Here is a 57,671-nt window from a genome sequence, read left to right as displayed (position 1 = left end):
GATCTGTGCCGATTAGTTTGGCTTTATAGGTTTTTTTCTGATGGATGACTTCCAAGGTCTCGGCATCTTCTACGACGTGGTTATTGGTGATGATGTACCCGTCTTCACTGAAAATGACCCCTGATCCCGTGCTTACCCGCTGGGGACTTCCGCCCTGTGGACCAAAGAAATAGTCAAATATGCTGTATCTTCGGTAGTCAGTGCCCGAGAAGTTTTTGATGAACACCACCGATTCGGTACTGCGTTCCGAGGCTTCCACAAAAGACACCGGCAAACCATTGGCCTTGCCACTGGTAGTGGGGGCATTTGATTCGGTGAAATTATTGATTTGATGAGATGTGAATTGCGTGTCGGCCGATGGATGCCCTGCAAGCGAAAGATCAGTCAAAAAAAACTGCTGATATGTCCAGGCGCCAAGCAGTCCGGCTACAAAGGCCAACATGAAAGTAGTGAAGCTTTTTTGCATGAGACGTATGGTTATAAGGTTAAGTTATCGTTGCGTTTTTTGGTCAATTTACGCTTAAATCTGTTTTTCGGTCATCGCTTTAACAATTTTTAATAAATCCAGTGCGATGGATCGTTTTGGCTTTATTTTGGAAGTTAGGGTATAAGAAAAATCAGGCCAAAGCAATGCCAAAGTACCTCAGGCTGAAAAAGTGGCAAAAAAACCGAGGAAAAGTCTTTGAAGCTTGTAAATTTGTCAGCTTATTGAGATAGGTTTGAGTACCTTGGTGCGGGTCTTCGGCCCTTGCCAAGGAGAAAAGAGACATCAATGTCAAATAAAAAACGCGTGGCCCTATTGGGTTCTACAGGAAGTATTGGCACACAGGCACTAGAAGTGATCAAAAGCCATGCGGAGCATTTTGAGGTAGAAGTATTGACGGCCCAAAACAATGTGGACTTATTGATCCAGCAAGCCTTGGAGTTCCAGCCAAATGCTGTAGTCATCGCCAATGAATCACACTATGCAACGCTTAAAGAAGCATTAGAACCTCATTTTATCAAGGTTTATGCCGGAGAACAGGCGTTGGCACAGGTGGTGGAGATGGATACTATTGACGTGGTGCTAACGGCTTTGGTAGGCTATTCGGGGCTGTTGCCGACCATCAGTGCCATCAATGCAGGAAAGCAAATTGCCTTGGCCAACAAGGAAACCTTGGTGGTGGCAGGTGAACTGATCACTGACCTGGCCAAGAAAAAAGGGGTGAACATTTATCCCGTCGATTCAGAGCATTCGGCCATCTTCCAATGCTTGGTCGGGGAATTTCATAATCCCATTGAGAAATTAATCCTGACGGCGTCGGGAGGTCCTTTTCGTGGGAAAGACCGCTCTTTCTTGGAAACGGTCACCAAAGAACAGGCGTTAAAACATCCCAACTGGGACATGGGGGCCAAGATTACGATCGATTCAGCTTCCTTGATGAACAAAGGCCTGGAGGTGATCGAGGCGAAGTGGCTTTTTGGTGTTCGTCCGGCACAAATTGAGGTGGTCGTACATCCGCAATCCATTATCCATTCGTTAGTACAATTTGAGGATGGAAGCATAAAGGCACAACTTGGGCTGCCGGATATGCGTATTCCCATTCAATTCGCCTTGACATATCCGGACAGGTTAGTGTCCGAATTTCCGCGATTTGACTTCATGCAGTATCCTTCATTGGATTTTGAGAAACCCGATTTGGAAACTTTTAAGAACCTCCAATTGGCTTTTGATGCATTGGAGAGGGGAGGGAACGCTCCGTGCGTCCTCAATGCGGCAAACGAAGTAGTTGTGGTTGCATTTTTGAGGGATCAGGTAGGATTTCTGGAAATGTCGGATATCATTGCCGAAACCATGGCCGCTGTCGATTATGTGCAGTCTCCAAAATTGGAGGATTTTGTCGCTACCGACAAGATGGCAAGAGTGAAAACAGAAGAATTAATAAAGATTAACAAGTAATATATGGATACTTTGATTATGGTAGGCCAGCTTTTGCTGGGGCTATCTATTTTGGTGGGCTTGCACGAGGGAGGCCACATGCTGGCTGCCAAAATGTTTGGGATGCGTGTGGAGAAGTTTTCAATTGGATTTCCTCCCAAAATCATCGGGTTTAAGTACGGAGAAACAGAATATTCCCTGGGAGCGATTCCTTTGGGCGGTTTTGTGAAAATCTCGGGAATGGTCGATGAGTCCATGGATACCGAGCAGCTTTCTTCCGAACCCCAACCATGGGAATTCAGGGCAAAGCCCGCTTGGCAGCGATTGATCGTGATGCTGGGCGGAATTATCGTGAATGTCATTACCGGGGTGTTGATCTTTATCGCGTTGACCTATGATCGTGGAGAGACGTATTTCTCCCGGGATCAGGTGATCGAGCACGGTATAGTGGCTTATGATATCGGTAAGCAAATAGGCTTCCAGGATGGAGATAAGGTGTTGGATGTCAACGGTCATACCTACCAAAGTCTTTCCGACCTGTCCAGTGGTGACGTGTTGTTGAGCGAGAACGGTTATTATACCGTGGAGCGGGACGGCAAAATCATCCAAATAGATATTCCGAGAGGGTTTATCAATTCCTTTTCCAATCAGGAGGCCATGTCCAATTTCATTGATATTGGGTTGCCCTTTGTAGTGGAGGAGTCCTTTAAAGGGACGCCAGCTGCTCAGCTAGGCTTGGAGAAAGGCGATAAGATTGTGGCCGTGAATGGAGAACCGGTCAGGTATTTTAATGATTTTCACCAGAAATTGGAAGACCATGCAGGGGAGCAGATCTCCCTGGCCTATGAGCGGAGCGGAAGCATGCTGGAAGGACAAGTGGTCATTCCGGAAGACGGTATGATAGGTATTCAGGTAAATTACCTGATAGAGCCGGTAAGGAAACAATATAGCCTCAACGAATCCATCGTTAAAGGGACCGAAAAGGCCTTTAGCGTAGTCATCGTCAATGCGAAAGCCTTGGGCAAGATGTTTACAGGGGAGGTTTCTACGAGAAACGTCAGTGGTCCGATCGGCATGGCAAAGATTTATGGCAGCCGTTGGGATTGGGTGAAGTTTTGGAGCATCACGGGACTGATTTCCATGATCCTGGCCTTTATGAACCTGCTGCCTATTCCGGCGCTGGACGGTGGCCATGTGGTGTTTTTACTCTATGAAATGATCTCGGGACGGAGCCCTTCCGAAAAGTTCCTTGAAAATGCCCAAAAAGTCGGTATGGTATTATTACTGGCGTTAATGGTCTTTGCGATAGGAAATGATATTTTGAAATTGTTTACAGGAGGGTAAATGCCTTTCCTGAACATCATAAAATTCAAAAGGGCAAAATTGATTTTGCCCTTTTTTGTGTGGTGGAAATGTAGCAGATGTACAGCAGATAAAATAAAAAACCTGCCAATTTGTACCTTTTTTTTTATTGGCATGTCCATTGAGTTGAATAGATAGGCCTAAAAAAGAAGAAAGGTCAGGTTTATATTGTAAATTTAACTATGACAAAATAACAGTCATTCTGTATATATGAAGAAAAACGATAGTTCCTTATATCAGTCTTTGATCGTGGGAGATTTTGCGGGAGAAGGAGATTTGATACAATTGATCACGGATGATGAGGAAGATGAGCAGGCGAGACTCGAAAATTATGCTGAAGATATTCCCATCCTATCGGTACGGAACACCGTGCTGTTTCCAGGGGTGGTGATTCCCATTACCGTGGGAAGACAGCGATCCATCAAGTTGGTCAAAAAGGCCCATAAGGGCGATAAAATGATTGGGGTCTGTGCACAGATCAATCCAAACAATGACGATCCGGGCTGGGATGATATCTATCATGTCGGTACCATTGCGAAGATCATTAAAATGATCGTTTTGCCGGATGGCAATACTACCATTATCATTCAAGGAAAGAAACGCTTCAAGATCCGTGAGACGATCACGGAAGAGCCTTATTTTCAGGCCAAGGTGGACTATTTGGATGAAACGTTCCCTGAGGGCAATAAGCAGATCACTGCCCTCGAAGAGTCCCTTAAGGAGGCTGCCGCTAAAATATTGCAGTTAAATCCTGAAATTCCTCGAGAGGCGCAGGTGGCCTTGGACAATATTGACAATACCGCATTTCTGACCCATTTTCTTTCCTCCAATATCAATGCGCCAGTAGAGGCCAAGCAAAAGCTGCTTGAAATCAACGACGGCCTGGACCGGGCCACGCTGCTGCTGGAGTATATGATGAAGGACATCCAGATGCTGGAATTGAAGAGTGAAATCCACAAAAAGGTCCATACCGATATTGACCAGCAACAGCGGGATTATTTTCTGCGCCAGCAGATGAAAGTGCTTCAGACGGAATTGGGCGAAGAGGGCCCTGAAAAGGAAGTCGAGGAGCTCCGCCTGAAGGGAAGAAAGAAAAAGTGGCCGGAAGAGGTAGGCAAGCATTTTGAAAAAGAGCTGGATAAGATCCTTCGCGTCAATCCATCGGCGGCAGAGTATCCCATCGCGCTGAATTATGCAGAGTTGATGGTGGATTTGCCCTGGAATGAATTTACGAAAGACAACTTTGACCTGAAGCGGGCCAAGGAGATTTTGGACAAGGATCACCACGGCCTTGAAAAGGTGAAGGACAGGATCATTGAATATTTAGCGGTCCTCAAGCTTAAGAATGACCTGAAGGGGCCGATTTTGTGCCTCTATGGCCCTCCAGGAGTCGGGAAGACCTCGTTGGGGAAATCCATCGCCAAGGCCTTGGGAAGAAAATACATCCGGATGTCCCTTGGCGGGATGCACGATGAGGCCGAAATCCGTGGCCACCGGAAGACTTACGTGGGAGCCATGCCCGGTAAGATCATCCAAAACATGAAGAAAGTACAGACATCCAATCCCGTTTATGTGTTGGATGAGATCGATAAATTGAGTGCTGATTTTAGGGGAGATCCATCTTCAGCATTTTTGGAGGTGTTGGATCCCGAGCAAAACAGCTCCTTTGTGGACAATTACCTTGAAGTGGAATATGATCTTTCCAAGGTGCTGTTCATCGCTACGGCCAACTCCCTGGAGAGCATCCAGCCGGCACTCAGAGACCGGATGGAAATCATCGAGGTGACCGGGTATACGATGGAGGAAAAGGTGGAAATAGCCAAAAAGCACTTGATTCCGAAACAACGGAAAGAACATGGGCTGAAGGCCAAGGACATCAGCTTTGACAAAGCAGCGATCGTAAAGATCATAGAAGGCTATACCAGGGAATCCGGTGTGCGTAGCCTGGAGCGTCAGGTCGGTACGGTCATCAGGAATGTGGCCAAATCCATTGCGATGGAGGAGGATTATCAGAAGAAAATCACCCCTGAGATGGTCCGAAAGATCCTTGGCGGCGAAATGTTCGATAAGGAAATCTATCAGGACAACAGTGTGGCCGGTGTCGTGACCGGTCTGGCCTGGACTTCTGTTGGGGGCGAAATTCTTTTTGTGGAATCTTCGCTCAGCAAAGGAAAAGGTAAACTTACCCTTTCAGGGCAGCTGGGGGATGTGATGAAAGAATCGGCCATGACAGCCATGTCCTATTTAAGGTCTAAAGCCGATCAACTGAACATTGACAGCAGGGTGTTTGACCAGTATGACCTGCACGTTCACGTGCCGGCCGGGGCGGTGCCAAAAGACGGCCCTTCTGCTGGGATCACCATGTTGACTGCTTTGGCTTCCCTGTACACGCAGCGGAAAGTAAAAGCGAAACTGGCCATGACCGGTGAGATTACCCTTCGCGGAAAGGTAATGCCCGTGGGTGGCATAAAAGAAAAAATCCTGGCAGCCAAAAGGGCCGGTATCAAGGATATCATCCTCTGTAAGCGCAACCAAAAGGATATCGAAGAAATTCATGAGCGCTATGTAAAAGGAGTGAACTTCCATTTTGTGGACAATGTCAATGAAGTCCTGGAACTGGCGCTGCTAAACCAAAAGGTGGATCATCCTATGAAATTTACCTTTGAGGATAACCAAAAATCAGTACAAGCCTGATAAAAATATCGGCGGGACAGGCAGCTCTGTTCCGCCGATATATTTTTAGTGGCATATCGTTTGACAATCAACAGCGGGAAGTTAAGCTGAACTTTCACTTGGCATAAATGTTTTTACAGAAGGTACAGCAAACGAAATGAATGTTAACCACGAAATCAAATTGGATTTCTTGATCAGAGCAGTTTATGAAAGCAATTAATCATTTGACACCAAAGCAAATCGTCCACGAACTGGACAAATATATTATAGGCCAGCGCGACGCCAAGAGAAATGTGGCCATCGCCCTGCGAAACCGTATCAGAAGAATGATGGTCAAGAGCGATCTCCAAAAGGATATTGTTCCCAATAATATCCTGATGATCGGTGCCACAGGGGTGGGGAAGACCGAGATCGCCCGAAGATTGGCCAAGGTGGCCAACGCGCCTTTTACCAAAGTGGAAGCCTCAAAGTTTACCGAGGTAGGATACGTGGGCAGGGATGTGGAGAGCATGGTCCGTGACCTGGTGGAGCAATCCATCAATTTGGTCAAGGAAGCCAAGAATGAAGAGGTGAAGGAAAAGGCCGCCGAAAATGTCGAGGATGTCCTGTTGGATATTCTTATCCCCCCGGTCAAAGCCCCAGGTTTCAGTACCGGCAGAAGTACCTCGACCTCCAGTAATGGTGATTTTGATCCGGAAAAAGCTTCCGAGCAAGAGCTCAATGAAAAAACCAGGGAACGGTTCAGGGAGAAACTCAGAAATGGCGAACTGGAGGAACGCAAAGTGGAGATAAACGTCAAGCAGTCCAACCCTGTGGGCGTAGGCATGATCGGTAATGGCATGATGGACGACGCCAGCATGGCCGGGCTTCAGGATATGCTGAACGGAATGATGCCCAAAAAGACCAAGAAACGGAAAGTGACCATCGCCGAAGCGAGAAAGATCTTGATGGAAGAAGAAGCGTCCAAGTTGATTGATTTTGATGAGGTCAAAGAGGAAGCCATTCACTTGGCAGAGAACAATGGCATCATCTTTATCGATGAGATCGACAAGGTGGCCAAGAGCAGCAAAAGCGGAAATGGCCCTGATGTAAGCAGGGAAGGTGTACAGCGGGATTTACTCCCCATCGTGGAGGGAAGTGCCGTCAACACCAAATACGGCTTGGTGCATACCGACCATGTGCTGTTTATTGCAGCAGGTGCCTTCCATGTCAGCAAGCCGTCAGACTTGATTCCTGAATTGCAAGGACGTTTCCCGATCCGGGTGGAGCTGGACAACCTGACCCAAGAGGACTTTAGCCGAATCCTTAGAGAGCCTAAAAATGCCTTGACCAAACAATATCAGGCACTTTTTGGAGCGGAAGATGTGTCCCTGGAATATACCGATGATGCCATAGAGGAAATCGCACGCATTGCCTTTAAAATCAACGAAGATGTGGAAAATATCGGTGCCAGAAGACTGCACACGGTGATGAGCCATCTGTTAAATGACTTTTTGTTTGATGTGCCGGATACCATTGAGGCCAATTCAAAGATAATGGTGACCAAAGACATGGTAGGCGAACGGTTAAGTTCACTGGTCCAAAACAGGGACCTGTCACAATATATCCTGTAGATTTAGCAGGAGGGAGTCAAGAGGGTATCCCACATCGAAGCGATCCCATGGTGCCAATTCTGTGCATGTGATGGGATCGCTTCTTTGTTAGTGTCTATGGCTGGCAAATACCGTGAATCGTTAAGATCAACCATAAAATATCAGCAAGCATGAAAAATCTCTTCATTTTAACCGGATGTAGCAAAGGATTGGGCAAAGGCCTGTTGGATGTCCTTGTGGCAGATACCAATAATATGGTGGTGGGAATTTCGCGTTCATCCATGGATTCTTCTGTTAATTTTAAGCATATTACGCTTGACCTGGCCGATGTGGAGGCATTGCCCCAGAAGCTTGGCGGGATTTTTCCGCAGGGACGTTTTGAGCGGGTCGCTTTGATCAATAATGCTGGGTGGATAGGGGAAATAGCGCCTGTTGGCAGCTTGGAACCCCAAAGTATAGCGAGTATATACGCCATCAATGTCGTAGCACCGGCCATATTGATGAATGCATTTGTCCAAAAATATGCCGATCAGGACATTCAAAAGACCGTGGTGAACATCTCATCCGGGGCGGCAGCCAAAAACATGGATGGCTGGTCAGGATATTGCAGTACCAAGGCGGCCCTAAACCGAATGACGGGTGTGGCGCAGGAGGAAAGTGATCTGAAAGGATACGGGATCCGGTATTTTGCGCTTTCACCAGGGATTGTGGATACGCCCATGCAGGAAACCATCCGTTCGGCAAAGCCATCAGACTTCAGCAATGTGGACAAGTTCAAGTCCTTTAAAGCCAACCAAGAACTGACCACTCCCGCTGCGGTGGCCGAGAAGGTGCTGTACCTACTGCATCATGAAGGGGAGTTTGAGGGAGTGCTGCAGGATGTAAGGAAGTTCTAGAAACGATTCTCAAACAACCTTCTTGGCATCTACTGTTTTTTGGGATAATCCAGAAACCATTCCGTGGCGTTTTTGGTGTCGATTTCCTTCCAAGCATCCACATCAAATCTAAAAGCAAACTGACCACAGGTGGGGAGGTTGTCGATCTGCCCGCCCAAGTGGACGATTAGGTCATTAAAACCAGGATTATGACCAAAAACCAAAACCGTTTTATTGCCTTCAGGAGTGCCTTGAATGGCCTTTAGGATGGTGCTGGCCGAGGCATGATACAGCTGGGAAGTCAGGACGACCCTTTCCTTGGGGAAGTGGAGGTTTTCGGCTGTGATGAAGGCGGTGGCTTTGGCCCGCTCCGCATCAGAGGAGACGAAATAATCCGGTGAAATACCTCTTATTTTAAGCCTTTGAGCCATTCTAGGGGCATCTCGTAAACCTCTTGGAGCAAGTGGTCTTTGGTGATCATCCATATAAGGATCATCCCATGAAGACTTGGCATGTCTACAAATAATCAAATTTTTCATTGTTAAAAGATACGAAAATCAGTTTGATTTTTAGGTGGAATTTTATAGTTTGTTGGTTCATTTAACCACTAACAATTAATTATTATGCTTACCGGAAAAGTGAAATTTTATAATGAAGCCAAAGGATTCGGTTTCATTATTGATGACGAATCTCAGAATGACGTCTTTGTGCATGCCACAGGTTTGGAGGAAAAAGTCGTCCAAAACGACAAGGTGTCATATGATGTGAAAGAAGGAAAAAAAGGATTGAACGCTATAAATGTGAGAAAATCGTAGTATTTCAGTCATTTTTTAAATGAAAAGGGAGTCTTGTTCGGAGGCTCCCTTTTCTGTTTTTCAGGGAGTTATTGAAGCATAAAAAACACCAAAGCTGCTCCCAGGACGATGATCATGCTTTTTGCCTTGTTCTTGGGCTCTTCAGGGATTTTTCTCATGCGAAGGACATACACGGCAATGCTCAGAGCAAATAGCTGTGCGAGCAGTCCAAAGCCATTGAGGAAGACCAGTTTTTGAGGGTCAAAGACAGCCAAGGCCATATTGGCCAGCGGAACGATGCATAGGATAATGCCTATCATACCGATGAGGAAGCACTGCTGTAGCAGCTTACTAGGGTCGCTGTTCATCCAACTCATAAATGCGATTATTTTTTGATGTTTTCTTTTCTTTTGTCAAAGTATTCCCCGATTGCTTGAACGCCCATGGCATTCAGGGTCATGGCTTTGGTAAGTCCTCCCTTGCGGCCTGTCAGGACACCGTATTTCATGTGAAAATAACCTTTTTTCTCATGAGCGTCCGGGTTGATGGAAAGCATGACTTCTTTATCCATGGCATAGTGCACCCATCTCCAGTCCAAGTCCAAGCGCCACGGATTTGCATTGATTTCGATGACCACCTTGTTTTCTGCACAAGCGTCAATGATTGCCTTATGGTCCACTGGATAGCCTTCTCTTCTGAGCAGCAACCGGCCGGTAGGATGACCGAGGATGGTGGTGTAGGGGTTTTCGATGGCTTTGATCAGTCTGGCAGTGGCTTTTTTACGGGTCATGCTCAGGCCGCTATGGATCGATGATACGATAAAATCAAAGGAGGCCAATACCTCGTCAGGATAGTCCAGGCTGCCATCCACCAGGATGTCGCTTTCGATCCCGCTGAAGATCCGAAAGGGGGCCATCTCTTCATTGAGGCGTTTGATTTCCGCTTGCTGCTCGACCACCTTGTCAATGTCCAGTCCGCCCGCATACATGGCCGTCCTGCTGTGGTCGGAGATGCCCAAGTACTCATAGCCCAGTTCTTGGCAGTAATCGGCCATTTCCTTTAGGGTATGTTTGCCGTCACTGTAGGTGGAATGGTTGTGTAGAATTCCCTTGAGGTCTTTTTCCTCCAGTAAGACCGGTAGTTTGTTTTCTTTGGCTAGGGCGATCTCAAATTGGCCCTCGCGCAATTCGGGGACCACATAGGCCAGCCCTGCTGCTTTGTAGGCGGCCTCTTGGCTTTCAAATTGTCCTGCTTTAAAATAGCTGCCCAAGGGGGTGCCATCTTCCAGTGGGGCCAACAAATGTGCACGACTGGCGCTGCGCAGCAATTGTTCATTTACAAAAGTGCTCGGAGAAGTGACAAAGATGACGGCACTAAGGTCCCTCTCTCCCAGCTTTCCCCGCCACGTGAAGGGGCTGGATGTTTTCTTGTCTTGCTGAAGGGGTTTCAGTGATGAAAGCTTCTTGAAAACTGCTTTAGGATCCTCGCTCTTGATCAACCATTCCACTTGTTCGATGATTTCGTTTTTACGCGAGTAGGCTCCCGTAAGTGAAACGGCATCATCGCCAAACAGCTGAACCAGGTCATCATGAAGGGTTTCCACGGCCTCTTCCACATCGGCATAATGCCATTTGCCTTGGTTAGAGGCCATAAATTCAAGGGACTGGATAATGCTTTCCTGTGTCTTTTTACCGAAGCCTTTTATTTTGGCCACTTCCCCTGATTGACAGGCTTCAAGCAGTTCATGCACGGAGGTGATGTGGAGCGTTTTCCAGAGTGTTTTTATCTTTTTGGGACCAAGTCCTTTGATTTCCAATACTTCCAAGAGTCCTTTTGGGGTTTCTTTCAGCAATTCCTCCAAATATTCATGGGTGCCGGTTTCCTGCAGCTGCACGATGACTTCTGCAATGCTTTTGCCGATGCCGTTGATTTTTTGAAGGGCTTCTTTGTCGAGCTTTTCCAGGCTGATATTACCTTGGTCGATGGAGTATATGGCGGAAGTATAACTTCTGATCTTGAAGGTATTCACCTCATGTAGCTCCATTAGCTGAGCGGTGAGTTTGAGGATTTTGGTGATGTTTTTATTGTCCAAAGCTTCTGTCGGTTTGGGTTTGTTACAGGGACAAATGTCCGTAAATAATGTTTTAAAATAAAATACTTAGCCTTATCTTAAGGTACAATCAAGTTAGAAATATGAGGATAGAAATGAATAAATTCATAGGGTTATTTTTTCTGATGGTCGTATTGCCCGTTGTTGTGGTGGCCCAGGTACAGTTCACGAACCGGGCAGAGGTTCCTTCTGAATGGGACGATCGTGATTACCTGGTTTTGCCGACCAGGGACGGTACCATAGCCTTTCGCACCAAAGCGGCCAAAGGATTCAGTCTCGAACAGCGGCTCCAGTATTTTTTCACCGATCGGGACCTACGTGGTTCCAAGGTGTACGAAGTACCCGTGAAAGATTATTTTGACCTGATCGGGTTTGACCTGGATGAGGAATACCTGTATACCCTTTTCCAGAAAGGTGAAAGCTATGCCAATGAGAAGATTGTCTATGAAATCAACCTGACCAACCACCGGGTGAGGGAAGTGAAATTGGAGAATATCCTCGAAATGGAACTCCAGGAGTTTTTGATCATGGACAAAAAGGCCATTTTAATGGGGATGATGGATTATCGGCCGGCCATTCAGCTGCTGGATACAGAAACGGGCAGTGTCCTTACCGTCCAAGGAATATATGCCAACGAGGTGAGTATTCTACAGCTAAGAAAGGATCCGGTGCTGAAAGTATTTGATGTGCTGGTGAGCAAGCGGGACCGTTATAAGAAAAGGAGCCTTTCTATCATGACCTTTGACTTGGAAGGAAACAAACTGCGCGAAGTAAAAGTGGAACCGGAAAACCGGCCCGACTTGGAGATTGTCGAGGGGATCTTGACGTCCATGGATGATTACAGTCAAGTGTTGATAGGCCCTTACGGGCAAAGAAAACGCGATCCCAATATGGGGGTGTATTTTACCAGGATCAATGAATTTGGCGAGTATGAAAACCGGTTTTTGACCTTGGCGGATTTTCAGCATTTTTATAATTACCTTCCGGAGAAGCAAAAGGCCCGTCGGGAGCGGAAGCTGGCCCGGGATATTGAAAAGGAACGGGACCTTGTCCTTCCCAATACCTTGGTCACCAGGGAAATTGTGGCGGGTAACAACTACTTTTTGGTATACAATGATTATTACCTGACAAGTTCGGGGAGGTTTTCTCCCCGGGATATGATGTACAGTAGTGATTTTTACCGCTATGCTCCCCTGAGCATGCGTAACAGGGTGGTTCCTGGTGGTTATCCCTGGGACTATCCCGGTACCGATGTGATGTCCAACAACGAGTACAAATTTATGGCAGCCCAGTTTTTACTGTTGGATGAAGAAGGGCAAATCCTGTGGGACAATTCCCTTTCCCTGAAGGACGTCACCACTACCAGTCCCGGTAAATTTGGAGAAGTCAGTTTTGATGGAAGCAACTTGTTTTACCTCTATTTGGAGGACGAAAAATTGCAGCTCAGTTATCTCCATAATGGTGAGATCGAGCTGGAAAATGAGCCGGTGGAGCTTGCCTTGATCGATGAGGAGGAGCGGATCAAGGACACCCAAGGGGAAAGCCTTTCCCTTAGCTGGTGGTATGGCGATTATTTTTTGCTCTCAGGAAAGCAGCGAATCAGGTATTTGGGGGATTCGGGCAAAGAAGAGATCAGGGAAGTGTTCTTTTTGACCAAAATCCAGGCCAATGCAAGCTTGATTCCTGAAGAGGAAGCCGAAGAAGAATAGGGTTACGAAAGGGTGAAGGGCCATGGTATTCCGGCGATGGATTGCCTTGATTTATCTGTTCGAAGCGGCTGAGGCTGACAATTTATTTCTATATTTGTGCTCAAATCACAGTTATGCAAAAAAGACTCGTCTTAGACCAAAAGCAAATTTCAATTATCCTGGACCGTTTCTGCTACCAGTTGATTGAAAATCACGATGATTTTGACAATACCGTACTGCTGGGACTTCAGCCAAGAGGGGTGATGGTGCTGGACCGACTGGAGAAGCGACTGGAGGAAATCAGCGGGGTGAAGGTGCCTTCTGGGTATTTGGATGCCACCTTCCATCGGGATGATTTCCGCAGGAGGAATATTCCGCTGAAAGCGAACGAGACTAAGATCAATTTTTTGATTGAAAACAAAAACGTGGTGTTGGTAGACGATGTACTTTTTAAAGGCAGGTCGGCCCGAGCGGCCATGGATGCCATGATTGCTTTTGGAAGGCCCAGGAAGGTAGAGCTGATGGTTCTGATAGATCGGAAATTTACACGTGATTATCCCATAAAGCCCGATTACTGTGGCCGGGAGGTCAATACGCTTGATAGCCAGTATGTCAGTGTGGAGTGGGCATTGAAAGGATTCGAGGAAGATGCGATTTGGATAACCGAAAAAGAAGAAGTTAAAAGCTAAGGATGCAACAGCTAAGTACCAAACATTTATTGGGTATCAAAGGATTGAATGAAGCAGATATCCAACTGATTTTCGAAACAGCGGACAATTTTAAAGAGGTTATCAACCGGCCGATCAAAAAGGTGCCATCGCTGCGGGACATTACCATTGCCAATGTGTTCTTTGAAAACTCCACTAGGACCCGGTTGTCCTTTGAACTGGCTGAAAAGCGGCTTTCTGCCGATGTGATCAATTTCTCATCCAGCAACAGCTCGGTCAAAAAAGGGGAAACACTGGTCGATACGGTAAACAATATCCTTTCGATGAAGGTGGACATGGTGGTCATGCGGCATAGCAGCCCGGGTGCTCCCCATTTTCTTTCACAAAATATCGATGCCAATATTGTCAATGCCGGAGACGGCACCCACGAGCATCCTACCCAAGCCTTGTTGGATGCTTTTTCCATCCGTGAAAAACTGGGAGATGTGGCCGGGAAGAAGGTGGCGATTATTGGTGATATCCTCCATTCAAGGGTAGCGCTTTCCAATATATTCTGCCTGCAAAAGTTGGGCGCAGAAGTAATGGTATGCGGTCCGATCACTTTGTTGCCAAAGTACATTTCGAGTCTGGGAGTAAAGGTGGAGTTAGATGTGAAAAAAGCACTGGAATGGTGTGACGTGGCCAATGTCCTGCGCATTCAACTCGAAAGGCAGCAGATTAAATATTTCCCATCCTTAAGGGAATATTCCCTTTACTATGGCGTCGATAAGAAGCTTTTGGATCAGTTGGATAAGGAAATAGTCATCATGCATCCAGGCCCCATCAATAGGGGGGTCGAGTTGAATTCAGATGTTGCCGACAGTGAGCACTCCATTATCCTCAATCAGGTAGAAAATGGGGTGGCCGTGCGAATGGCCGTGCTCTATTTGCTGGCAGGGGTAAAGTGATTTGACAGGAACCTAGAGAAAGTAAGTGCGGCCCATTGTAAATCGGCCGCTTTTTTTATACCAATTTTTGCGGGATTGGAACAAGATGTGCATAATGGTTATCGCACAGAAGAAAGTCGCACATCCACGTCCCAAAAGAAAAATATTTGTAAATTGTCCTAAAGAAATAACCCTTATAAAAATGATATACAACTCGATCATCGACACCATTGGAGACACTCCTTTGGTAAAGCTAAACCGTCTCAACAAAGGGATAAAGGGAACGATTTATGTGAAGGTAGAATATTTCAATCCTGGAAATTCGGTAAAGGACAGAATGGCGATCAAAATGATCGACGATGCCGAAAAAGCAGGAATACTAAAGCCAGGCGGAACCATTATAGAAGGAACCAGTGGCAATACCGGGATGGGCTTGGCCTTGGTAGGGATTGCGAGAGGGTACAAGTGTATTTTTACAATGGCCGATAAGCAGTCCAAAGAAAAAATAGATGTCCTCAAAGCCATGGGAGCAGAGGTGGTCGTTTGTCCTACCAACGTGTCCCCAGATGATCCGCGCTCCTACTATTCCGTAGCAAAAAAGCTCAATAAGGATATTCCCAATTCATTTTATCCCAATCAGTACGATAATCTTTCCAACTGGAAGGCCCACTATGAAACCACAGGTCCTGAGATTTGGAAGGATACAGAAGGGAAAATCACCCATTTTGCAGCAGGTGTGGGTACCGGCGGCACGATGAGCGGCACGGCCAAATACCTGAAAGAGCAAAACCCATCCATTGTGTCGGTGGGCATCGACACCTATGGTTCCGTTTTCAAAAAGTACAAGGAAACGGGGGAGTTTGATGAAAACGAAATTTATCCCTATCTCACCGAAGGAATTGGCGAGGATATTTTACCGGCCAATGTTGATTTTTCGATGATTGATCACTTTGTGAAGGTGACCGATAAGGATTCGGCCGTGATGACGAGGAGACTTTCCAGGGAAGAAGGACTGTTCGTGGGCTGGTCCTGCGGTTCTGCCGTCCATGGGGCCTTGGAGTATGCCCGGCAGCACCTAACGGAGCAGGATACCATGGTGATTATTTTGCCCGATCATGGTACCCGTTACTTGGGAAAGGTGTACAATGATGACTGGATGAAAAACCACGGCTTTTTGGAGGATACCACGTTTGGAACTGCCCGGGATATCATCTCCAGTCGTAATGGGAGCTATGAACTGGTGGTGGCCAAGAAAGGGGAGAAGGTCAAAGCGGCGATTCACCTGATGAACGAAAGGTCGGTTTCTCAGATCCCGGTCGTGGAAGACGGGAATGTGATCGGAAGCCTGACGGACACCAAATTGTTGACGAAGATCATTCAGAAGCCCGAGCTGAAGGATGCTCCGGTGGAGGAAGTCATGGAGGATTCGATGAAGTTTGTGGCATTGGACAGTACCTTGGACGTGTTGTCATCCATGGTGGACAAGGACAAGGCGGTCTTGGTCAGGGATGATCTACATCAGATTCACATCATCACCAAACATGACATTCTGGGAGCCATCACCAAAGGCTAGACGGTCCCTTTGCCCTAGAAAAGACATAAAGGTAGTGGCGTTAATGTGGTGATTATTTGGCGTAAAATAGTGATATTTAAATTTCATTAGAGATTTGCGCTTTCATTCTAGATCTATTTTCTATCACCTATGACAAAATTACACCTGAATAAACTCATTGAAAGAGGTTATGATTTTGATATTCAGACAGTTTTAGTAGAGGGGTGGTCGCTGTTTAAGCAGCAGCCCCTGTTTGCAGTGGGCTATACGGGCTTTGTGATTTCGTTAGAACTGTTGTTTCTGCTTTATCTTAAGGAGTACGCCCTGTTGTTCAGTGTGTTTTTGGCTGGGCCCTTGTTTTCTGGGTTTTACCTGGTGGCCAATAAGCTTAAAGCAGGAGAGCATATTGCCTATACTGATTTCTTTCAGGGTTTTACATACTATATCCCCATCATTTTGATCTGGCTGATTGGCCAAATATTGGTTTCTTTGGGACTGGTATTGTTTGTCGTGCCGGGAGTTTACCTGATGGTCGGGTATTCCCTGTCCATTTTGCTGCATATTTTTGCAGGGTTGGATTTTTGGGAATCCTTGGAATACAGTAGAAAAATCGTGACCAAAAACTGGTGGAAATTCTTTCTGTTGGTCCTTTCCTTGATACTCATCAATATCATCGGTGCATTGGTTTTCGTTGGGGTATTTGTCACCATTCCGGTATCATTTTTCACGGCATATTGCGCTTTCGAGGCAGTGACCGGCGACGTATTGGTCGAGGAAGTGGAGGAAGTTTAGCTGGTATTGTTTTTGTGTGAAACTTTGCTGAAATTCAGGATATTGTGAAATCGACAGAAACGACCCATAAGGCAAGGAAAAAGGTGATCATAGGATTTATGCTCGCCATTATGCTGGTACTGAGTGTAGGAGCGGTGACCTATTTCAGCCTTAACAGGCTTTTGGGTACCGTAGAGACACTTTCAGAACCAAGTGACCGCATGCAAGAGCTAAACGCCCTCCTTGCAGATGTGTACCAGTTGGATAAGGTAAAGGGAAATTTTGAACCTGAGAACGATACATCTGTTGCGGTCAACTACCTGGACAAGATCGAGAAAAAGCTGAATTACCTCGAGCAGTTTGCCAACGATACCGTTGAGCTCAACCACCTGAAGCAGATTAATTATAACATCAATGAGCTTGTGGTGGTGTACAATGGCCTTCGGGAGGTGAAGCATAATTTGATCAACAGGAATTTTAGCCGTGAGGCACTCAAGAACCTGGAGACCAAAATCAAGCGTCAGGAAGAGATCAACCGGTTACAGAACCTGGGTAAAATCCGCTTTGACCATAAGATACGGAGGGCCAAAGGAAGATTGGATTCTCCTGCCCAAAAGAAGGTCAGTGCAGAGGAGAAATTTAAGGATGGAAACCTGATGACCGAGGCGGAGGTAGAAAACTTGCGGGATATGTTCCAGCAGTTTAGGCCAAAAGTCGATGAGCAGGATACCATAAATGATGCCAGCACCAGCTATTCTGATTCGGTTTTATATGCCGTGAAGCAGTTTTTGGTCAATATCAATTATGAGGAACAGCACCTTCGCTCCAATTTGGCCCAATTGGAAAAGGAGCTAAACGAAAAGAACCGTGCACTTATCGAGGATACCCAGACGGTCATTTCTAACCTTCAGTACGATGCATTGGCGGAAGTGGAGCAGAAAAATGCTTCCCTTTATGACTTGGCATTTGATGTGGCCATATTGTTAGGGGTGATTATCTTTGTAGGTATCGTCGGGTCTTCGGCGTTTATCTATAGTATCCTTACCGAGATCAATAAAGACGAGAGCAAGCGTTTTGAACTGGAACGCGCCAAAGTCCGCTCGGATAAATTGGCCAAGGCCAAGCAGAACTTTTTGGCCAATATGAGCCATGAAATCAGGAATCCGCTGCATGCGATCCAGGGGTATAATGATGCCATTCGCAAGACCCCAATGACCAAAGATCAGGAAGATTATGTGAATATGGTGGGCTTTGCTGCTGACACCCTTTCAGGAATCGTGAACGATATATTGGATCTTTCCAAGCTAGAGGCCGGTAAGATCACCATAGAAAATGAACCTTTTAATCCACAAAAGCTATTCCGCGCGATCCAGAGTTCTTTCGAATTGAAAGCCAAGGAAAAGCAAATAGATTTTGTTTGGACCATCGACATACCGGAAGAGAAATGGTTTTCAGGCGATGAGCTTAGGATCCGGCAGATCCTCAATAACCTTATCAGCAATGCCCTCAAGTTTACCGAAGAGGGAATGGTAGCGGTGAAGGTTGCTTATGAGAAAAATTTTTTATGGGTCAATGTAAAGGATACCGGCATTGGCATGTCGGAGGAGTTTAAGGAAAATGTGTTCAAGGAGTTTAATCAAGGGGACGGCTCCATCAACCGTAAGTACGGCGGTACGGGTCTTGGACTGGCCATCGTGAAGCGGATGCTTGATTTGTTGAAAGGCAAAATTGAATTGGAAAGTAGTGTAGGGGAAGGTACCGAGTTTAAAGTGAAAATTCCTGTAAAACCTACTGAAGCAGCCGTGAAAGTGGAAGAAATCAGTAGTTGGTATGACCTTAGGGGAGTCAATATACTGTTGGTGGATGACGATTCAGTGGGGTTAAAATTTGCCAAACTCTTGCTTGAAAGCAATGGAGCAAAGGTTTATGATTACTTGGGCGGGGTAAAAGTCCGGGATGAATTTGAGCAGGTTCCTTTGGACTTGGCTTTGCTGGACGTGCAGATGCCTGAAGTGACCGGCTATGATACCCTGCGATTGATGAGGGGGAAATATGGATACACGGATTTGCCAGCAATAGCGATTACCGCTAATGTTTTTGCCAAGGAAAAAGATCAATTGTCAGATGCAGGCTTCGATGCCATCGTCCTTAAGCCCTTCAAAGAGGGAGATCTGGTCAAAAGGATTGGAAAAGTGCTTGAGCTGGAAACCATTTCCCATGAAGTCAATGGCTACTCCCATGCAGAATTGTTAGCCCAAGAGTCCCAATCATATTCCATTGCCGATATCTCAAAGTTCTGCATGAATGACGAGGAGATGGTCAAGGAAGTATTGATTGATTTTTGTTCCAGCACCAGTGCAGACCTAGTTGAATTGGATCAGGCATGTGTCCGTGGAGATTGGGAGGAATTAATGGAGATTGCCCACAAGCTGGGAAGTCGTTTGGGGCAATTAAAGATTAAAGCAAGTACCTTGGCAAGGGGACTGGAGTACGATTTGAAGGAAAATAATTTCAACAACGCAGCCACAATGGTGGAAAAGATAAAAAAAGAAACCCTTGTGGTGCTGGATCAAATCGTAGTAGATTTCCAGCTTTTTTCAAGGGTTCCCGATTGATAATTGATGGCCTAAATTAATCGATGCCGTATTTTTCTATTTTATTATAAAGTGTTTTGCGGTCAATGTTGAGGATTTTCGCGGCCTTGGACTTGTTGTGCTTGACCTCATTGAGCGTTTTGATGATCATGGCCTTTTCCTGCACTTCAAAGGATGATTTGAGATCGTTGGTATTGCTGTTTTGAGTACTTGAATTTTCGGGTAACAGCAGGTCTACCGGAAGGGATTCCTTTTGGATGTAATCATCGGTGGTCAAAAGCACAGCCCTTTTGATGATGTTCTTGAGTTCCCTTAAGTTTCCGGGCCAACTATAGGTTTTGAATATTTCCTTTACCTCTTCATTGAAACCAAGGATGTCTTTCCCGAGTGCTTGATTGGCGTCTTGAAGGAAAATGGCCGCATAATGGAATAAGTCTTCGCCCCTGTCACGCAAAGGAGTGGACTTAAGGCTGAATTCGTTTAGTCTATGGTACAAGTCTTCCCGGAATTCACCTTTCTTTGCGGCATTGGACAGGTCTTCGTTGGTGGCTACGATGATCCTGACATCTACTGGGATATCTTTGGTTCCTCCTATTTTTCTGATTTTCCGTTCTTGAATGGCACGAAGCAATTTGATCTGCACTTCATAGCTCAGGTTTCCGATTTCATCAAGGAAAATGGTCCCACCATTGGCCATTTCAAAGTTGCCGGTCTTATTGTCCAGTGCACCGGTGAAGGCACCTTTGACGTGTCCAAACAATTCACTTCCAGCAAGTTCTTTGGATAGGGCACCACAGTCGATGGCGACGAAAGGTCCGCCAGACCGTTTTGATTTTTCATGGATGCGTTTGGAAATAAATTCCTTTCCTGTTCCGCTTTCCCCAAGGACTACGACACTCATTTCCGTGGGGGCTACCAGTGAAATATACTGTTCCAGCTGGAGGGATTCGGGGCTTTTTCCGACCACATAGGCATCCCCAGCGGTGGTTTTGGAAGTTTTTTTGGGGCTTTTGGAAACCGCAGAAGCTTGATCTTCCGGGACACCTCTGGTAGGAGGGGATTTGAGCGCTTCGTTTACGGTGGTAAGCAGTTCGTCGGGATTGATAGGTTTGGTGATGTACTCTATCGCTCCGAGCTTCATGGAACGTACCGCCGTCCTAATGTCCGAATAGTTTGTGATGAGGATGACCCTTGTGTTCTTTTTGTTATGGACAATGTTTTCTAGTACTTCCATTCCCGTTCCATCCGGTAACCGATAATCAGTGATGATCAGGTCATAGGGTTTCTTGTCCAACATCACAAACGCCTCGTTGATCTTAGAGGTTTGGTCCACCTCGTAATCGTGTTTCTCAAGAAAATTTTTGATGATTTTGGAATAGGTCAAATCATCTTCAATCAGAAGTATCTTTGCATTTGCCATAAGTCAACTATTCTATAAAAGGTAAACACAGCTGAAACTGTGCCATAAATTAAACCTTGCCTTATTTCGTACTTGTTGGTGAGTTAGCGTCAATTAATCTCCAAGGCAATGAATTGTGCGATTTTTATTATGGAAGATTATATCTGCTAAAGTAATTAATATTTTTATAAGCTTTTAATAAAAAAATATGGCTTTTTTTACGAAAAGGTGGTCAGTTATCTACTTATGAAAATTATTGCTCTTTACAGCATGAAATTTGTTATTTTTACGTTTTACTGTTGAGAATATTTTTTTATTAAAATTGAAATAGTTTTAATGCTGCTCCTAAACGTAGGACTGATCATAATAAAATAAACGATCGAAATTACTTTTTTGGCTGTTTATTAAGGGGTTGAGCTACCTCGATAGGCTGACTGTCATAGGGAATAAGACGGCCGGATTCGTTAAATTTTGCCCTGATGATGAATTTTTCTTCGTCTTCAAATGCCAAGCTGTAAACAGCCCCATGTCCACTGGAAACTTTGGTGGCTTTGATCAATTTCATTTCAGCGAAAACACTGTTTTGATCGAGGGAATTGATAACGGGGGATGGCAAGTTTCTGTACTCGATGACTTTGGAGGATACCTGCGTTTGGGGTGGACAGTTTTCAGCTGGGATCGAGGCGGAAGAATGATGGGCAGTGGATGGAGATTCACCGCATCCCACCATAAGGAATAAACAAAGGAGATATGTGAGAAATGACCATTTCATAGTAATAGTAATTTAGGTACTTTGATCGAACCGGATGGCTTTGGTGATTCAGTAAGTAAGCACTATTATAATTGAGCCAAAATCAGACCATTCCTGGTTAAATGTGTTGAAAGCCACGTTTTTAGCTTGTTTTCACCAATTGTTGGGAATATAATGAGGTGATAATCCCCAAAATGTAGATTTACCAAATGCCGAGGGGGCAGTTGCAGTTGTGCTCCAATTATTTTAACTTGGCTTTCATCTTAATTAAAACAATAACTCTTTGCTTGCAATTTTCCCTCAGGCACGTGCGCTTGAGGGATCTTTTTTTATAGTTTTGTGGACAATTAGCATTGTTTTCATTTAGTGGTTATCCGTATCCATTTCAGAAGGCCTATCATCCGAAATCGTTCAAGTGGTGCTTAGGGGACTTGCTTGATAAGTTTGGTATGGCTTCAATAGGTATTGGGGTAATCAAATCGATTAATCTAAGGTTTGACGTTTATGCAGGAAAGTTCTCCCATAGGGATTTTTGATAGCGGTATTGGCGGTTTGACCGTCGCCAGGGCGGTAAAGAAAGTGCTGCCCGAAGAGCAATTGGTATATTTTGGTGATACGGCCCATTTGCCTTATGGAGATAAAAGTACTGCGGCCATTCAAGCCTATGCCGTAAAAATTGCCGATGTATTGTTAAAGGCCAATTGCAAATTGATCCTGATCGCCTGTAATTCGGCTTCCACGGCAGCCTACGAGTTGGTAAAGGCATATGTGGCTTCCCGGGCAACGGTTTTTGATGTCATCGAGCCAGTGGTGCAATACGTAGGGCAGCACCTTGCCGGAAAGCGTGTAGGGCTGATAGGGACCAAGCAAACGGTCAACTCAGGAGTCTATCGTCATAAAATCGAGGGGTTGGACAAGGGTGTGTCCTTTTCGGCGCTGGCCACCCCGTTATTGGCCCCGATGATCGAGGAGGGCTTTCACAGCAACCGAATAAGCAAAGAGATCATCAAAAGCTATTTGGACGATGAGGAACTCAAGGGGATCGATGCCCTGATTTTAGGCTGTACCCATTACCCTTTGATAAAGCCACAAATAGATGAACTTTATGGGGAAAAGGTGGCCGTGATCGACAGTTCTGAGATGATTGCTGAGGCGACGAGGGCATACCTGAAAGGGAAGGGATTGCTGAACCAAGGTGCGAAAGGGAAGGATCGTTTTTTGGTGTCAGACTATACCGCTTCATTCGAAAGTACCACTAAATTGTTTTTTGGCAGGGAAGTAAACTTAGAGAAGTATCCGCTGTGGGAGTGATGACACTGGTTTAAAGTACTATTTTAAAAAATCAGGTTACGGAATAATTATTTTTAGGTTAGCCTTTTGTTTGTAGGTTGATTTTTAAGTTGATAGGATTATTGTGAAATATTATTTTTTTTAGCAAAGTGTTTTTAAAGACAAATTTTGTAAAAAGGAATTTTTCTTTTTTAAAATGGGTTGTTAAAGCCCCGAGACATTTGGGAGAAAGTGATAAAAAAGGTTTAACTTTGTTGCTTAAAATACTACTTGCAAATACCCGATGAGTGATCAAATCAAACACGAATGCGGCATAGCCATGGTCAGGCTCCGCAAGCCCCTTCAATACTATATTGATAAATATGGTACACCCATGTATGCTGCAAACAGGCTGTATGTGCTAATGCAGAAACAAATCAACAGGGGCCAAGATGGTGCTGGGATTGCCAACATTAAGATAAACAGCAAGCCCGGTACCCGGTACATCAGCCGGTACAGGTCTGTGGATCCGCAAGCAGTCAACTACATCTTCGGAAAAGTGGCCAAGAAATTTCGGAAAGCCAAAAAGCTCGGTGGAGAAGAAGGACTGAAGAATGCCGACTGGATCAAGGACAATGTGGCCTTTTCAGGTGAAGTGTGGTTGGGGCATTTGAGGTATGGCACGCACGGGGAAAACAGCATAGAAACCTGCCATCCGTTCTTGAGACAGAATAACTGGAGAAGCCGGAACCTGGTGATGGCGGGGAACTTTAACATGACCAATGTGGAGGAGCTGTTTGGAAAGCTGGTAGAGCTGGGACAGCACCCAAAAGAAAAGACCGATACGGTGACCGTGATGGAAAAGATCGGACACTTCGTAGATGAGGAAAATCAACGGATTTTCAACAAGTATAAAGATGAGTACAGTAATAATGAGATCACGGAAGTGATCGAGCGGGAATTGGATGTGGCGAGGATACTGAGGAGATCCTGCAGGGATTTTGACGGTGGTTATGCCATGGCCGGAATCATTGGAAACGGAGCCAGTTTCGTCGTACGAGATCCTTCTGGCATCCGGCCGGCCTATTATTATGCCGATGATGAAATTGTGGTGATTGCTTCCGAGAAGCCGGCCATCAAGTCTGCTTTTAACATTGACTATAATTCCATTCAGGAAATCAAGCCCGGACATGCCCTGATCGTCAATAAAGACGGTTCATTCGGAGAGCATGAAATCCTTTCCGCACTGGAGAAAAAGTCTTGTTCGTTCGAACGCATTTATTTTTCAAGGGGAACCGACCCGGATATTTACAGGGAGAGAAAACAACTCGGAAAAGCCCTGATACCCCAGATTCTCAAAGCCATCGATTTTGACCTGAAAAACACCGTTTTTTCATACATTCCCAATACAGCAGAAACAGCTTTCCTTGGCCTTATCGAAGGGCTTGAAGATTACCTCAGCGCCAAAAGAAGGGAGATTCTCTTGGAAGGAAAGCCGCATTTGGAAAACATAGAGGACCTGCTCAGCTTCAGGCCGCGGGTGGAGAAGTTGGTCAACAAAGATGTCAAGCTAAGGACCTTCATTACCAACGATAATGACCGTGATGTGATGGTGGCCAATGTTTACGACACGACTTATGAAGTGATCCGCTCGGGTGTGGATACCATTGTGGTGCTGGATGACAGCATTGTACGGGGGACGACGCTGGAGAAGAGCATTCTGACCACCTTGGACAAATTAAAGCCAAAGCGCATCATTGTCGTGTCTTCGGCACCGCAGATCCGCTATCCGGACTGTTATGGTATTGACATGTCCAAGATGCGGGAATTTATCGCTTTCAGGGCTGCGCTTAAACTGTTGGAAGAAACCGGCCAGCAGTACATACTGGATGAAGTATATGATAAATGTGTGGCTAATCCCGATGCGGAGGAGAATTTTGTAAAAGATATTTACAGCCAATTTACGCCACAGCAGGTCTCTGACAAAATAGCCGACATCATTACCATGGACCAAATCAATGCGGAGGTCAAGGTGATCTATCAAACGGTAGAGAACCTGAACAAGTCCTGTCCAGAGCATTTGGGAGATTGGTATTTCACGGGGAATTTCCCGACAGAGGGCGGCATGAAAGTGGTCAATAAATCCTTTGTCAACTTCATGGAAGGAAAGGTCGTCAGGGCCTACTAGACAAACGTTCAAAATATAATCAAAAAGGCCGTCATTCTGATGGCCTTTTTGTATTTTCAGCCTGCCGATTTTAAAAGAAGAAACCATTAAAAGATAAACCTATGAATATCAATACAGGACTGTTGAAGCAAATTTGTGAAGTGGCCGGTGCACCTGGTTTTGAAAAGCGAATCAGGGAATTGGTCATCAAGGAAGTGACGCCTCTGGTAGATGAGGTGAAAGTAGACAATATAGGCAATGTGATCGCGATCAAAAAAGGGAGCAAAAATCCTGATGGCAAGCGCGTGATGGTGGCGGCCCATATGGATGAAATAGGCTTTATCGTTACGCACATCGACGACAATGGCTTTTTGCGGTTTCATACCTTGGGAGGATTCGATCCCAAGACCCTCACTGCCCAACGGGTCATTGTGCATGGCAAAAAGGATTTGGTAGGGGTGATGGGCAGCAAACCCATCCATGTCATGACACCAGAGGAAAGAAACAAGCTTCCTAAGACCACCGATTATTTTATAGATCTGGGGATGAGCAAGGAAGAGGTGGAAAAATACGTGCAAGTGGGAGATTCTGTGACCAGGGATCGCGAGCTGATCGAAATGGGCGATTGTGTAAACTGTAAGTCCATTGATAACAGGGTGGCAGTTTTTATTTTGATCGAGGCCTTAAAGGCTATCGAAAATCCACCTTATGATGTCTACGCCACTTTTACCGTTCAAGAGGAAGTAGGCCTCCGCGGAGCCAATGTCGCGGCCCATGGTGTCAATCCTGATTTTGGCATTGCCTTGGATACGACCATTGCGTTTGATGTGCCCGGAGCTTCTCCGCATGAAAAGGTCACCGAGCTTGGAAAAGGAACTGCCATAAAGGTAATGGATGCCATGACCATTTGTGATTACAGAATGGTAGACTTTATGAAAAAGACAGCTGACGGCCATCAGATCAAGTGGCAGCCTGAGATCCTTACCGCAGGCGGCACGGATACGGCAGGAGTGCAGCGTATGGGGAAACAGGGCGCGATTGCCGGAGCAATATCCATTCCCACCAGGCATATGCACCAAGTCATTGAAATGGCACATAAGCATGATATTGCCGCAAGCATCAAGCTGCTAAATGCCTGTTTGGAAAACCTTGATCAGTACGATTGGAAGCATTGAAATGAGATGTCAGTATCAAGAAGTGGGTCGGGACAGCGAAATGGGATATCCTGCCATTAATGTCCCGATCATTTCTTCGATATTCAATCTTCTATTTCGCCATTGCTTCGTCTTCGTACTTTATACCTTGTACTTGATACTATCTCAGCCCTTTACCTTTTTCTTGGGGACTTTTTTGATCAGGTATTTGTAGAGTTCGATGTAATTGACATGCTCATGGTTGCTGAGGCTGATAGATCTTTTGTCATCAAATACGATGGTCAATTGCCTGAATTCTTTTTTATTGGTGTGGACGATTTCTTCCTGCCAAGCTAGCACGTCCGCTATGGCATAGTCTTTTTTCATTCCCCTGAGGGGCAGTCTTACCATGATCTTTCCTTTTCCTGCTGATACGAACCGGTATCCGGCCATCATCTTCACCAACAGCATGAGCAGGACCACGGTTAGGATACTGGCGCTGATCAGGTAAAAGGCCAAGCCATAGGTTCTTACCGTGCTAAAATCGTGAAGGATATAGCTCAGGCCTGCAAAGAGGATAGCGACGACAATCCCCAAAGAAATATATGTGGACCGTTTTGGTTTACAATGAATCATAGTCTTTGCTTAGTTCCTCCAGTTTTTGCTTGGAGAAGGTGATCAAATCTGGGAAGAAGCGGTCAAAATATCCCTTTAGCGTTTTTTCATGTTGCTGGAGGAACAAATGGGCAGATCCCATGTTGGATTCAAAAGTAGTAAGTTTGGAAATACCTGTCAAGGTTGATTTCATGCCATCCAAGGTGCCATAGGCGACCAGCCAATCGCCTTTTTTCATGTGGCGGAATAGTTGTAGAAAACTTTTGGGGAGTTTTTGCTTGTTTTGGTCCACCAGTGCATAGACCTGCTGTGAAAATTCCTGTATACTTCTGTCGTCATACGCTTTCCAGTGTTTGCTCAAGAAGTAATCAAAATAGACATCGGTAATGACCAGGGAATAGCGTTTGTAGAGGGGCTTGAGCATTTCCTGGGCTTCCTTTACCACGGGATGAGTGTCTGTGAAATGGTCAATTTCCCTGTGCAGGTGGATGCCTATGGCGATTTCAGGCTCAAACTGCTCGTCCACATTGCCGCGTACAAAGTCCCCGATAAAGTTTCCGAGCAAAACCTTAGGCTGGTCAAATGATAGATATGCGTGTGCCAAAAAGTTCAATGTTGAAAAACGTTTAGATGCCTGAAAACTCGGTTTAATTACATTAGTTTTGAATATTAAAAATAACCATTGATGTCGAGAATACAGGAAGAATTAAAAATAACTTTACAACTTTTAAAGAAAGAGTGGAAAGAAGACCTGGAGCAATACCGGGCCAAAACCCTCAGTGCTTCGGTCGCCGATAAGCAGAAGGAAGGGATCTGCTGGTATCCCGTGCAGCTGGTGAAGACGAAGGTAGGGCTGGGAGACCGGTTGATTGTGGAGGTGGAAAGAGCAGACACCCGGCTTTCGCATGGCTTCCAATCAGGAAAAACCGTTTCCTTGTTCTCTAATTTTTCTGATGGTGCTCCCTTGCGCACCAATGGTGTGGTGAATATGGTGAAGAAAAACACCATGGTGGTTACCTTGATGGGCCATGAATGGCCGGATTGGCTCCATGACGGCAAACTTGGTGTTGACCTGCATTTTGATGAAGCCAGTTACCGAGAGATGGAGTATGCCGTACAGCAGGTGATCAAGGCGGGCGAAGGCCGATTGGGGCAGTTGAGAAATGTCCTTTTAGGGCAGGAAAAGGCTTCTTTTGTTAGAGGATTGCCCAAGTCAGTGGAGGCGCCTCATCTAAACCACAGCCAAGTGGAGGCGGTGGAAATGGTGTTGGCAGCCCAAGAGGTGGCCTTGGTGCACGGCCCTCCCGGGACAGGCAAGACCACGACCATGGTGCAGGCCATCGAGGAAACCTTACGGTCACATCGACAAGTGTTGGTGTGTGCCCCCAGCAATGCTGCAGTGGACCTGCTGGTCGAAAAACTCCTTGCCATAGGCCTTTCCACATTGCGCATTGGGCATCCGGCAAGGGTGGACGACGAATTGTTGGAGCAGACGCTGGATGCCAAAATAGCCCAGCACAGTAGTTTTAGGGATTTGAAGAAATTGCGCAAGGCAGCAGAGGAATACCGTAAACTGGGAAGGAAATATAAGCGGAATTTTGGTGCTGCAGAGCGGCAGCAGCGGAAGCAGTTGTTTGCAGAGGCTTCCAAGGTAAAAGAGGCTGCCAGGCATTTGGAGGACTATATTCTTTACGATGTATTCCAACAAAACCAAGTCATCGCCACCACGCTCGTCGGGGCCAATCACCCCGTGCTGAAAGGGATGGCGTTTCCGGTGGTATTTATCGATGAGGCTGCACAAGGACTTGAGCCTGCCACATGGATTCCGGTATTAAAAGCCCAAAAAATAGTGATGGCTGGGGATCACTGCCAGCTTCCCCCGACCATCAAGTCCTATGAGGCGGCGAAGGACGGTCTCAGTGAAACCCTTTTTGAAAAAGTGATTCAGCGGCAACCAGAAGCCAGTCGTATGCTCAGGGTCCAGTACCGGATGCCGGAACTTATCATGCGGTTTTCAAGTGAGTATTTTTACCACGGACAATTGGAAGCGGCCGCTTTGACCGATGAACATTTTCTGGGCCATGACGAAAGGGTGATGGCGTATATCGATACGGCAGGTAGCGGCTTTGGTGAACACCTGGAAAAGGATTCGTTGAGTAAGCTGAATACAGATGAGGCACGCTTTGGGCTGGGGATGTTGGAGAAGCTGGTGGAAAAAATTGGGGTGTCAACTTTTAAGGAAAAGGCTTTTACCATTGGGGTTATTTCGCCCTATAAGGCCCAAGTCAAGAAATTGGCAGAGCTGATGGAAGAAGGAAGCGAGTATGAAAACTTGAGGCAGTTGTCGGATCATGTCACCATTGGCACGATCGACGGTTTCCAAGGGCAAGAGAGGGATGTGGTCCTGATCAGCATGGTGCGGTCAAATGACGAAGGGGAAATCGGGTTTTTGGCCGATACCAGACGCATGAACGTAGCCCTCACGCGAGCCAAGCGGAAATTAATGGTCGTCGGGGACAGTGGCACCTTGAGCACCCATCCATTTTACCAAAAATTTTTGGATTTTGTCAATGATAACGGGCTTTACAGCAGTATCTACGAGTATATGGAGTTTTAGCGCAGGTGAAATGCGCTAGATTTATCCTTGTGGCACTTGTCTATTACGGTCCATATAAACAAGGTTGAGGTAGCTCAATACCTTTCCAAATGCTTGCGCAGCTTTTTCTTGTTCCGAGGTGAGTTTTTTACCGGTCAGGCGGCACAATAAGAGCCCGTATACACCATTGATGCAAATTTGGATCTCGTGTCCAATGTCCTGGCCTTCTGCTGCCATGATGGAGGCAATTACGTGAGGCTTCGCTTCATTGTATATGGAAAAATAGTCTTTGTCAGTCTTTAACAATTCCCAGTGGATTTCTGCCAGTTTTTGGACTTCCTGTTGGGTGGCTTTCAGGTGTCCTGTTTCCTGAATGCCCTCTTCCTGCATATCCTTTGATAACGTTTCAAACCATCCGGTGATTTCTTTTTTTTCATCCGGTGTCACTGGATAGTGGGAAACCACATACTGACTTACTTCGTCCATGTTGAATTGGTAGGAACGGAGCAGGTCTTCCATTTGGTACATGTACACAATGTATTCGCCTATGTTTTGCTGCTTTTTCTTTGCGGCCAATTTTTTCATGAGAAGGTCTTTGTGGTAAGGGTGCAAAGATAACAATGCTGTGATGATTTTCCATGGACATGGCGATGATTGGACGAGAGAGGCAAGAGGATGGTTTTGTCCCCCAGTGCTTGGGAGGACTTTTAACAATATAATGGGACTTATAGAAATCGGTTGTAATTATGCTCTGTGGAACATGCTTTAAAGGTGTTATAAGAGGTTTGTTTTGAGTTTAAATGGTTTTGTGAGTGGGTTATAAAAATTTCATAAGGATGTTACATGTTGTTTTTGTAAATTTTATTCCAAAAAATAGTAATAAATATAGTATGGTATCGATTTCATAAATCCAATTATGATATGAATTATAATATTAATGTTTTTATAATTTGATATTTGTCTGATTACGTGTAATTTAGGGTATAATAGTATTAAAATGATTCTTGTTTAGAAAAAGAATCAACCCCTAATTAACCACACCGTATGACCCTATCTATCAACCCAAGAAAACCGGTGCGCTACCAAAAGGGAATTTGGAAGCTGGCCACCTTAATTATTTTTATTGGCTGTTTTTCCGGAAACGTTTCCGCCCAAGACCTGATCATTACAGGAACAGTAAGAGCCCCAACTGGAGAGCCTTTGCCAGGTGCAAATGTCTCTGTAAGAGGTACCACCCAAGGATCCATTACCAATCTTGACGGCGAGTTTAGTATTGAAGTGCCTTCTCGGGAATCCCTTCTCGTTTTTTCTTTTATTGGTTATGCTAGCCATGAGATGAAAGTAGGTAATCAGACCACTATTAATGTGGTTCTTGAGGAGAATCTTTCTGCATTAAATGAAGTCGTTGTAGTGGGATATGGTTCGCAGGAGCGGGCAAAAGTTACCGGAGCGATATCCTCGGTGAGCGCCGAAGAGATCAGGGAATTGCCGGTTCCAAATTTGGCTTCGGCCATGCAGGGAAGGGCAGCTAACGTGTCCGTAACCAATGCCGGTGCCCCGGGAGCTGATCCGGTGGTGCGAATTCGGGGAATAGGCACCGTTGGTAATAATGACCCGTTATATGTTATCGATGGGATGCCGGCAAGTGGGTTGAATCAGATCAATCCTGCTGATATCGAGTCGATTGAAGTGTTAAAGGACGCCTCTACGGCTGCCATTTACGGATCCCGTGCCGCCAATGGTGTAGTCTTGGTAACCACTAAGAAAGGTAACAAGGGCAAACCGAAAGTCTCCTTGGACGCTTATTATGGCGTCCAAAATGCCTGGAAGACCTTGGATTTGCTAAATGTAGACCAATACCTTGATTTCGGACGTGAACTTTTGACCAATTCAGGGGATGATATCCCACAACGTTTTAATGATTTGGGTGAATTTGCCAATGTCCGTACCGATTGGCAGGATGAGATGTTCCAATCTGCCCCGATCCAGGATTATAACGTCAGTGTTTCCGGTGGAGGGGAGAGCAGTCTATACAATATTTCCATGGGGTATTTTGCCCAAGATGGGATTATGAAAGGGGTAGACTTCGAGCGGGTTTCCTTCCGGGCGAATACTCAGTTTGATCTTGGCGATAGGGTGTCTGTAGGGCAAACCCTTACCGTGTCTTATACCAATCGAAATGACGAGCCATTCAGCGGAGGACGAAGCCAGATGGAGCATATGGTCAAGATGGTTCCTTATATTCCTGTCAGGGATCCCAGCAGACAGGGAGGTTTTAGGGCTACGGATACCGAGGATGGTTCGGATCCGGAAAACCCAGTGCTGAACGCAGCGCTCAAACAGGACCGGTACCAGGATTTTAAGATCTTGGGCTCTGCCTATATTGATGTGAAAATACTGGAGGGCTTTCATTATAAATTTATGACGGGCCTTGACATTACCACAGGGCAGCGAAATGAATATACGCCCATGTTCAATGCGGGCGATTTTATGTTTCAGGTATTTGCCGCCATCAGCCAAACCCGAAATTCTTACGTATCCCCACTTTTTAGCAATCAGTTTTCCTATAACAAAGATTTCGGAGGACACCATTTGGACTTGCTGGGTGTGATAGAAAAGCAGACGTTCATTTCATCATCCCTTACGGGATCGGGCCAAAATGAACTGACCAATGATGTCAGGGAGCTACAAGGGGTCCAAAACCAGGTCACGACAAGTGAGAAAACCGAGTATGGGCTGATTTCCTATGTTGGTCGTGTCAATTATGATTATAAACAGCGGTACCTGCTGAGTGCAAGCATCCGCCGGGATGGGGGATCACGATTCGGACCAGATAACAAATGGGGGATTTTCCCTTCTGTATCTGCCGGTTGGCGAATCAGTGAGGAAGGGTTTATGCAAAGCGCCGGAGCCATCAGTGATTTGAAGTTGAGGGCGAGCTATGGAGAGACCGGAAATGACCGGATAGGTGATTATGTATATCAAGCGACCATCAATTCCAATATGTTCTACAACTTCAACGGAACCCTCGCGGGAGGCAGCACGATCAATGCCTTGGCAAATGAAGACCTGAAGTGGGAAACGACCATTATGAAGAATATCGGGTTGGATCTGGGGATTTTGAATGATCAGATCACCTTTACTGCGGAATGGTTTGACAACAAGACAGAGGACATGATCCTGGGAGTGCCCGTGCCGCCTTCTTTAGGGTTTGATGTAGCGCCGGTGGCCAATGTGGGGACGGTTAGAAATCGTGGAATGGAGTTTACCGCGGGCTATCAAAAGAAGACCGGGAGTTTCCAGTTTGGCGTCAATGGTAATATTGGCTTTGTCAATAATGAATTGATATCCCTTGGATCGGGAAATTCAATTTTTGGCCCGGCTTTCCAAGGGGATCCCATGACCTATACGGAAGAAGGTAAGCCTATCGCTTATTTTTACGGATGGGAAGTGGAAGGGATTTTCCAAACCGGCGAGGATACCAGCCAACAGCCCAATGCCCAAGCAGGGGATATCAAGTTCAAGGATATCAACGGCGACGGGGTCATTGGTGCAGATGACCGAACCAATCTGGGGCACTATATGCCGGATTTTACCTATGGCCTAAATTTTAATGCCAATTTCAAGAATTTTGATCTATCTCTTTTTCTCCAAGGGGTGCAGGGAAATGAGATATACAGCAATATCCGGTTCCATACCGAAGGGATGAGCAGGCTGTTCAATGCCAGCACGGTGGTATTGGACAGGTGGACCCCAAACAATACACAGACAGATGTGCCTAGGGCGGTTTCGGGAGATCCGAATGGCAATGCCCGGGCAAGTTCGCGGTGGGTGGAAGACGGTTCCTATGCCCGTTTAAAAAACCTGTCTTTGGGCTATACGGTTCCAGATGCTTTTTTACAGTCCATAGCAAAAAACAGTATATCCAATTTGCGGATTTATGTTTCGGCACAAAACCTTTTTACGATTACGGATTATTCTGGATATGATCCAGAGATTGCTGTGCGAACTGAAATCGACCAGTCCTTAGGGATGGGGATAGATTTTGGGCAGTTTCCTGCTGCCAGGACATTTCTCGGAGGAATCCAGCTAACTTTCTGATCATCTAATAATTGAAAAGCACCATGAGACTTAAACCATATATCCTAATTGTTTTACTGATGGCTTGGGCACAGTCCTGTAACGAGGAGAAGCTAAACCCGGTCAATCCTAATGAGCTTTCTACCGAGACGTTTTATAAGACGGGGCCGCAATATGTGGCGGCCGTCAATGCAGCCTATGCAGCCTTGCAGGCCAATGATCTTTACAATCGTGAGTACTTCTTTATCCAGGACTTACTGTCGGATGATGTGGCTTCAGGAGGAGCCCAATTAGAGGCACACCGGGCCCGGGTATTGAATCATGTATTTGACGGTTCCAATTCCTTGGTGTTGGCCAATTGGAGGGGCTGGTACCGGGTCATCCAGCGGGCCAATCTGGTCATTGCGAATGTGGATCAGCCACAAGAGGACATCTCCGAAAACCTCCGTGACAGGGTGCTCGGCGAAGCGTATTTCCTCCGTGGTCTGGCATATTATGAATTGAGTACGCTGTGGGGAGGAGTGCCCTTGATGACGGTTTCTGCTACAGGTCCTGATGGAGCTCCCAGGGCCAGTCAGGAAGATTCTTACCAGCAGGTAATCGATGACTTGACCGCTGCCATTGGTCTTCTGCCGCCTAAAAGTACCTATTCCGGTGCGGATGTGGGCAGGGCGTCCATTGGGGCTGCTCAGGCCGTGCTGGCGAAGTTACATTTGTTCCGAGGAGATTTTGCGGCAGCCAAGCCCCTTTTACAGGCCATTATTGATTCGGGTGAATATCGGCTAGTGGATCGCTACTTGGATAATTTTGAAGAGGAAAATGAGAACAATGCGGAGTCCCTTTGGGAGGTGCAGTTTTCAGAAGATTTTGGAACCGACGGAGGATGGAATGCCGATGGAAATGGCATTGCAGAAGTGACCTTTCGGGGACAAGAGTATGGCCCTACCGCGTGGCGAAACATTATTCCTAACCCTACATTGGTTGCTGAATTTGAGCAGGAGTCCAACGGAGCGGAAAAGGATGACCCTCGGTATGGGTATACCTTGTACAGTTTGGGAGATACGTTCAATAACGGAGAAAGTGTGCTTTCGGAAGATAATGTCCAAGGCAATACGTCGGTGCCCAGCTGGAGAAAATACCAAATGATCTATAAAAGAGAGGCAGAGAATACCCAATCCGGCATCAATTTCAGGGTGATACGCTATGCAGATGTACTGCTGATGATGGCTGAGGTGGAAAATGAAACCAGTGGGCCTGCGTCGGCATTGCCTTATATCAATCAAGTGCGCGCCCGGGCGGATGTAGCCATGCCTCCCTATCCAACAGCCCAATATCCAACAGGTACACAGGAAGAAATGCGCAGGGCCATTCAGCACGAGCGGAGGGTAGAGCTGGCCGGAGAACAAATTCGTAATCGTGATATCCGCCGATGGAGGAGGATGGGATATCTAGAAAATGAACCTATTCCCGTGTACTCCGACCGATATGACCTGCTGCCGATCCCTTTGTCCGAAATTGATAATAACAGTGCGTTGACCAACGAAGATCAAAACCCCGGGTTTTAAGCGTAAAGGCATCATGGGGTGTCCTGGGGAAGGCTGGATCATAAGTCATGGAAATGCCATGACGGGGTGACTTGTGATCCAGGCTTTTTTTATGCACTTATTTTAACCATGATTGGCCACGGGGCACTGATTCATGGGGTTTTTTAGGGTAGAACTTTTAGAACAGCATCAATAGAAGAAAACTTGGAGCTTGCTTTTTAGGAGAAGGAGGCTCTGAGGTACTGTTTTGTTTGGAGGTCGATGATGATTAGGCGGTTAACAGCAGGGCTTGGCGTCTTGGAGGTTTTGGTGCCATGTGTGAACAAATTTGTAGCGCTGGCTTTTCTGATTGATTCAAAATTAAGATCGGTTTTTGGTCGATCACTGTATGAGATAAGAATATCTTACAGCTATTGGTGTGTAAACGCGCGGTTTTGCGGAGAGTATTTACTATTTTTGCCGACAGAATGGATATGCAAAAAATAAGAAACTTCTGTATCATCGCCCATATTGATCATGGGAAGAGTACGTTGGCGGATCGTCTCCTGCAGTTTACCAATACCGTGACTGAAAGAGAGATGCAAGATCAATTGTTGGATAATATGGATCTCGAGCGTGAGCGGGGAATTACCATCAAGTCTCATGCGATCCAAATGAAATATACCTATCAGGAAGAGGAATATACCCTGAACCTGATCGATACTCCCGGGCACGTGGATTTCTCCTATGAGGTTTCCCGGTCCATCGCTGCCTGTGAAGGGGCTTTGCTGATCGTGGATGCTTCCCAAGGCGTGGAAGCCCAGACCATTTCCAATCTCTATTTGGCGATGGAACATGATCTGGAAATTATTCCCGTCCTGAATAAAATTGACCTTCCAGGAGCAGAGCCAGAGGTGGTAGCGGATGAGGTGATCGATCTCATCGGTTGTGACCGTGAAGATATTATTTTGGCCTCTGGTAAAGAAGGTACCGGTATTGAGGACATCTTGAATGCCGTGGTAGAAAAGATTCCTGCACCAGAAGGCAATGCAGAGGAACCGCTGCAGGCGATGATCTTTGATTCCGTTTACAACCCTTTTAGGGGAGTGGAGGTGCTCTTTCGGGTGTTTAACGGTACCATTAACAAGGGCGATAAAATTAAATTTGTCAATACCGGCAGAGAATATGATGCCGATGAAATCGGTGTGCTGGGCATTGTGCAGCATCCTCAAAAAACCATAAGCGCAGGAAATGTGGGGTATTTGATTTCGGGGATCAAAGTAGCCAAAGAGGTGAAAGTAGGGGATACCATTACCCATATCAAGCGACCATGTGCCAAGGCGATCAAAGGCTTTGAGAATGTGAAACCAATGGTGTTTGCAGGGATTTATCCGGTGGATACCACGGAGTTTGAAGAGCTTAGGGCATCGATGGAAAAACTACAGCTCAATGATGCTTCGTTGGTCTGGGAACCGGAGACTTCTGCGGCCTTAGGGTTTGGGTTCCGTTGCGGGTTTCTAGGAATGTTGCACATGGAGATTATCCAGGAGCGCTTGGAGCGCGAATTTGGAATGACTGTGATCACGACGGTTCCTTCCGTTCAGTTCAAGGCATTGATGAACGATGATACCATCAAATTGATCAATGCCCCATCCGACATGCCTGATCCAAACCTTTTCAGACATATAGAAGAGCCGTACGTCCATGCATCGATCATTACCAAATCCGATTACGTGGGGCCGGTAATCCAGCTTTGTATGGAAAAACGGGGTCAAATCAAGAATCAAGTTTACCTGACTGCAGATCGGGTGGAGTTGACCTTTGATATGCCACTTGCCGAGATTGTATTTGATTTCTTTGATAAGTTGAAGACGATTTCCAGAGGCTATGCATCGCTTGATTATGACCTCCGGGAAAACAAGCCTTCCAAAATGGTCCGTTTGGATGTCATGCTCAACGGTGAAGTGGTAGATGCCCTTTCGGCTGTGGTCCACCGGGACAAGGCTTACGAATGGGGCAAGAGGCTCTGTGAAAAGCTGAAAGAACTGGTGCCAAGACAGATGTTTGAGATTGCTATCCAAGCAGCTATCGGAACGAAGATCATCGCACGGGAAACCGTGAAAGCCATGCGTAAAAACGTTTTGGCGAAATGTTATGGAGGGGATATTTCACGTAAGCGTAAACTGCTGGACAAACAGAAAAAAGGGAAGAAGCGTATGAGGCAGGTAGGAAACGTGGAGGTGCCGCAGGAAGCGTTTATGGCTGTCCTAAAACTGGATTAAAGTTAGAGGTACGCAGGTAGAAGTACGAAGTGCTGGCAAAGCCTTGGATTTGGAAAATTAGATGGATGTTTTTGGATTAGAAGGTTTTTAAGTTGAAGTTGTTGTAGTTAACTAAAAGCTTTATGATATGAAAAATAATCTAGTAGAAAGGACAAAAAAATATGCGGTACAAACATGGTTTTTTGTTCTAAACTTCCAAAAACCAGGGAGTATAATGCGTACGAAAATCAGTTGATAAGATGCTCTAGTTCGGTAGGAGCCAATTACAGGGCTGCTCAACGAGCAAAATCTACCGCTGATTTTCTGAATAAATTATAAATAGTAGAAGAAGAAACGGATGAGAGTCTCTACTTCTAGGAGTTATTAAGAGAAGTCAATCAAGACTTGATAAGGGATATTGAAGAATTGCATCGTGAAGGAAATGAGTTGTTATCCATTATGGTAGCATCAATTAATAAAGTAAAGAATAATCAAAAATGAGTGTAAATGTGAGCAGCTAAACGGAGTCTTCGTATTTCGTACTTCTCACTTCCAACTTTAAGAAATCATGCCTACAATAATAGACGGAAAGAAGACTTCAGCAGAAATCAAAAATGAAATTGCGGCCCGCGTCAAAGAGATCAAAGCAGCGGGAGGTAAAGTTCCTCATTTGGCAGCGGTGTTGGTAGGGAACGATGGTGCCAGTCAGACGTACGTGGGCGCCAAGGTGAAGGCTTGTGAATTTGTAGGTTTTGAGTCGACTTTGGTGAAATTGGAGGACAATGTGTCCGAAGAAGCCTTGCTCAAAACGGTGGAAGAGATTAATGAAAATCCCGACATTGATGGACTTATTGTCCAGTTGCCGCTTCCAAAGCACATATCCGTGGAAAAGGTGACCGCCAAAATCAAGCCTGAAAAGGATGTCGACGGCTTTACCCCGGCCAATGTCGGTCGTATGGCCTTGAATTGGCCTACTTATGTGGCTGCGACTCCTTATGGTATTGTGGAGTTGCTAAAGCGATATGAGATCGAAACCTCCGGTAAACATTGTGTGGTAATCGGAAGAAGCCATATCGTAGGATCACCGATGAGCATTCTGATGGCAAGGAATGATTACCCGGGCAATAGCACGGTTACCTTGACCCACAGTAGGACCAAAAATTTAAAGGAAATAGTCAAAACAGCCGATATATTGATCGTGGCCATTGGTAAGCCGGAGTTTGTGACGGCCGATATGGTGAAAGAAGGGGCCGTGGTCATCGATGTGGGAATCCACAGAATAGAGGATGCATCCAAGAAAAACGGTTTTAGGTTAATTGGTGATGTTAAATTTGACGAGGTTTCTGCCAAATCTTCTGCCATTACCCCTGTTCCAGGTGGGGTGGGGCCGATGACCATTGCGTCGTTATTGTACAATACGCTTCTGTCGGCAGAGAGAAAAGTGTATCCCTAAACAGCGGGATGCTTATCGAAAAGAGTGATTCCAAGGGTGTATGAGGTTGTAAAATGCCTTGTGCTTTGGAAATATGCCTGTTTAGGCCCAGTGGATGATTCCAAGGGCTCAATAATAGCGGTTCAATCTCCCGCTACATCAAAAATTATACTATGGAAATCAAGCAAGCAGTAGGAAAAGGAATAAAGCTTCCGGTGATGGAAGCTTTTTATACGATACAGGGAGAAGGGACCTTTACCGGTCATCCGGCATACTTTATCCGCTTAGGAGGATGTGATGTGGGCTGTGTATGGTGCGATGTGAAGGAATCTTGGGAAGCAGGAAAGTGGCCGGTACAATCAGTGGAGGAGATCGTGGAGGGTGCACTGCAATATCCTGGGAAATTGGTGGTGATTACGGGAGGAGAGCCTTTGATGTATGATTTAGGTCCCCTCACAGCGCTATTGAAAGAAAAGGGATTCACCATCAATATCGAGACCAGTGGAGCACATCCTTTTTCCGGGCAGTTTGACTGGGTCTGTTTTTCACCCAAAAAGTTCAAGGAACCTCATCCCAGTATTTTTGAGAAGGCAAATGAACTTAAAGTTATTGTTTTTCACAAAAGTGATTTTGCCTTTGCGGAGAAACATGCCGCTAAGGTCCAGCCTGCCTGTCGAAAGCTGCTCCAACCGGAATGGAGCAAGGCAGAACGATATACCGGGGAGATCATTGACTACATAAAAAAGCATCCAGATTGGAATATTTCGCTACAAACTCATAAATTTATGGATATCCCATAAACTAAATGAGAATAACCCAAATAGTCTTATTTTTGATTTTTATAAGTTCTCAGGCGCTTGGGCAACAATATACCAGCGAAAATAGGAGAGCGATCAAGCTATATCAGGAAGGGGAAGACCTTTCCATGAGAAGACGGTATGACGAAGCGCAGGAAAAATATGCTGATGCCGTAAAAAAAGATGAGGGTTTCTTGGAGGCTTACAAAAAGTGGTCTCAATTATTGCTTAAAAAGGGAAGTGCTGTAGAGGCACTCCAAGTAGCCAAGGCCGGTGAATTAAAAAGTCAGGGCAAGGTTGACTTCATGGCAGATTTTAGCTGGTTAATCACCAATATATACTTGAAGTCCGGTGATTTTGATGCGGCAATCAGGAAATTTCACGACAGCCAGGGACTGTTTTCCAGTAAAGTAAAGTCCTCCTCTTCTTTCAAGGCGATGGAGCAAAAGATGGCCTTTATCCAAAAAGAGCTGAAAAACGAGAAGGTGATCCACAAAGAGCGCCTGGAAAGTCCTTTAAATCAATTCCATCTTCAATATTTTCCGGTCCTCACGGCGGATAGCAAGCAACTGTTGTTTACCAAGCGGGATGGGGTCACACCATCGATGCATGAAGATATTTTTACGTCCAATTGGGACCAAGGAAGCTGGAGCCCGCCCAAAGCCCTTTCCGAATCCATCAATACGATTCATAACGAAGGTACATGTACCATTTCGGCAGACGGCAATATTTTGATCTATACCAGCTGCGATGCTCCGGATTCTTTTGGGAGCTGTGACCTATACATTGCCTATAAGGTGGGAGGGCAATGGCAAGCGCCCATGAATATGGGCGAAAAGGTCAATTCCCGATATTGGGATTCCCAGCCTTCGCTTTCTGCTGATGGAAGCATCCTGTTTTTTTCCTCGAACAGGCGAGGAGGGATGGGCGGAAACGATATTTATTATTCCGTGCGGGAGTCAGAGAATTCGTGGTCAGAACCCATTAATGTAGGAGAATCCATCAATACGGAATTTGATGAAGTGTCTCCATTCATTTATTTTAACAATGAACTGTTATTCTTTGCTTCGGACGGTCATATGGGATTTGGAGGAATGGACTTGTTCAATTCGAAGATTGTCCATGGGGCCTTTCAGCAACCCGTAAACTTGGGCTATCCCATTAATGATCACTTGGACCAGTTGGCCCTTTTTATCACAGCCCAGCAGGATTATGCGTATTATACCGAAAACAGCCTGAAGGATGGTGCCTTGGACAGGTCTTATCTTTATCGGTTTGCTTTTCCGAAGGAGATTGATCTTGGTGAGCGCTTGGTGGTGACGGGAGGAAAAGTACGGAATGAAAAGACCGGTGAGCCCATTGTGGCCACCCTTTCCCTGGTGGATTTGGAAAATGACAGTACCATGTATGAATTCAGGTCGGAAGGGGATTCGGGCCGGTTTATGATGATCTATCCTGACAAGGCTTCATCGGGATTGTATGTGGAGAAAAAGGGTTTTTTGCCCCGGATCTACAACGTGGAAAAGGACAGTTTAAAAGACATCAAGGACATGGACATAGGGCTGAAGCCAGTAGCCAAGGGCGAGGAGTTTCTGTTTGAAAACGTCTTTTTTGATTTTGATAAGGCTGACCTAAAGCCTTCTTCAAAAAGTTCCCTGTTGAGGCTTAAGAAGTTCTTGGATGAAAACCCTGATGTGCATATCGTCATCGAAGGACATACTGATAATGTCGGGGATGCGGATTATAACCGTGACCTCAGTCTGCGGAGGGCAGCGAGTGTCCGTGATTACTTACTACAGCGGGGAATAGATGGGGAAAGATTGACCGTTTCCGGATACGGGGATAAGCGGCCAATTATGTCAAACGATACGGCTACAGGAAGGTCTAAAAACAGGCGAATTGAAATTTTGGTGGATTAAGCTTTTAAGGACAAGAATAGCTTTTTGTGATACTTTTTTGACGGGATATTTTACGTTTGCCCAATTTTTTTTGATGAAAATCGTGGTTGAAATATAATATTATCATAACATGTGTTTTTTTAAATAACGGGATGTAAAAGTGTGTATAAAATCACCTTTATTATGTGTATAATACTATTATTATCGTTTATAAGAGGAATTGGTAAGTCTGTTGTTACTATAAAAAATTCAAATATGTAGCGTTATTGTTCTAATTGTGCTGACGGTGTTAAAAGTTGTTAAAAATACTTGTTTCAAAATAAGCTGTATTCATGTATGGTTTTTTAATTCATACATGGTTTTTTGTTTGGATAATGTTTTTAATCATGGTTAAAAATGTTGTTGAGTTTTATTGTGGTGTTAAGACTGGTTAAGGAATATCTGTTCGTTTATAATAAATCAATCTACTATTGGATTATTAGATGTTAACGACTATCTTGACAACGTTAAATCAAAATCAACCAATTATGAAGAAAGTTTTACTGCTAGGATTAGCAATTCTATTGGCCAGTGCCGTGGCATTTGGTCAAAGCCGGACAGTTACCGGTACGGTTACTTCCGGCGAGGACGGAAATCCCATTCCCGGGGTTTCAGTTTTAGTAAAGGGAACTACTGTGGGGACGGCAACGGATTTGGACGGACAATACTCCGTGGAGGTTCCTGCTAATGCAACAGTGTTGGTGTTTTCCTTTATGGGAATGGAAAGCCAAGAAGTGGCCATCAACAATCAATCGACCATTGATGTGGAACTCGGCGCGGATGCCCAGTTGCTTTCTGAAGTTGTAGTGGTCGGGTATGGTACGACTACTAAGCAGGCCTTTGCCGGTTCGATGAAGGAAGTAGATTCTGAGCTTATCGAACGTAAGAGTGTATCTAACGCTTCTCAAGCCTTGGCCGGGGAAGTAGCCGGTGTAAGGGTAATCAATACAACTGGGCAGCCTGGGAAAACTGCAGATATTCGTATCAGGGGTATTGGGTCAGTGAACGGTAACAGAAGTCCATTATATGTTGTGGATGGTGTTCCTTTTACCGGGAATATAACCTCTATAAACCCTTCTGATATTGCTTCCATGTCTGTTTTGAAGGATGCTACGGCTACTTCAATTTATGGTTCAAGGGGTGCTAATGGTGTGGTATTGATCACCACAAGAAAAGGTAAAGCTGGCGATTCTTATATTGAAGTGGATGGTAAAATTGGTCAAAACTTTGATCTATTGCCTCGATATGAGACAATTTCCTCTCCTGAAGAATATATCGGATTGAGTTGGCAAGCTGTGAGGGGAAGAGGAGCAGTTTTGGGCTCTTCAGATCCTGATGCCTATGCCAACGCCAACTTGTTCTCCTCTAGTGGGATTTCTCCAAGTTACAATATGTGGAATGTGGAAAATGTTGGTGAGTTGATTGATCCTGCTACCGGAATGGTGCGCGAGGGAGTAGCCAGAAGATATAATCCGGAAAATTGGGAGGATTATGCCTTCCAAGCTTCCAACAGAGCGGAAGCCACTGTTAAGATTGGCGGAGGAGATGAGAAGATCAATTACTTTACTTCTTTTGGTTATCTGAATGATGTGGGCTATTCCATTAATTCCGATTATGATAGGGCTACAGCAAGGTTAAATGTAAATCACCAAGTGAAGGAGTGGTTGTCTGGTGGCTTGAATATCGGTTATGCCAGGTCTGAAACAAATACTGGAGGGCAGACCGACGATTCAGGAAGTATTTTTTGGTTCGTAGATAACATGCCATCCATTTATCCTTTGTATCTAAGGGATGCTAATGGTGATCCAATTCCTGATCCATATTATGGAGGTTATCAATACGACTATGGTTCCGGTCGAGGATTTGCGGGATTAACCAATTCCATTGCTGATGCAACAATTGGGGTTAGAAATGAAATAGCACATGAAATCAATGGTAATGCTAGCTTAAATATTGATTTTACCGATAATCTTCGGTTTGAAACAAGATATGGATGGCAATACTATAATGAAAGTTATGATGAGCAGGATTCTCCATATTACGGTCCAAGTACCAGTACGAATGGGTCGATTTATAAGACCAAAACCGAGGTGTTCTTTTACAATTTGACAAATATTCTACGTTACACCAAAGATTGGGGGGATCACTCATTAGAAGCTATGATAGCCCAAGAGAGCAGTAAGTTCGATCGTAAGTACCTGTCTGGATTTAAACAACAATTGGTCGATCCAATGGGGACAGAATTTAATAATGCTGCTGTAACGAATCCTTCATATTCCTATACCAGAGATTATGCATTGGAGTCATATTTCGGTCAAGTAAGCTATGATTATGAAGATACCTATTATTTGACAGGTACAATTCGTAGGGATGGATCGTCTAGGTTTGTGAACGACAAATGGGGTACCTTTGGAGCTTTAGGATTTGCTTGGGTAGCTTCGAATGAAGATTTTATGGAAAGCCAAGATGTTTTTTCATTCTTGAAGTTAAAGACTAGTTATGGTATTACAGGGGACCAGGCAGGTGTTGGGTTCTATCCTGGGTATGATCTAAACGAAATTTCAAATATCAATAATGAGTCATCTGTAACTTTTGATGAAAAAGGTAATCCTGACTTGACTTGGGAAACTTCTAAAATGTTCCAAGTGGGTGCTGAATTTAGTGTCGGAACGTTTTTGGATGGTTCATTGGATTACTATATCAAAAATACAGATAACTTAATCTTTGAAAGAAGGGTTGGGCCTTCACTTGGATGGGCGATTATTCAAGTCAATGATGGAGTCCTTAGAAATAATGGTTTGGAATTTGATTTGACTGGCCATATTGTTAAAGGAGCTGATCACTTTATTGATCTTAGTGTGAATGGTGAAATCATCAGCAATGAACTTAAGAACATGCCAATTGATCCATCTACGGGAGTAGAGAAGATCATTGATATAAATTCTTATTATGGTAGATCAGTTGGTCATTCCATATTTGACTTTTACTTAAGAGAGTGGGCAGGTGTTAATCCAACAACAGGCCAGGCGCAGTGGAATATTTATTATGATGATGCCAATGGTGATAATGAAATGCAGGATGAGGAAATAATTGCCTCTATGGCGGATTATTTGGCTCAAAACCCCAATTCAGAATCAAATATTAAATCTACCACGACTACAACCTACCAAGAAGCTACTCAAAAATATGTAGGTAAATCAGCTGTACCTAAAGTAAGAGGAGGTATAAACTTAAGTGCAGGATACAAGAATTTTGACTTTAGTATTTTGTTTTTGTATAGCATTGGAGGTTATGCCTTTGACGTAAGGTACCAAGACCTGATGCACAATGATCAAGTAGGTAGTAATAACTGGCATGTGGATATAAGGGATCGGTGGACACAGGAAGGCGATTTAACTGATGTCCCTCGATTGACAAATGATTTGGATCAGAACGTGAACTCTACGTCTACCCGGTTCTTAACCAAGGCTGATTACTTTAACCTATCGAATGTTCGTTTGGGATATACGCTCCCTAGTTCATTTTTAGAAAAATATGCTATCCAAAGCTGTAATATATTTGTAGCTGGTGATAATCTTTGGCTAGCTTCGGCAAGAAAAGGTTTTAATCCTTCTACAAATGAAGCAGGAACCTCTAGCAGGTACAGGTATTCTCCATTGAGTACATTTACTTTTGGTGCAAAAATTAAATTCTAAAAAGATAAGAATATGAAATTAAATAGATTAATATATACTCTTGGTCTTTCGCTGATGCTAGTCAGTTGTAGCGAGGACTTTTTGGAAACAGATTCTACGGAATTTATTTCCAGGGATAGATTAGATGGTATTTCAGAAACAGACCCATCTGTTCAATTAGCCACTTTGCGAGGTATCTATTCTACCATGTACTTAACAGGTACTGGAGGAACTACTGGACATGATGATTTTGGTCAAAGGGGCTATGACATATTTAGTGATATGTTGTCTACTGATATGGTTCTAGGTGCCAAAATTTATGGATGGTATTCGCAAATTTCTGATCTTCAGGTGACAATTGATTATACCAATAACCGGAACTATATGGTTTGGAGGTATTACTACAGGGTGATTTATGCCGCCAATAGCGTAATTGATGCTCTTGGTGGAACCGCCGTAGTGCCTGAGTCTGATGAGGCCAAATTAATTATGGCCCAAGCGAAGACCATGAGAGCTTATGCTTATTTCTATTTGGCAAATTTCTTTGCCGAAGAGTACAATCCTACAGAAGAAATTCTGCCTATTTATGTAGCTGCTGTAGCTGAAAACGTTGCCTTAAGCTCTACTGAACAGGTCTATCAATTGATTTTGGATGACCTCAACACTTCAATAGAGTATTTTGGAGAATGGGAAAGAGCAAATCTTTATGAAGTAGATGGGATGGTCGCTCGGGGACTTTTGAGTTATGTCTATTCAGCTATGGGAGAATATCAATTGGCCGCAGATAATGCCCAATATGTGATAGATAATGGGGGCTTCCCATTACTTACCAGGGAAGAGCTGACTACAAATGGCTTTAACAGTGTAGAATCCCCAGGATGGATTTGGGGAGTGGACATTACCAATCAAATTGGTCTGGACTTGATTTCCTGGTGGGGACAAGTGGATCTATTTACCTATAGCTATGCTTGGGCCGGTGATCCTAAAATTATTAATGATGATCTTTATAATGCTATTCCAGAAGAAGATGGAAGAAAAGGACAATTTGTTGATGCATATGGTGATGGTCAATTATGGCCATTGAACAAGTTTTTCGCTCCCGATAGGGTTGTGGGTGGCCAGCGAACCATTGAATCCGATTACCTTTACATGAGAATAGAGGAAATGTATTTACTGCACGCTGAAAATGCCGCCAAAGCAGGTGATGAAGCAGCTGCTAGAGCATCTTTAAAAGCACTTATGGAAGAAAGGGTTCCAGATGCTTCTTATGTCGATGCTTTAGCAGGTCAAGCACTTCTGGATGAAATTATCCTTCAAACTAGAATTGAACTTTGGGGAGAAGGTAAAAGCTACCTTATGATGAAGAGAAATAGGCTGACGGTTACATTGGCGTCAAACCATCTTACTTATCCTGGGCAGGAAGTGCCGTTTAATGATGATAGGTTGACGTTTGATATACCTCAGTCGGAAATACAAAATAACCCATTTATTGAATTTCAATAAAATTTTCTGATAGATATTGAAGAGGGCCCGTATATTGCGGGCCTTTTTTTATATTTCGAGTCCAGCAATGGTAGGTGTAATGTGTACAAGATTTTTGTATCTTTGCACTCTCAAATCTGAAAACAGTCATGATACACGTTTCTAGAAAAGAGCATTTTAATGCTGCGCATAAATTATGGAATCCTAATTGGACCGAAGAGAAGAATGTTGAGGTGTTTGGACCATGCGCCAATGCCAACTGGCACGGGCATAATTTTGAACTGATCGTGACTGTGAAAGGACTTCCTGATGCAGATACGGGATTTGTGGTGGACTTAAAAGCATTAAGCACCTTGATCCGGAGTTTGGTGATTGATAAAGTGGACCATAAAAACCTGAACGTAGATGTGGATTTTATGCAGGGTAAAATGGCCAGTTGTGAAAACCTGGTGATGGAGTTTTGGAAAATCCTTCAACCTGCTGTGGACAAAATCACCCCGCATGGTGGTCTTTATAAGTTGAAGCTCTATGAAACCCCACGCAATTTTGTGGAATACTACGGAGATTGAGTGGAAGAATGGCGATAAGTAGCCTTTTACTTTCCAATCCGGTAACTTTCTAACAGTATAACCTCCCTTCCCAATGAAATACTATATGATCGCCGGTGAACGGTCAGGAGATATGCACTTGGCGAATTTACTCCACGCCTTAAAGGCAACCGATCAGCAGGCGGACTTCCGGGGAATGGGTGGGGATTATAGTATTGATGAAGGACTTTCTACTGTGGCCCATTATGATGAAGTCGCATTAATGGGGTTTGTGGAAGTGCTCTTGGGCTTCCGAAAGGTCTTGAAGTACCTCCGGTTGGTCAAGCATGACATGCTGGCTTATGCGCCCGATGCGGTTATATTGGTGGATTACGGTGGCTTTAACTTGAAAATTGCCAAGTTTGCGCACGAGCAAGGAATTCCAGTCCATTATTACATTCCCCCAAAAGTGTGGGCTTGGAACCAAAAAAGGGCCTATAAGCTCAAAAAGTACGTAGATCATTTATATACCATTTTGCCATTTGAGCCTGCATTTTTTAAGAAATTTGGTTGGGACGTGTACTACGTGGGAAATCCTCTTTTCGATCAGATCAAGAAGTTTACCCCACACGATTTTTTCCATCAGAAAAATGAGCTTAGCTATAAACCTATCGTGGCCCTGCTGCCGGGGAGTAGAAAGCAAGAAGTGGAGAACATGTTGGAAAATATGGTGGGGCTTATCCCTGCTTTTCCTAACGTTCAATTTTTGATTGCAGGGGTGAAAAATCTTCCTGGTGAAGTGTATGGCCTTGCCGAGAAACATGGGATAAAGGTGGTTTTTGACCAAACCTATGACCTCCTTCATTACGCTAATGCTGCAGTGGTCACTTCTGGAACCGCCACCTTGGAAACAGCCTTGTTTAATGTCCCACAAGTCGTGGTCTACAAAACCAGCAGTATAAGCTATGCCATTGCCAAGAGGCTGATCAAGGTGCCCTTTATATCACTGGTGAACCTGATAGCCGGAAAAGAGGTGGTCAGGGAGTTGATCCAGGGAGATTACAACAAACAGGTGCTTTTGGAAGAACTTAAGGGACTACTTGGTGATTCACAGCGAAAGGCAGCAGTTTTACAAGGGTATAAACTGGTACGGGAAAAGATTGGAGAGGAGAAGGCCTCGGAAAAAACGGCCAAATTGATTTATGAGACCTTGAAGCCCATCAAAAACTAGAATAGAGCTGATGCTTGTTGAAGCAAGCGGAAATGTTGGGGGCGAGCCTATTTCGATGACTATACAGTTTCTTTGTCACCTTTGGTTTCTATTTGGCTACGGATGAAGGATGATAAACACAGGTACTCCCCATGAAGCATTGCAAATCAGTGTTCATACCTTTAATCCATGGCTTGAAATAACGACAACGTTTACCATGGACTTGCCTTTGGTATGAAGAGGAATGTCTTCCAAGGCTTGGATTATGTTGCTTTCTGATCACGTCATCAGCGCGTCCTCTTATCTACGAGAAACCTTTCCTGAATGCTCCAAAAAATCATCTTATATGCATTCATCCAGTCTAAAGTTATAATGCCCTCCATTTAGGGGAGTGGCCACCTAGGGATACCGCTTGATCTAGCTTGTTCTTGAGATCGTATTCCCAAGAGTATTTCTAGAAAGTGTCCAAGGCATTTGATGAGCTGTACAGGTGAACAAAAAAAAGGCTCGGATATGAATTCCGAGCCTTTTTTGAGTTATGCTACTTGTAGCTTTTTGAATTTCGATTTATCAAATTGCCTTTGGGCATATTTTCTGTTTACGACCAACTCCTTGGTCTCTTGATCAGAAGGAAGTTCGTACATGGCATCGGTAATGATGGCCTCACAGATAGACCTGAGGCCCCGAGCGCCAAGATTGTATTCCACGGCTTTCTCTACGATATAGTCAATGCCACTTTCTTCGAATTCCAGTTTTACGCCTTCCATATCCATGAGCTTTATATACTGCTTGGTAAGCGCATTTTTGGGCTCGGTAAGGATACTTTTCAGCGTCTCCTTGTCCAGTGGATCCAAATGGGTCAGCACAGGGAGACGACCGATCAATTCAGGAATCAAGCCAAAGGATTTCAGGTCAGGGGCCGTGACATACTGAAGCAGATTGTTACGGTCTACCACATCGCTTTCGGTTTTTTTGCTGAACCCAAGTGGCTGAGTGTTCAGCCTGTTGGCAATATGCCTGGAAATCCCGTCAAAGGCTCCGCCGCAGATAAACAAGATGTCTTCTGTGTTTACGGCAATCATCTTTTGGTCCGGATGTTTTCTTCCTCCTTGTGGTGGGACATTGACAGTAGTTCCTTCCAAGAGCTTCAGCATGGCCTGCTGTACACCCTCTCCACTGACATCACGGGTGATGGATGGATTGTCCGATTTTCGTGCGATCTTGTCGATCTCATCAATGTAGACAATGCCCCTTTCGGCCGCTTCTAGGTTATAGTCGGCGGACTGAAGGAGACGGGTAAGGATACTTTCGACGTCTTCGCCGACATAGCCCGCTTCGGTCAATACCGTAGCATCTGCTATACAGAAAGGGACTTCCAATATCTTGGCCAAGGTTTTGGCCAAGTAGGTTTTTCCAGTGCCGGTATCGCCTACCATGATGATGTTTGACTTTTCAATTTTCACATCATCTTTATTGTCCTTTTGAAGAAGGCGCTTGTAGTGGTTGTAAACCGCTACGGACAGGACTTTTTTAGCTTCGTCTTGGCCGATTACATAATTATTGAGGTATTCGGTCAGCTCTTTCGGTTTCCTAAGCTTAAACTTGGGCTTCTTCTCCTGTTTTTTTGTTTTTTCCTCTTCACCAAGGATCTGATAGGCCTGGTCGATGCAGAAATTACAGATATGCGCTGAAATTCCCGAGACCATAAGGTCTACATCCTTCTTATTTCTCCCACAAAAGGAGCAAGTAACTTGCGCCATGATTATTTTTTTCTAGTCAATACTTCGTCGATCAAGCCGTATTCTTTTGCTTCTGGAGCCCTCATCCAGTAGTCCCTGTCTGAGTTTTGCTCGATTTCCTTGATGTCTTTTCCGGAGTGGTGAGCCAAGATTTCGTACAGCTCTTGTTTCAATAGTAAGATTTGCTTCGCGGTAATTTCAATATCGGAAGCCTGGCCCTGTGCACCGCCGAGGGGTTGGTGGATCATGACCCTGGAGTGTGGAAGGGCTGCCCTTTTGCCTGCTGCACCACCTGCCAACAATACAGCCCCCATAGAAGCTGCCAATCCTGTGCAGATAGTACCTACTTCAGGATTAATATACTGCATTGTGTCGTAGATACCAAGTCCGGCATATACAGATCCTCCCGGACTGTTGATGTAGAGCAAGATGTCTTTCTTGCTGTCAACCGATTCCAAGAATAACAATTGGGCGGTAATGATATTGGCGATATGGTCATCGACCTGAGTGCCCAAGAAAATGATACGATCCATGATCAAGCGGGAAAAAACATCGATTTCCCTGAAATTGGTAGGTCGTTCTTCGATTACCGACCGGGTCATGTTTTCTATATGTTGGGCATATTGGTCAAATGCAGTACCACTCACCCCTTGGCTGTGAATGGCATATTTTCTGAATTCATCTTTGTTAATCATGTTGTCGTTTTTTTTGAATTAGTACAAAAATAAAAAAAGCCCTTAGAAAAGGACTTTTTAATAACGATTTATTGGGGAAATTAGTTTTGCACTAGTTCCTTAAACTTCTCAACGTCGATTTTTTCTTCTTTAAGCGTGATTTTTTCTTTCACAAGGTCAAGAACTTTGTCGTTTTGGACAGCGGTAAGCATCTGCATGTAGTTTTGTCCTTCATTACCTTGTAGGTAGTTGTTGACAAACATGTCCATGTTGTCTTCCATTTGGGATCCTAGTCCAGAAGCAGCCAGTTGTTCTCTGACCATTTCTTGGGTTTTGGCAATGACATCTTCATGCTCTGCTTTGATCTCGTTATCTTCGGCGATCTTGTTGGAGATCAGCGACCAAGTGAGTTGCTTGGCGTAGATAGGGAATTCTTTTTCCACGTCTTCTTGGGAAACTTTGCCCTCATTGGCTTTGATCAACCATTCTTTCAAGAAGGCTTCGGGAAGTTCTATATTGGCCTTTTCGGTAAGAGCCTCTTTGATTTTTTCTTCCGTGAAGACTTTGGTTTCTTTATTGTAATTGTCACCAAGGATTTCTTCGATCTTGGCTACAAACTCCTCTTCTGTTTTTACTTGGTCTGGGCCAAATACCTTGTCAAAGAATTCTTGGTCCATATCTGCATCTTCCGTGCGGTTGATGTTTTGTACCGTGAAGGTGTAGTTTCCAGAGACTTTTTCTGCCTCTTCCTGGCTTACGCCCAATACCTCGGCAAGATCGGACTTGATGGCCTTGGATGGGTCAAATTCGATTTCAGCGCCTTTCTCCACGCCGATGAATTTCTTTACAGATCTACCGTCAAATTTGGAAAGCGGTAGGGACAATGCTTGCTCAAAAGAACCGTCAGCTGCCTTTAGGTCACCGTAAAGGAAGTCGTTTTCCTGACTTACCTCTGGATTGGTCATTTTACCATACTGGCTTCTTAGGTTGGCAATGGCATCATCGATGGCCTTTTTATCAACTTTCAGTTTGTAGTCGGTCGCTTTGATGGACTTGTCCAAGGTGACGTCCACATTTTCGACAAAACCTATCTTATATTCAAACTCAAATTCCTTTTGGTTTTTCCAGTCAATAGCATCGGCATCTTCCACAGCTGGAAGGGGCTCTCCCAAAAGTTTGAAAGGCTGCTCCTTGATATAGTCGCTCAAAGATTTGGAAAGGATGTCGTTGATTTCTTCAACCAAAACAGACGTTCCGTACATTTTTTTTACCATGCCAATAGGAGCTTTGCCAGGTCTGAAGCCTTTGATATTGGCTTTCTTGGCATAGTCTTTTATTTTGGCATCAACTTTTGGTTGATAATCTGCTTCATTTAGGTTAATTTTAATTGAAGCTTGATTGGCGGATTGCTTGTCTAGTTTGATTTCCAAGGCTATATTGATTAAATTTTGCTATAAACTGAAAACCCTCAACCTCGACGCCTTTTCCCTGTCTGATTTCCAAACCGTAGTTTGTGATGATCGGAGGGTATTGCTTCGGGATTGAGGGCTGGTTGAATAGTGCGGATGGAGGGACTCGAACCCCCATGCCTCGCGGCGCTAGATCCTAAGTCTAGTGCGTCTACCAATTTCGCCACATCCGCTTTTTGAATGTTGGAAGCCTTGTTGCTTCCTTAATGTGGATGCAAAGGTAATAAGGAAAATTTAATCTGCAATAGTTGGATGGTAAAAAATCGATAAAAAATGCTGTGAATTTATAAATCGCTCATTGTCAGAACGAATCATTTTGTGGTTTTATTTAAGGAAATAAACCATACCATGAGGGATGGGGCTTTGGGAAAAAAAGTTCAAATTAGTGATTAAATACACACAACCTAAATAACTTCATAAAGCTAATCGGAAGTTTTGGATAACTTCATACTAAGAATATGATTAACGTAGATCTGGAGGTAGAAAGAAAAGAAATACTCAAGCGGTATCGGAAGATTTTGAGATTGGCCAAGCCTCTTCTGAAGGATGGGGATGCCAAAGTCATCAAGAAGGCTTTTAATGTGTCCAGCGATGCACACAAGGAAATGCGGAGAAAGTCGGGAGAGCCTTATATCTACCATCCTTTGGAGGTAGCATTGGTATGTGTGGAGGAAATAGGCTTGGGTACTACGAGTATTGTGGCAGCGCTTTTACATGATGTGGTCGAAGATACAGAGTGGGAGCTGGAGGATATCGAGCGGGAATTTGGTCCCAAGGTTACCAAGATCATTGATGGCTTGACGAAGATCTCGGGGGTCTTTGAGTATGGCAGTTCCCAGCAGGCCGAGAATTTCAGGAAAATGCTCTTGACCCTTTCAGATGATGTCAGGGTGATCTTGATCAAATTGGCCGACAGGCTGAACAACATGCGGACGTTGCAAAGCATGCCTCGCCATAAGCAGCTGAAGATCGCATCTGAAACCATGTACCTTTATGCGCCGTTGGCCCACCGGTTAGGCCTTTATAGCATCAAGTCCGAGCTGGAGGATTTGTACCTGAAATACACAGACACCGAGACCTACCAATTTGTTGTCGGTAAAATCAGGGAAACCAGGCTATCTAGGAACAAATTTATCAAAAGCTTTACCGCTCCCATCGAAAGGGAGCTTACCGCCCAAGGATTTGATTTCGTGATCAAGGGCAGGCCGAAATCTGTTTATTCCATTTACAACAAAATGAAAAAACAAAACATACCTTTTGAGGAAGTGTATGATTTGTTTGCCATTCGGGTAATTATTGATTCGGAAGATGAAAACGAGAAGGCAGATTGTTGGCAGGTATATTCGATTGTGACCGATTTTTACAGGCCCAATCCCGACAGGCTGCGGGACTGGATCAGTACGCCCCGGGCCAATGGCTATGAGTCCTTGCATACTACCGTCATGAGCAACACCGGACAATGGGTAGAAGTGCAGATTCGGACCTCACGAATGGACGACATCGCTGAGCGGGGCTATGCCGCGCACTGGAAATACAAAGAAAAGGACCTCAGCCCGGGCAAGAGCGGATCGGGATTGGACGAATGGATTACGCAGGTCCGGACTTTATTGGAGTCAAATGACGGTTCGGCCATTGAGTTTATGGACGATTTTAGGGGGAATCTCTTCCAGGATGAAGTGTTTGTCTTTACGCCAAAGGGAGATTTGAAAGTTCTGCCTTTTGGTGCGACGGCCTTGGATTTTGCCTTTGAGATCCACTCTGAAGTAGGGGAGAAGTGCATCGGCGCCAAGATCAACCAGCGGTTGGTTCCGATCAACCATAAGTTGAAAAATGGCGATCAGGTCGAGATCCTTACCTCGAAAAAGCAGAAACCTTCCGAGGACTGGTTGAAATCGGTGATCACTTCCAGGGCCAAGGCCAAGATCAAGGACGCTCTGAAAGAGGAGAAGAAGAGCCTGATCATGGATGGAAAAGAGATCGTTCAGCGGAAACTCAAACAGATGAAAATGGATTTTTCTTCTGTGGTGGTGGAGCAGTTGCGGGCGTTTTTTGAAACCAAGACGGCTACCGAATTCTATTTTAAAGTCGGCAAGGGGATCATTGATCCAACTTCCATTAAGAGTTTTAAGGAGTTTAAGCAAATCAAGAAAAAGAAGACCAAAAGTCCGATGCAGCATGTGACAGACGAGTCTTCTTTTACCAAAGAGATCAAGAACCTGAAAGGTCCAGACCACGATCAGCTGTTGATTGGTGAGGACATGGACGTGGTGGACTATATTTTGGCAAAATGCTGTAATCCCATTCCCGGGGATGATGTTTTTGGCTTTGTGACGGTAAACGAAGGGATTAAGATCCACCGGACTTCCTGTCCAAATGCCCTTGAGCTCCTCTCCAATCACGGAAACCGGGTGATCAAGGCCCGCTGGACCAGTCAGCAGGAGATTGCCTTTTTGGCAGGATTAAAGATTGTCGGTACCGATAGGGTGGGATTGATAAATGATCTTACCAGGGTCATTTCCAGTGAGTTAAAAGTGAATATGCGATCCATTACCGTAGATTCGGACAGTGGCCTTTTTGAAGGCTCCATCAAGCTTTATGTGCACAGTACAAACCATTTGGACAATTTGATCCATAACCTCATGGAAGTCCAAGGGGTGATTAAAGTTACCCGCTTTGACTAAATTAGTACCTTCTTATTTGAATCTTTTCTAAATAAGAAGCGTATATTTGTAAAAACAAAGCATATTAAAGATGGCCTTGAACGAAAAGCTGTTTGACGAGGTAAAAAAAATATTTACTGCTTACCTGGAAAATAAAAAGTTGAGAAAAACCCCTGAGCGTTATGCTATTTTGGAAGAAATATATGGTCGCGACGGGCATTTTGATGTAGAGTCCCTTTACATCAGCATGAAAAACAAGAATTACAGAGTGAGCAGGGCTACCGTCTACAATACCCTTGATCTTTTGGTGGAGTGTGATCTGGTTACCAAGCATCAGTTTGGCCAGAACCTGGCACAGTATGAGAAGTCTTACGGGTACAAGCAGCACGATCATTTGATTTGTACCGAGTGCCATAAAGTGGTGGAGTTTTGTGATCCCAGGATTCAAAATATTCAAAACACCGTTGGGGAGATTTTGAACTTTGATATCCTCCATCATTCCTTGATTTTGTATGGGAATTGCAATAAGAAGGATTGCGAAAACAAATTAGCGGTGTAATTTTCGGAAGCAGGAGGGGACACATGGTTGTTTGTGGACCAGACACAACACACCGGTGATCCATCCGTTTTTAAGCAAAAAGAATATTGACCGTAAAAAAACAATTCACTTCATAACTTATGAAATTAAGCTATAGCGCGCAAAGAGAAGCCAAAACCATTATCCTATCCTTAAAGGGAGACTTGATAGGGGATGAGGCAGGTCCGAAATTGGTAGAGATCATTTCAGATGCCATACAGGAAAAGGTAGAGAACTGTATTATCGACCTGAAGGAGGTGCGATATATCAGCAGCAGCGGGATTGGCGTGCTGATCACGATGCTTACCAAAATGAGAAATGTAGGAGGGGAAGTGTATTTGGCTTCACCTTCTGAGCATGTAAAGAAACTGTTGGTCATTACCAAGCTCAACAACATTTTTACCGTTTTCGATTCTTTGGAATCGGCGAGATCAACCATAAAATAACTGTCAATTCACCAGATTTGGATGGATATGCATAAAAAAAGTAGCATTGTGTTGCTATTTTTTTTTGTTATTGCAAACTTCACGCGGAATTTGACAAATCAAAAATAGACATATACTTACTATACAATGAAAATGGACGTTCTTTTAGGCCTACAATGGGGGGATGAAGGCAAAGGCAAGGTAGTTGATTTCCTCGCGCCTAAATATAATATGGTTGCCAGGTTTCAAGGAGGTCCTAATGCAGGTCATACGTTGGAATTTGACGGGATCAAACATGTACTTCATCAAATTCCAAGTGGCATATTCAGGGAGAACCTAAAGAATATCATTGGAAATGGTGTAGTGCTGGATCCGGTGGTGTTGAGAAAGGAGATCGAAGGGCTGAAGAAATTTAATATTGCTTACCAGCAAAACCTATTTATTTCCAAAAAGGCTACGATCATTATCCCTACCCACAAATTATTGGATGCAGCGTATGAAAAATCCAAGGGGGATAAGAAAATAGGCTCTACCTTAAAAGGGATCGGGCCGACCTATCAGGACAAGATCGGTAGGGTAGCCCTTAGGGTTGGCGATATCCTGAGTCCTGATTTTAGAGAGAAATACGATGCTTTGGTAGAAAAGCACAAAGCCGTATTGGCCTTCTATGATTATGATATTTCGGAGTTGGGCAAGCTCGAAGAATCGTTTTTCGAAGCAGTGGACTTTTTTAAGTCCCTTAACCTGATCAATAGCGAATACGAAGTGAACGGGGCTTTGACAAACGGTGATAAGGTGCTGGCAGAAGGGGCGCAAGGTTCTTTGCTGGACATTGATTTTGGTAGTTATCCGTTTGTGACCAGCAGCAGCACGATGACCGCCGGGGCCTGTACCGGTTTAGGGGTAGCGCCTTCCTGTATCGGGGAAGTATTCGGAATCTTTAAGGCATACTGTACCAGGGTAGGTAGCGGACCATTTCCAACAGAGCTGTTTGATGAGGACGGTGAGCGGATGAGAAAAGAAGGAAATGAGTTTGGTTCCACCACCGGACGGCCAAGAAGGTGCGGATGGATCGACTTACCAGCTTTACGTTATTCAATCATGATCAATGGCGTGACGCAGCTTTATATGATGAAAGCAGATGTCTTGAATATTTTTGAGACCATTAAAGTTTGCACGCATTACAAGCTGGACGATGGCACGGTCATCGACCAATTACCGTTTGAAATCAATGATGTGGAGTTGGAGCCTGTGTATAAGGAATGCAAAGGTTGGAATAAAGACCTTAGCGACGTGACTTCATATGATGAGTTCCCTGAAGAACTTAAAGCATATGTCTCTTTCCTGGAAACGTCATTGAACGTTCCTATCAAAATGGTCTCCGTAGGACCTGATCGTAAGCAAACCATCCTGAAATAGACAAAGCGTATATTTCCAGAATAATGAATAGAGATCCTGCTGAAGCGTTTTAGTTTCAGCAGGATTTTTAGTTTATCGTCGGCTTGTCAAAGATATTTGAAAAAATATCTTATTGATTTACAATGGTTTCGGATATTATTAGTAACTTATCTATTCTTGTCTCTTGTTTAAGAGAAATCGATTCGTACCTTTGTGATCCTGTTGGACGGACAGGGGCGGAGTTCACGGTCGGCAAGGGGATGTATGGGATGCGGATTGGAGATGACCGGGACGGGTTGAAAAAAAATAACGGATTGTTTTTGGCGGGAACGAAAAAAGCTTTTACCTTTGTC

General features: G+C 44.8%; 43 protein-coding genes and 1 tRNA gene (1 of these 44 cut by a window edge). 31 read left to right on the top strand and 13 right to left on the bottom strand.

Going from position 1 to position 57,671, the window contains the following annotated elements:
• Nucleotides 1-466, bottom strand: partial view of a S1C family serine protease gene (locus ECHVI_RS22755; RefSeq protein WP_015268362.1) — the start only. The gene continues 995 nt to the left of window position 1, outside the view; only the first 466 of its 1,461 coding nucleotides appear in the window; the start codon lies at nucleotides 464-466; its stop codon lies off the left edge, out of view.
• A gap of 306 nt (nucleotides 467-772) precedes the next feature.
• Here ECHVI_RS22755 and ECHVI_RS22750 point away from each other — a divergent pair, with 306 nt between their 5' ends.
• The 5 genes from ECHVI_RS22750 to ECHVI_RS22730 all read left to right on the top strand — a co-directional run bounded on the left by ECHVI_RS22750 (nucleotide 773) and on the right by ECHVI_RS22730 (nucleotide 8,441).
• Nucleotides 773-1,939 carry a 1-deoxy-D-xylulose-5-phosphate reductoisomerase gene (locus tag ECHVI_RS22750; protein WP_015268361.1) on the top strand — a complete coding sequence of 389 codons (1,167 nt, stop codon included), beginning with the start codon at nucleotides 773-775 and terminating at the stop codon, nucleotides 1,937-1,939.
• A gap of 3 nt (nucleotides 1,940-1,942) precedes the next feature.
• Nucleotides 1,943-3,262, top strand: a complete 1,320-nt coding sequence (gene rseP / locus ECHVI_RS22745; protein WP_015268360.1) for an RIP metalloprotease RseP — start codon at nucleotides 1,943-1,945, stop codon at nucleotides 3,260-3,262.
• A gap of 228 nt (nucleotides 3,263-3,490) precedes the next feature.
• Nucleotides 3,491-5,974: an endopeptidase La gene (gene lon / locus ECHVI_RS22740; RefSeq protein ID WP_015268359.1), complete on the top strand. Its 2,484-nt coding sequence runs from the start codon at nucleotides 3,491-3,493 to the stop codon at nucleotides 5,972-5,974.
• A 185-nt stretch (nucleotides 5,975-6,159) separates the two neighbouring features.
• A complete protein-coding gene (hslU, locus tag ECHVI_RS22735) occupies nucleotides 6,160-7,566 on the top strand; it encodes an ATP-dependent protease ATPase subunit HslU (RefSeq protein WP_015268358.1) in 1,407 nt (468 codons plus the stop codon).
• 149 nt (nucleotides 7,567-7,715) lie between these two features.
• Nucleotides 7,716-8,441, top strand: coding sequence for an SDR family NAD(P)-dependent oxidoreductase (locus ECHVI_RS22730; RefSeq protein ID WP_015268357.1), 726 nt, complete (start codon nucleotides 7,716-7,718; stop codon nucleotides 8,439-8,441).
• Nucleotides 8,442-8,470: 29 nt separating this feature from the next.
• Here ECHVI_RS22730 and ECHVI_RS22725 read toward each other — a convergent pair whose 3' ends face one another.
• A complete protein-coding gene (locus tag ECHVI_RS22725) occupies nucleotides 8,471-8,959 on the bottom strand; it encodes a SixA phosphatase family protein (protein ID WP_015268356.1) in 489 nt (162 codons plus the stop codon).
• A gap of 84 nt (nucleotides 8,960-9,043) precedes the next feature.
• On the opposite strand from ECHVI_RS22725, the gene ECHVI_RS22720 reads away from it, so the two are divergent.
• A complete protein-coding gene (locus ECHVI_RS22720) occupies nucleotides 9,044-9,235 on the top strand; it encodes a cold-shock protein (RefSeq protein ID WP_015268355.1) in 192 nt (63 codons plus the stop codon).
• Between the two features lie 68 nt (nucleotides 9,236-9,303).
• Here the strand turns inward: ECHVI_RS22720 and ECHVI_RS22715 are convergent, their stop codons facing one another.
• Nucleotides 9,304-9,591: a hypothetical protein gene (locus ECHVI_RS22715; RefSeq protein WP_015268354.1), complete on the bottom strand. Its 288-nt coding sequence runs from the start codon at nucleotides 9,589-9,591 to the stop codon at nucleotides 9,304-9,306.
• An 8-nt stretch (nucleotides 9,592-9,599) separates the two neighbouring features.
• Nucleotides 9,600-11,306, bottom strand: a complete 1,707-nt coding sequence (locus ECHVI_RS22710) for a DNA polymerase/3'-5' exonuclease PolX (RefSeq protein ID WP_015268353.1) — start codon at nucleotides 11,304-11,306, stop codon at nucleotides 9,600-9,602.
• A 113-nt stretch (nucleotides 11,307-11,419) separates the two neighbouring features.
• Here ECHVI_RS22710 and ECHVI_RS22705 point away from each other — a divergent pair, with 113 nt between their 5' ends.
• From ECHVI_RS22705 to ECHVI_RS22680, 6 genes are all read left to right on the top strand, one after another.
• Complete coding sequence (locus ECHVI_RS22705) at nucleotides 11,420-13,033, top strand: transcriptional regulator (protein WP_245553404.1); 1,614 nt, start codon at nucleotides 11,420-11,422, stop codon at nucleotides 13,031-13,033.
• A gap of 113 nt (nucleotides 13,034-13,146) precedes the next feature.
• Entirely contained in the window at nucleotides 13,147-13,701 is a 555-nt protein-coding gene (gene pyrR, locus ECHVI_RS22700) for a bifunctional pyr operon transcriptional regulator/uracil phosphoribosyltransferase PyrR (protein ID WP_015268351.1), read from the top strand.
• A gap of 2 nt (nucleotides 13,702-13,703) precedes the next feature.
• Nucleotides 13,704-14,627 carry an aspartate carbamoyltransferase catalytic subunit gene (locus ECHVI_RS22695; protein ID WP_015268350.1) on the top strand — a complete coding sequence of 308 codons (924 nt, stop codon included), beginning with the start codon at nucleotides 13,704-13,706 and terminating at the stop codon, nucleotides 14,625-14,627.
• A gap of 181 nt (nucleotides 14,628-14,808) precedes the next feature.
• On the top strand, nucleotides 14,809-16,179 hold the full coding sequence (locus tag ECHVI_RS22690) for a cystathionine beta-synthase (RefSeq protein ID WP_015268349.1): 1,371 nt from the start codon (nucleotides 14,809-14,811) through the stop codon (nucleotides 16,177-16,179).
• 129 nt (nucleotides 16,180-16,308) lie between these two features.
• Nucleotides 16,309-16,950, top strand: coding sequence for a hypothetical protein (locus ECHVI_RS22685; protein ID WP_015268347.1), 642 nt, complete (start codon nucleotides 16,309-16,311; stop codon nucleotides 16,948-16,950).
• 44 nt (nucleotides 16,951-16,994) lie between these two features.
• On the top strand, nucleotides 16,995-19,544 hold the full coding sequence (locus ECHVI_RS22680) for a hybrid sensor histidine kinase/response regulator (protein ID WP_015268346.1): 2,550 nt from the start codon (nucleotides 16,995-16,997) through the stop codon (nucleotides 19,542-19,544).
• 16 nt (nucleotides 19,545-19,560) lie between these two features.
• Here the strand turns inward: ECHVI_RS22680 and ECHVI_RS22675 are convergent, their stop codons facing one another.
• Nucleotides 19,561-20,943, bottom strand: coding sequence for a sigma-54-dependent transcriptional regulator (locus ECHVI_RS22675; RefSeq protein ID WP_015268345.1), 1,383 nt, complete (start codon nucleotides 20,941-20,943; stop codon nucleotides 19,561-19,563).
• Nucleotides 20,944-21,307: 364 nt separating this feature from the next.
• Nucleotides 21,308-21,694 (bottom strand): hypothetical protein, encoded by a 387-nt coding sequence (locus ECHVI_RS22670; protein ID WP_015268344.1) that lies wholly within the window; start codon nucleotides 21,692-21,694, stop codon nucleotides 21,308-21,310.
• A gap of 483 nt (nucleotides 21,695-22,177) precedes the next feature.
• Between ECHVI_RS22670 and murI the strand changes: the two genes are divergently transcribed.
• The 3 genes from murI (at nucleotide 22,178) to ECHVI_RS22655 (ending at nucleotide 26,284) form a co-directional block, all read left to right on the top strand.
• Entirely contained in the window at nucleotides 22,178-22,984 is an 807-nt protein-coding gene (murI, locus tag ECHVI_RS22665; protein WP_015268343.1) for a glutamate racemase, read from the top strand.
• Nucleotides 22,985-23,246: 262 nt separating this feature from the next.
• Nucleotides 23,247-25,130 (top strand): amidophosphoribosyltransferase, encoded by a 1,884-nt coding sequence (locus ECHVI_RS22660; RefSeq protein WP_015268342.1) that lies wholly within the window; start codon nucleotides 23,247-23,249, stop codon nucleotides 25,128-25,130.
• A gap of 101 nt (nucleotides 25,131-25,231) precedes the next feature.
• Complete coding sequence (locus ECHVI_RS22655; protein WP_015268341.1) at nucleotides 25,232-26,284, top strand: M42 family metallopeptidase; 1,053 nt, start codon at nucleotides 25,232-25,234, stop codon at nucleotides 26,282-26,284.
• 144 nt (nucleotides 26,285-26,428) lie between these two features.
• Here ECHVI_RS22655 and ECHVI_RS22650 read toward each other — a convergent pair whose 3' ends face one another.
• Both ECHVI_RS22650 and ECHVI_RS22645 read right to left on the bottom strand, forming a co-directional pair.
• On the bottom strand, nucleotides 26,429-26,878 hold the full coding sequence (locus tag ECHVI_RS22650; protein WP_015268340.1) for a hypothetical protein: 450 nt from the start codon (nucleotides 26,876-26,878) through the stop codon (nucleotides 26,429-26,431).
• A complete protein-coding gene (locus ECHVI_RS22645; RefSeq protein ID WP_015268339.1) occupies nucleotides 26,865-27,470 on the bottom strand; it encodes an acyl carrier protein phosphodiesterase in 606 nt (201 codons plus the stop codon). The genes ECHVI_RS22650 and ECHVI_RS22645 overlap by 14 nt, the downstream gene beginning before the upstream one ends.
• Nucleotides 27,471-27,542: 72 nt before the next feature.
• Between ECHVI_RS22645 and ECHVI_RS22640 the strand changes: the two genes are divergently transcribed.
• Nucleotides 27,543-29,474 (top strand): AAA domain-containing protein, encoded by a 1,932-nt coding sequence (locus ECHVI_RS22640; RefSeq protein WP_015268338.1) that lies wholly within the window; start codon nucleotides 27,543-27,545, stop codon nucleotides 29,472-29,474.
• 21 nt (nucleotides 29,475-29,495) lie between these two features.
• On the opposite strand, the gene ECHVI_RS22635 is transcribed toward ECHVI_RS22640, so the two are convergent.
• Nucleotides 29,496-30,038 (bottom strand): DUF4924 family protein, encoded by a 543-nt coding sequence (locus ECHVI_RS22635; RefSeq protein ID WP_015268337.1) that lies wholly within the window; start codon nucleotides 30,036-30,038, stop codon nucleotides 29,496-29,498.
• Nucleotides 30,039-30,497: 459 nt separating this feature from the next.
• Here ECHVI_RS22635 and ECHVI_RS22630 point away from each other — a divergent pair, with 459 nt between their 5' ends.
• The 11 genes from ECHVI_RS22630 (at nucleotide 30,498) to lpxB (ending at nucleotide 48,397) form a co-directional block, all read left to right on the top strand.
• On the top strand, nucleotides 30,498-33,554 hold the full coding sequence (locus tag ECHVI_RS22630) for a SusC/RagA family TonB-linked outer membrane protein (protein ID WP_015268336.1): 3,057 nt from the start codon (nucleotides 30,498-30,500) through the stop codon (nucleotides 33,552-33,554).
• Nucleotides 33,555-33,577: 23 nt separating this feature from the next.
• Entirely contained in the window at nucleotides 33,578-35,098 is a 1,521-nt protein-coding gene (locus ECHVI_RS22625; protein WP_015268335.1) for a RagB/SusD family nutrient uptake outer membrane protein, read from the top strand.
• A 446-nt stretch (nucleotides 35,099-35,544) separates the two neighbouring features.
• A complete protein-coding gene (lepA, locus tag ECHVI_RS22620; protein ID WP_041739196.1) occupies nucleotides 35,545-37,338 on the top strand; it encodes a translation elongation factor 4 in 1,794 nt (597 codons plus the stop codon).
• 174 nt (nucleotides 37,339-37,512) lie between these two features.
• A complete protein-coding gene (locus ECHVI_RS24375; protein WP_217189910.1) occupies nucleotides 37,513-37,656 on the top strand; it encodes a four helix bundle protein in 144 nt (47 codons plus the stop codon).
• Nucleotides 37,657-37,885: 229 nt separating this feature from the next.
• A complete protein-coding gene (locus ECHVI_RS22615) occupies nucleotides 37,886-38,770 on the top strand; it encodes a bifunctional 5,10-methylenetetrahydrofolate dehydrogenase/5,10-methenyltetrahydrofolate cyclohydrolase (RefSeq protein WP_015268333.1) in 885 nt (294 codons plus the stop codon).
• Between the two features lie 152 nt (nucleotides 38,771-38,922).
• Nucleotides 38,923-39,549, top strand: a complete 627-nt coding sequence (locus ECHVI_RS22610) for a 7-carboxy-7-deazaguanine synthase QueE (RefSeq protein WP_015268332.1) — start codon at nucleotides 38,923-38,925, stop codon at nucleotides 39,547-39,549.
• Between the two features lie 5 nt (nucleotides 39,550-39,554).
• Nucleotides 39,555-41,465, top strand: a complete 1,911-nt coding sequence (locus tag ECHVI_RS22605; protein WP_015268331.1) for an OmpA family protein — start codon at nucleotides 39,555-39,557, stop codon at nucleotides 41,463-41,465.
• Between the two features lie 461 nt (nucleotides 41,466-41,926).
• On the top strand, nucleotides 41,927-45,178 hold the full coding sequence (locus tag ECHVI_RS22600; protein ID WP_245553403.1) for a SusC/RagA family TonB-linked outer membrane protein: 3,252 nt from the start codon (nucleotides 41,927-41,929) through the stop codon (nucleotides 45,176-45,178).
• 12 nt (nucleotides 45,179-45,190) lie between these two features.
• A complete protein-coding gene (locus ECHVI_RS22595; protein ID WP_015268328.1) occupies nucleotides 45,191-46,660 on the top strand; it encodes a RagB/SusD family nutrient uptake outer membrane protein in 1,470 nt (489 codons plus the stop codon).
• A gap of 128 nt (nucleotides 46,661-46,788) precedes the next feature.
• On the top strand, nucleotides 46,789-47,208 hold the full coding sequence (locus ECHVI_RS22590) for a 6-pyruvoyl trahydropterin synthase family protein (protein ID WP_015268327.1): 420 nt from the start codon (nucleotides 46,789-46,791) through the stop codon (nucleotides 47,206-47,208).
• A 73-nt stretch (nucleotides 47,209-47,281) separates the two neighbouring features.
• Nucleotides 47,282-48,397: a lipid-A-disaccharide synthase gene (lpxB, locus tag ECHVI_RS22585; RefSeq protein ID WP_015268326.1), complete on the top strand. Its 1,116-nt coding sequence runs from the start codon at nucleotides 47,282-47,284 to the stop codon at nucleotides 48,395-48,397.
• A gap of 515 nt (nucleotides 48,398-48,912) precedes the next feature.
• On the opposite strand, the gene clpX is transcribed toward lpxB, so the two are convergent.
• From clpX to ECHVI_RS22565, 4 genes are all read right to left on the bottom strand, one after another.
• Complete coding sequence (clpX, locus tag ECHVI_RS22580) at nucleotides 48,913-50,136, bottom strand: ATP-dependent Clp protease ATP-binding subunit ClpX (protein ID WP_015268325.1); 1,224 nt, start codon at nucleotides 50,134-50,136, stop codon at nucleotides 48,913-48,915.
• Nucleotides 50,137-50,138: 2 nt separating this feature from the next.
• Nucleotides 50,139-50,810, bottom strand: a complete 672-nt coding sequence (locus ECHVI_RS22575) for an ATP-dependent Clp protease proteolytic subunit (protein ID WP_015268324.1) — start codon at nucleotides 50,808-50,810, stop codon at nucleotides 50,139-50,141.
• An 80-nt stretch (nucleotides 50,811-50,890) separates the two neighbouring features.
• Nucleotides 50,891-52,219 (bottom strand): trigger factor, encoded by a 1,329-nt coding sequence (gene tig / locus ECHVI_RS22570; protein ID WP_015268323.1) that lies wholly within the window; start codon nucleotides 52,217-52,219, stop codon nucleotides 50,891-50,893.
• Nucleotides 52,220-52,349: 130 nt separating this feature from the next.
• A tRNA-Leu gene (locus ECHVI_RS22565) sits at nucleotides 52,350-52,431 on the bottom strand.
• 285 nt (nucleotides 52,432-52,716) lie between these two features.
• Between ECHVI_RS22565 and ECHVI_RS22560 the strand changes: the two genes are divergently transcribed.
• The 4 genes from ECHVI_RS22560 (at nucleotide 52,717) to ECHVI_RS22545 (ending at nucleotide 57,339) form a co-directional block, all read left to right on the top strand.
• The gene (locus ECHVI_RS22560) at nucleotides 52,717-54,939 is read left to right on the top strand and encodes a RelA/SpoT family protein (RefSeq protein ID WP_015268322.1); all 2,223 of its coding nucleotides are present in this window, start codon (nucleotides 52,717-52,719) and stop codon (nucleotides 54,937-54,939) included.
• 70 nt (nucleotides 54,940-55,009) lie between these two features.
• Nucleotides 55,010-55,477 carry a Fur family transcriptional regulator gene (locus ECHVI_RS22555; protein ID WP_015268321.1) on the top strand — a complete coding sequence of 156 codons (468 nt, stop codon included), beginning with the start codon at nucleotides 55,010-55,012 and terminating at the stop codon, nucleotides 55,475-55,477.
• 119 nt (nucleotides 55,478-55,596) lie between these two features.
• Nucleotides 55,597-55,941 carry an STAS domain-containing protein gene (locus ECHVI_RS22550; RefSeq protein ID WP_015268320.1) on the top strand — a complete coding sequence of 115 codons (345 nt, stop codon included), beginning with the start codon at nucleotides 55,597-55,599 and terminating at the stop codon, nucleotides 55,939-55,941.
• 126 nt (nucleotides 55,942-56,067) lie between these two features.
• Nucleotides 56,068-57,339 (top strand): adenylosuccinate synthase, encoded by a 1,272-nt coding sequence (locus ECHVI_RS22545; RefSeq protein WP_041739186.1) that lies wholly within the window; start codon nucleotides 56,068-56,070, stop codon nucleotides 57,337-57,339.
• Nucleotides 57,340-57,671: the final 332 nt, after the last annotated feature.

Source organism: Echinicola vietnamensis DSM 17526 (assembly GCF_000325705.1).
Lineage (GTDB): Bacteria > Bacteroidota > Bacteroidia > Cytophagales > Cyclobacteriaceae > Echinicola > Echinicola vietnamensis.
Note: the sequence above shows the minus strand (reverse complement) of the source record. Positions and strands in the feature narration are given on the sequence as shown.

Excerpts from the sequence above, each read along its gene's own strand:
- ECHVI_RS22650 (WP_015268340.1), bottom strand. The coding sequence starts at position 26,878 with ATGATTCATTGTAAACCAAAACGGTCCACATATATTTCTTTGGGGATT.
- ECHVI_RS22545 (WP_041739186.1), top strand. The coding sequence starts at position 56,068 with ATGAAAATGGACGTTCTTTTAGGCCTACAATGGGGGGATGAAGGCAAA.
- ECHVI_RS22605 (WP_015268331.1), top strand. The coding sequence starts at position 39,555 with ATGAGAATAACCCAAATAGTCTTATTTTTGATTTTTATAAGTTCTCAG.
- ECHVI_RS22640 (WP_015268338.1), top strand. The coding sequence starts at position 27,543 with ATGTCGAGAATACAGGAAGAATTAAAAATAACTTTACAACTTTTAAAG.
- rseP (WP_015268360.1), top strand. The coding sequence starts at position 1,943 with ATGGATACTTTGATTATGGTAGGCCAGCTTTTGCTGGGGCTATCTATT.
- ECHVI_RS22670 (WP_015268344.1), bottom strand. The coding sequence starts at position 21,694 with ATGAAATGGTCATTTCTCACATATCTCCTTTGTTTATTCCTTATGGTG.
- ECHVI_RS22685 (WP_015268347.1), top strand. The coding sequence starts at position 16,309 with ATGACAAAATTACACCTGAATAAACTCATTGAAAGAGGTTATGATTTT.
- ECHVI_RS22660 (WP_015268342.1), top strand. The coding sequence starts at position 23,247 with ATGAGTGATCAAATCAAACACGAATGCGGCATAGCCATGGTCAGGCTC.
- ECHVI_RS22630 (WP_015268336.1), top strand. The coding sequence starts at position 30,498 with ATGACCCTATCTATCAACCCAAGAAAACCGGTGCGCTACCAAAAGGGA.
- clpX (WP_015268325.1), bottom strand. The coding sequence starts at position 50,136 with ATGGCGCAAGTTACTTGCTCCTTTTGTGGGAGAAATAAGAAGGATGTA.
- ECHVI_RS22720 (WP_015268355.1), top strand. The coding sequence starts at position 9,044 with ATGCTTACCGGAAAAGTGAAATTTTATAATGAAGCCAAAGGATTCGGT.
- ECHVI_RS22690 (WP_015268349.1), top strand. The coding sequence starts at position 14,809 with ATGATATACAACTCGATCATCGACACCATTGGAGACACTCCTTTGGTA.
- ECHVI_RS22590 (WP_015268327.1), top strand. The coding sequence starts at position 46,789 with ATGATACACGTTTCTAGAAAAGAGCATTTTAATGCTGCGCATAAATTA.
- ECHVI_RS22550 (WP_015268320.1), top strand. The coding sequence starts at position 55,597 with ATGAAATTAAGCTATAGCGCGCAAAGAGAAGCCAAAACCATTATCCTA.
- pyrR (WP_015268351.1), top strand. The coding sequence starts at position 13,147 with ATGCAAAAAAGACTCGTCTTAGACCAAAAGCAAATTTCAATTATCCTG.
- ECHVI_RS22750 (WP_015268361.1), top strand. The coding sequence starts at position 773 with ATGTCAAATAAAAAACGCGTGGCCCTATTGGGTTCTACAGGAAGTATT.
- ECHVI_RS22575 (WP_015268324.1), bottom strand. The coding sequence starts at position 50,810 with ATGATTAACAAAGATGAATTCAGAAAATATGCCATTCACAGCCAAGGG.
- ECHVI_RS22675 (WP_015268345.1), bottom strand. The coding sequence starts at position 20,943 with ATGGCAAATGCAAAGATACTTCTGATTGAAGATGATTTGACCTATTCC.
- ECHVI_RS22560 (WP_015268322.1), top strand. The coding sequence starts at position 52,717 with ATGATTAACGTAGATCTGGAGGTAGAAAGAAAAGAAATACTCAAGCGG.
- ECHVI_RS22595 (WP_015268328.1), top strand. The coding sequence starts at position 45,191 with ATGAAATTAAATAGATTAATATATACTCTTGGTCTTTCGCTGATGCTA.
- lon (WP_015268359.1), top strand. The coding sequence starts at position 3,491 with ATGAAGAAAAACGATAGTTCCTTATATCAGTCTTTGATCGTGGGAGAT.
- ECHVI_RS22695 (WP_015268350.1), top strand. The coding sequence starts at position 13,704 with ATGCAACAGCTAAGTACCAAACATTTATTGGGTATCAAAGGATTGAAT.
- ECHVI_RS22615 (WP_015268333.1), top strand. The coding sequence starts at position 37,886 with ATGCCTACAATAATAGACGGAAAGAAGACTTCAGCAGAAATCAAAAAT.
- ECHVI_RS22555 (WP_015268321.1), top strand. The coding sequence starts at position 55,010 with ATGGCCTTGAACGAAAAGCTGTTTGACGAGGTAAAAAAAATATTTACT.
- ECHVI_RS22655 (WP_015268341.1), top strand. The coding sequence starts at position 25,232 with ATGAATATCAATACAGGACTGTTGAAGCAAATTTGTGAAGTGGCCGGT.
- ECHVI_RS22715 (WP_015268354.1), bottom strand. The coding sequence starts at position 9,591 with ATGAGTTGGATGAACAGCGACCCTAGTAAGCTGCTACAGCAGTGCTTC.
- murI (WP_015268343.1), top strand. The coding sequence starts at position 22,178 with ATGCAGGAAAGTTCTCCCATAGGGATTTTTGATAGCGGTATTGGCGGT.
- hslU (WP_015268358.1), top strand. The coding sequence starts at position 6,160 with ATGAAAGCAATTAATCATTTGACACCAAAGCAAATCGTCCACGAACTG.
- ECHVI_RS22725 (WP_015268356.1), bottom strand. The coding sequence starts at position 8,959 with ATGAAAAATTTGATTATTTGTAGACATGCCAAGTCTTCATGGGATGAT.
- ECHVI_RS22705 (WP_245553404.1), top strand. The coding sequence starts at position 11,420 with ATGAATAAATTCATAGGGTTATTTTTTCTGATGGTCGTATTGCCCGTT.
- lepA (WP_041739196.1), top strand. The coding sequence starts at position 35,545 with ATGGATATGCAAAAAATAAGAAACTTCTGTATCATCGCCCATATTGAT.
- ECHVI_RS22600 (WP_245553403.1), top strand. The coding sequence starts at position 41,927 with ATGTTAACGACTATCTTGACAACGTTAAATCAAAATCAACCAATTATG.
- ECHVI_RS22635 (WP_015268337.1), bottom strand. The coding sequence starts at position 30,038 with ATGAAAAAATTGGCCGCAAAGAAAAAGCAGCAAAACATAGGCGAATAC.
- lpxB (WP_015268326.1), top strand. The coding sequence starts at position 47,282 with ATGAAATACTATATGATCGCCGGTGAACGGTCAGGAGATATGCACTTG.
- ECHVI_RS22730 (WP_015268357.1), top strand. The coding sequence starts at position 7,716 with ATGAAAAATCTCTTCATTTTAACCGGATGTAGCAAAGGATTGGGCAAA.
- ECHVI_RS22625 (WP_015268335.1), top strand. The coding sequence starts at position 33,578 with ATGAGACTTAAACCATATATCCTAATTGTTTTACTGATGGCTTGGGCA.
- ECHVI_RS22610 (WP_015268332.1), top strand. The coding sequence starts at position 38,923 with ATGGAAATCAAGCAAGCAGTAGGAAAAGGAATAAAGCTTCCGGTGATG.
- ECHVI_RS24375 (WP_217189910.1), top strand. The coding sequence starts at position 37,513 with ATGGTTTTTTGTTCTAAACTTCCAAAAACCAGGGAGTATAATGCGTAC.